Below are 56,762 nucleotides of genomic sequence, written 5' to 3'. Positions count from 1 at the left end.
CCAACTAAAATTAGAACCAAATAAAACAATAAAATCAATAAAGAGAGCTACGGCAATCATTGCAATGAGGCCACGCATTTTTTGACTTTTTTTCATGATAGACTCCTTTTTTTTGTGTTATAAATATATCACACTTAAATTTATGTTATAAATATATCACACTTAAATTTAGAAAGCAAGAATTTATGTGTCAATGAGGAAATTATTTGAAAAATTTTTTAATTAAAGACCTCGCTAGTCAAACAACTAAAGAATTCTTTGAAGCAATGTTTGGATAGTTTCGTTAATAGTATTTGATGATAAAGAATTTTTGGAAAATCTAGATACTGTATGAATCTTTACTTTTTCTTAGACTGTTATAAAGTCTGTCAGAATAAGCTTTGTAGGTGTAGAAGTTAATTTTTCTTTCTAATTTATCCCTATTAGTCTAAAAAATTTAAAAATTTTAAACTCTGTCAAGTTTTTTTCTTGACACCTCTCAGAAATCTGCTATAATAGAACATGTGCTAAATAGCTTAGCTATTTCACCGAACTAAAAAATAAAAGAAAAGAGATATTAAAAATGGCAGTTAAAATCCGTTTGACTCGTATGGGTTCTAAGAAAAAACCTTTCTACCGTATTAACGTAGCAGATTCACGTTCACCACGTGACGGACGTTTCATCGAAACAGTTGGAACTTACAACCCACTTGTTGAAGAAAACCAAGTAACTTTGAAAGAAGACCGTATTCTTGCATGGTTGGCTGATGGAGCTCAACCTTCAGATACAGTTCGCAACATCCTTTCAAAAGAAGGCGTATTGAAGAAATTCCACGATTCTAAATTCTCAAAATAAGTTTAAAGTAGGTTGACAGATGGATACAATTGAAAATCTAATTATTGCAATTGTGAAACCTTTGATTTCACAACCAGATGCCCTAACTATCAAGATTGAAGATACACCAGAATTTTTGGAGTATCATTTGGATCTTGACCAAAGCGATGTGGGTCGTGTAATCGGTCGTAAGGGTCGCACTATTTCTGCGATAAGAACGATTGTCTACTCTGTCCCAACTGAAGACAAAAAAGTAAGAATCGTTATTGACGAAAAATAAGAAAAGCGGGACATGGTCTCGCTTTTTTTTGCAAGGAGAAGAAATGAGAGATTTAACAGTTAGACAACTAGAAGAATACTTACTTGATCATTACCAACAATCTAGAACAGAAGAAGGACTTTTTATCAAACTAGTGGAAGAAGTTGGAGAAGTCGCTGAGGTTTTAAATGGACGTTCAGGTAGAAAAGAGGGTGTCCAAGATTCAAACGAGGAATTGGCAAAGGAGTTGGCAGATATCATTCACTACACAGTGGCAATTGCTGCTATCAACCATATCGACCTAACGAAGACCATTTTTGAAAAAGACAAGAAGGCAGCCATCAAGTATCAGCATGAACAAGATTTGGAAGGCTTTTTAGCAAGAAATCATCCATAATTGCTCTTTTCTCCAACTTGTGAAAATCCCTGGAACGTGATAAAATAAAGGGTAAGGGTATATAATAAATCATTGTATAGAATGAGTGGTTTCTTTATGAAGAGGTTTGAAGTATCTACAGAAATTGGTAGTCTCTCTGTTACTTATCAAAAGCAAAAGAAAGTGCTAGTTTGTTTAAGTGGCGCAGGTTTGCTACCTAGTTATGAAAATTTTTCACTTATACTTGAAAAACTTCCTCCCACAATTGGTTATTTGACAATTGATTTTCCAAACACAGGTAGGAGTCTGATTTATGACCAAGCTGGAAAAAATCTAGATAATCTTACAGATGCGGTTTATGAAGTACTTGAAGAGTTGGAGATTTCTGAATATATACTTTGTGTACATAGTTTGAGTGGAATTGTAGCTTGCAAATTACTCAACAAACCAATTAAGTGTCGGGCCTTAGTAGCGATTGAACCAACAACTAAAAGAGTAATGTTTGCTGATTTTTCAGAAAATCCTTATCCAGAAATGGAAGAGCAGATGAGACTGATTGAAGAATTCGGTCCTGAACTTTATTTTAAGAACTTAATTCAAGCCACATTTAGACCTGAAACTAACAAAGAAATTTGGAAATTAATGCAAGAAAAAGGCTCAGAGTTGGAACATCAAGATCCAGAGTTTCAGGTATCTGTTGAGATCACCGAGGAAGATTTTGAGGATATGTCAATAGCAGATCGTATCCCTGTATTTATTTTTTGTCAGGCTTATAGAGAAAAAGAGTACAGAGAATCAGAATATTGGACTTCCAGTACCAAACTCATTTTAGGAGGGAATCACCATTATTTACAGTGGTCTGAATCAGAGAAAATTGTAGATATTATTAAAAAATTGTAAGAAGAAAATGGAGATAAGGAAATTACAGGAGATCAAATGAACTATTTTAACGTTGGGAAAATTGTCAATACTCAGGGCTTGCAGGGTGAGATGCGAGTCTTGTCAGTGACAGATTTTACTGAAGAACGCTTTAAAAAAGGGGCAGAACTTGCCTTATTTGATGAAAAAGATCAATTTGTGCGAACAGTGGTTATCGCTAGCCATCGTAAGCACAAAAACTTCGATATCATTAAGTTCAAGGATATGTACCATATCAATGACATCGAAAAATACAAAGGGTATAGCCTGAAGGTTGCAGAGGAGAATCTCAATGACCTAGATGACGGTGAGTTTTACTACCACGAAATTATCGGTCTAGAAGTCTATGAGGGAGATAACTTGATTGGAACCATTAAGGAAATCCTTCAACCAGGTGCCAATGATGTCTGGGTCGTAAAACGTAAAGGAAAACGTGATTTGCTCTTGCCTTATATCCCGCCGGTTGTGCTGAATGTGGATATTCCAAATAATCGTGTGGATGTAGAACTCTTAGAAGGGTTAGACGATGAAGATTAATATTTTAACCCTCTTTCCTGAAATGTTCACACCCTTAGAACATTCCATTGTAGGAAAGGCGCGTGAGAATGGTTTATTAGATATTCATTACCATAATTTTCGTGATTATGCTGAAAAAGCTCGTCATGTTGATGACGAACCCTATGGCGGTGGTCAAGGAATGTTGCTTCGAGCACAACCGATTTTTGATGCTTTTGACGCTATCGAAAAGAAAAATCCACGTGTCATTCTCGTAGATCCAGCAGGTAAGAAGTTTGATCAGGCCTATGCTGAGGATTTGGCTCAGGAAGAGGAACTGATTTTTATCTGTGGCCATTATGAAGGCTACGATGAGCGGATCAAGACCTTGGTAACCGATGAGATTTCTCTAGGTGATTATGTCTTGACTGGTGGAGAACTAGCAGCGATGACCATGATTGATGCGACGGTTCGCTTGATTCCAGAAGTTATCGGGAAGGAAGCAAGTCACCAGGATGATAGCTTTTCATCAGGACTCTTGGAATATCCTCAGTACACAAGACCTTACGATTTTCGTGGTATGTTAGTTCCAGATGTTCTCATGAGTGGTCACCATGAAAATATCCGTCAATGGCGTCTCTATGAGAGTCTGAAGAAAACTTACCAACGCAGACCTGATTTGCTGGAAGAGTATGAGTTGACAGCAGAAGAAGAGAAAATGTTAGCAGAAATTAAAGAAAATAACAATTAAAAGGAGAACCCTATGCAAGTAATTAAACGTGATGGACAAGTCGCTGATTTTGATCCAGATAAAATCTACCAAGCTATCCTTAAAGCAGCTCAAACAGTTTATGTATTGACTGACGATTTGCGTCAAAACTTGGCTCAAGTGACTAAAAAGGTAGTTTTAGATTTGGAAGAAGCAAAAGTCGAACGTGCAACCATCAGCATGATCCAATCAATGGTTGAGCATCGCTTACTTGGTGCAGGATACATTACTATCGCAGAACACTATATCTCTTACCGTTTGCAACGTGATTTGGAGAGAAGTGGTTATGGTGACCACATCGCTGTTCACCTTCATTTTGAACAAATTCGTTAATAGAAAAAGAGTGAGATGAATAACTCATCTCACTCTTTCTTAAATCTTCTTTTTTGAGCAGTTTGAATCGTTGAGGGAACGAAAGTCACTCTTCGAATATCCGACACTCGAATAATACGGCTTACGTTTTTGGCGAAGTTTTTAACGATAATTTGTTGGCGGTCAGTATCATACTTGATAATATCGCCTGTAAAACTCGTTTCGGCAAAGATGATATGGACAGCCGTTTTTTTGGCTAACGCTTCTTTAAGTCTAGCAATGAGGGGGTCGCTTTTTTCAGGAATGGATTCTTCATGACCATTCACAAAATTATGAACCTTTTGTAAAGCTTGTTTCAAGAATTCCTTCATTTGGGCCTCCCTTCTTTAAATCATTATATAAAAATTTTATGAAATCTACAAGATTTTTCGAATAATCAATTGAGAACAAAAAGGAGAAGAACATGGCAGAATTTACATTTGAGATCGAAGAACACTTACTCACTCTATCTGAAAATGAAAAAGGATGGACCAAGGAAATCAATCGAGTCAGCTTTAATGGAGCACCGGCGAAGTTTGATATTCGTAGCTGGAGTCCCGACCATACAAAGATGGGTAAAGGAATTACCCTTTCAAACGAAGAGTTTCAAGTGATGGTGGATGCCTTCAAGAATCAGTAAGCATTCATGAAAAAATAAAAAAGAGGAGGGAAAAATCCCAACCTTTTTTTATTTGTTTGAAAAGTAGGGTTGACTACTGAGTCGTTGAAGGAGTGGTCGACCGATAAAACTGATTGCAATGATTTTCCCAAGGTCTGGTAGGATGAAAGGAATCACACCGACAGCCAGTGCTTTATCCAAAGGCATACCAGCAAGGAAGTGGAGACTGAGAATACCACCGACGAAAACAAGTGAGTCCCCCAAGAGATTTGATAGGAAAATACGTACAACACCACTATTCGTGTGAGTTAGATAGGAAGCAAGTCCTGCATAGACAAGGTCAAACCACAGGTATCCTGCACTTGGTCCAACTAAAACATGGAAACCTGCAGCTCCACCGGCAAAGACAGGAAGACCAATTCCCCCAAGCAAAAGGTAGAGAGCCACAGAAAGGACAGCCTCTCTAGGCCTAAAAACAGTAGCAATGAGTCCAATTGCGAAGTTTTGTAGCGTAAATGGGACAGGTCCGATAGGGATAGTAATTTGTGCTAGAACTGCAATGAGTGCAGCACCGATAGCTGGGACAGTATAGATATAAGCTTTTTTCAAAATAGTTAACCTCTTTTCGTTTTTATAGTAACTATTATACTGGACTCTTTAGGAAAGTCAACTCATTTTTATAAAAAGGGTAACAAATCTGTAACAGCCGATTTTAATAAAAAAAAAGACCTATAAGGTCTTTTATATTGGTTTAACGCATAGTTACAAATTCTTCCGAACCAGTTGGATGGATAGCGACAGTAGCATCGAAATCAGCTTTTGTAGCGCCCATCTTGATAGCAACTGCAAAACCTTGAATCATTTCGTCAACACCGTAGCCGATACCATGAAGTCCAACTACCTTTTCGTCTGCACCAGCTGTAACGAGTTTGAAGCTCGCTTCTTGACGGTGTCTAGTGACTGCAGAATACATAGAAGCAAATTTTGAAGTATAAACTTTAATGTTTTCTTGCCCATACTCTTTGATAGCTTCTTCCTCAGTTAGACCAACAGTTCCGATAGCAGGGTGTGAGAAGACTACAGTTGGGATAGTAGTGTAGTCCATTTTAGCATTGGTTTTACCGTTGAAAAGTCTTTCAGATAGGGTACGACCAGCCTTGATAGCGACGGGAGTTAGTTCTTTTTCACCTGTGACATCTCCAAGTGCGTAGATACCTTTAACAACAGTGTTCTGGTATTCGTCAACCTTGATAAAGCCTCGTTCATTGAGAGTGACACCAGCTTTTTCGAGTTGAAGTCCTTCAACGTTTGGACGGCGACCAGTTGCCCAGATAACTTGACTAGCAGTATGAGTACTCCCATCTTCAAAATGAATCCTAATGCCTTCTTCTGTTTTTTCAAGCTTAGCAGGAACCTTATGGGTGTGGAGGTTTAGTCCAGTATTTTCCATTTCTTGAACTAGACTTTCAACAATATAACTATCAAATCCACGTAGCGGACGTTCACGACGGACAAATAAATCTGTCTGAACACCAAGGGTATGGAGTACACCAGCCATTTCTACAGCAATGTAACCAGCACCTAAAATGGCTATAGAATCTGGCAACTCTTCCCAAGCAAAGACATCATCAGAACTACCCCCTAGTTCAGCCCCAGGGATAGTAGGGATATTCGGGTGAGCACCAGTTGCAATCACGATATGCTTAGCACGGATCAACTCACCATTGACACTGACTGTATGAGCGTCAACGAACTCGGCACGGCCTTCAATCAAATCAATCCCATTACGCTTGAAGCTTCCATCGTAAGACGAGCGAGCACGATCAATATAGGCTTCACGATTCTTACGAAGAGTTGCATAATCAAATTCGTTCCCAGTATTTGTGAATCCATAGTCAGGTCCATATTTGTGGATACTCTCTGCAATTTGGGCTCCATACCACATGATTTTTTTAGGGACACAGCCGAGGTTGACACAAGTGCCACCTAATTTCTTTTCCTCAATAACTGCAGCTTTAGCACCATGTTCGCCAGCACGATTCATGGTAGCAATTCCCCCGCTACCTCCACCAATGGCAATAATGTCATATTCTCTCATAAGAAAGCTCCTTTAGTTGTTTTCTAGTCATATTCTATCTTTTTTTGAAAGTCAATGCAAAAATCTGCTACGTAGAAAAGCTAGTAGAAGGCTTGAAATCAGATTCTGCAAGTTGTTTTTGAAGTAAGTGAAGTAGGTAAGTATCATCGTCGTTACACATCATTCTGCCTTTGTGATTCACACTAGGTGGTAGCCTATCATAGCTAACAGATAGGAAGAATAAGATGGACACTGGTTTATCTTGATTTGTAAGGATTTCCATTTCGAAAATCACTAAAAATATGGTATAATGAGGTGTTATAAAAACAGGTTTCATTTGCCTGGAAAGGAAATATTATGTCTGAAAAGAATTTTTATATTACAACGCCGATTTACTATCCATCTGGTAAACTTCATATCGGTTCTGCCTACACTACCATCGCTTGTGATGTTCTAGCTCGTTACAAACGCCTGATGGGCTACGATGTCTTTTATTTGACTGGTCTTGATGAGCATGGCCAAAAGATTCAACAAAAAGCAGAAGAAGCTGGCATCACTCCTCAAGCCTATGTTGATGGCATGGCAGTTGGTGTTAAAGAACTCTGGCAATTACTGGATATCTCATATGATAAATTTATCCGTACCACAGACGATTACCATGAAAAAGTGGTAGCGCAAATTTTTGAACGCTTGCTAGCTCAAGATGATATCTACCTAGGTGAATACTCTGGCTGGTACTCAGTTTCAGATGAGGAATTCTTTACAGAAAGCCAGCTTGCGGAAGTTTTCCGTGACGAAGCTGGAAATGTAACGGGCGGTATCGCTCCATCGGGCCACGAAGTGGAGTGGGTTTCAGAAGAGTCTTATTTCCTTCGCCTCAGCAAATACCAAGACCGTTTGGTCGAATTTTTCAAATCACATCCTGACTTCATCACTCCAGATGGTCGCCTTAATGAAATGTTGCGTAACTTCATTGAGCCAGGCTTGGAAGATTTGGCAGTTTCTCGTACAACCTTTACCTGGGGAGTACAAGTTCCATCCAATCCTAGACACGTTGTCTACGTTTGGTTTGATGCCCTTCTCAACTATGTGACAGCTCTTGGTTATGGCCAAGAAGATCATGAAAACTTTGACAAATTCTGGAACGGAACCGTCTTCCACATGGTCGGAAAAGACATCCTTCGTTTTCACTCCATCTACTGGCCAATCCTTCTCATGATGCTCGACATCAAATTGCCAGAACGTTTGATTGGCCATGGTTGGTTTGTCATGAAAGACGGTAAGATGTCTAAGTCTAAAGGAAATGTCATCTACCCTGAAATGTTGGTAGAACGTTACGGACTTGATCCCCTTCGTTACTACCTCATGCGTAGCCTTCCAGTCGGTTCAGACGGAACCTTCACTCCAGAAGACTATGTAGGTCGTATCAACTATGAATTAGCCAATGACCTCGGAAACCTCCTCAACCGTACGGTTTCAATGATTAATAAGTACTTTGATGGTCAAATCCCTGCCTATGTAGAAGGTGTGACAGACTTTGACAATGAACTTGCTCAAGTGGCAGAACAATCAATCTCTGACTACCATACCTACATGGAAGCAGTTAACTATCCACGCGCGCTTGAAGCAGTCTGGACTCTTATCTCACGTACTAATAAATACATCGATGAAACAGCTCCATGGGTACTGGCTAAGGATGAAGCTCTTCGTGACCAATTGGCAAGTGTGATGAGTCACTTGGCAGCTAGCCTTCGTGTCGTAGCTCACTTGATTGAGCCATTTATGATGGAAACCAGTCGTGCAGTCTTGACTCAACTTGGTCTCGCAGAAGTTTCTAGCCTTGAGAACTTGAGTTTGGCTGATTTCCCTGCGAATGTAACAGTAGTTGCTAAAGGAACACCTATCTTCCCACGTCTCGATATGGAAGAAGAAATCGCCTATATCAAGGAACAAATGGAAGGTAACAAGCCAGCAGTCGAAAAAGAATGGAATCCAGACGAAGTTGAACTCAAACTAAACAAGGAAGAAATCAAGTTTGAAGACTTTGACAAGGTTGAAATCCGTGTCGCTGAAGTAAAAGAAGTTTCTAAAGTGGAAGGCTCTGATAAGTTGCTTCAATTCCGCTTGGATGCTGGAGATGGTGAAGATCGTCAAATTCTTTCTGGTATTGCAAAATACTATCCAAACGAACAAGAATTGGTCGGCAAGAAAGTACAAATCGTTGCCAACCTCAAACCACGTAAAATGATGAAAAAATATGTCAGCCAAGGGATGATTCTCTCAGCTGAACATGATGGCAAATTAACCCTTCTAACAGTTGATCCAGCTGTACCAAATGGAAGTGTGATTGGCTAAGATTTAAAAAGAACCAGTTTAAACTGGTTCTTTTCTTTTGTAAGGTATCAGTTGATAAAAGTGGCATTCTGCTTTATAATGAAGAAAAACGGAGGAAATTCCCATGAAATACATTCCATTTGGTCAAGAGAAAAGAGAATTGTCCGAAATCGTTCTAGGCATGATGCGAATCAGTGACAAGTCGGCTAAAGAGGTTGAGGAGTTGGTTGAAACAGCCCTATCTGTAGGAATCAATGCCTTTGACTTGGCAGATATCTATGGTGGAGGTCGTTGCGAAGAATTACTGGGTCAAGTGTTAAACAATCGTCCTGACCTGCGAGAAAAGATGTGGATCCAGTCCAAGTGTGGCATTCGCATAGAAGAATTTACCTATTTTGATTTTTCAAAAGATTATATTTTAGAATCAGTAGACGGGATTCTAAAAAGATTGCAGGTTGATTATCTAGATAGCTTGCTTCTCCATCGTCCAGATGCTTTGATGGAAGCTGATCAAGTGGCTCAAGCCTTTGAAATTCTACACAAATCAGGTAAAGTTCGAGACTTCGGTGTGTCCAATCAAAATCCTATGATGATGGAATTGCTGAAGAAAGAAGTCAAACAACCTTTATCTATCAATCAATTACAACTAAGCGCAGCTTTCACGCCAGGATTTGAATCAGGTTTCCATGTCAATATGGAAGGTGACAAGGCAGCTTTGCGTGATGGTAGCGTCTTTGAATACTGTAAATTAAACGACATGGTTATTCAGGCCTGGTCAGTCTTGCAGTTCGGATATTTCAAAGGGAATTTTGTCGGCAATGAGAAGTTCCAACAACTAAACCAAGTCCTAAATCGATTAGCCTTAAAATACGGTGTGAGCCCTTCAGCTATTGCTATTGCTTGGGTGTTACGCTATCCAGCTAAGATGCAGGCAGTAGTAGGAACAACTAACCCTAAACATTTGATAGAAGCAAGCCAAGCAAGTAATGTCAACCTAACTCGAAAAGAATGGTATGAGATTTACCTCGCAGCAGGGAATGATTTGCCATAGAAACTAAAGAAATATTTTATTAAGAACGAGATTCTATCTCGCTCTTTTTGTTTAAAAAAATTTATATAATTGTTTGAAAACACAAACTATAAATGATAAAATGGTGTAAAATAACAATATAATAAATATTTTAATAAAGTAGGAGTATTTGGAATGAGAAAAATAGTTTTGACTTCTGTTGTTTTACTCTCTCTATTGACATCAGTCGGTTGCTCGAAACATAAGGAAAAGGCGAAAGTAGCTGAGCCTGTTACGACTGAACAGACTACGCAAGATAATACAAAGTTATACAAGGAAGCTGGTTTACTTACTTTTAAAAACGAAAAGCAGCTGGAACTCGGGGAACTTGATACGAAATCTCGCGCAACCTATGCTCATATTCAATTGAAAGATAGTGATGAGCCCAAAAAGAAACGGGAACCAAAGCTAAAGTTTGACCCAGTTGGATGGCATAACTATAAATTTTACTATGGTGATGGTACGAAGGAAGCCTGGTTAATGAATCGTGGCCATTTAGTTGGTTATCAATTTAGCGGACTTAACGATGAAGGTCGCAATCTAGTTCCTATGACAGCCTGGTTAAATACAGGTTCCTTTACTGGAACGGATGATAAGAATCAAAGTAGCATGCTTTATTATGAAAATGGGCTAGATTCGTGGCTTGCAAATCATCCCAACTATTATCTTGACTATAAGGTAACAGCGGTTTATAAGGATGATGAATTGATTCCTAGACAGATTGAACTTCAGTACGTCGGAATTGATCAGGATGGGAAGTTACTTGAGATTCAATTAGGTAGCAGTAAGGAAAAAATTGATCAGTATTCCGTAACTCATGTTGCCTTAGATAATGTTTCAGCCAATGCCGAAATAAATTATGCGGATGGTACTGCAAAGAACACGGTTAAGTCAGCAGAAGAACGTGCTGCTGAACAAAAGGCGGCTGAGGAAAAAGCTAAGAAAGAGGCTGAAGAAAAAGAAGCACAAGAAAAAGCTAAAAAAGAAGCAGAACAAAAAGCAAAGGAAGAACAGACGAAACAGGAAACTGAAGCACCAGCGGAAGAATCGCACAGCAGTAATTCAGGTGGTTACTATAGAGATAAAAATGGAAGATGGCATCGACCAAATGGGAAGTTTGCTTCTAAAAAGGAAATCCGAGAAGCTGGATTACAGTGGTAATTTAGGAATCATAAAAATAATTGTCAAAAAGCCGTTGTAAAACGGTTTTTTGTTATAATAAAATAAGAGAACTATAAAGGGGAAAATCATGACATTAGAAGAAATTTTACTAGGACTGAAAGCAAATAAGAAATACGAGCATACTGGATGGAGTTTGAAGTAGGAGAATCAAATGGAAATCAAACATCACTTTGGTGTATATGGAGTTTGTCTTCAAGACGGGAAATTGCTTTGCATTGAAAAAACAAGAGGCCCTTATCAACAGCGCTATGATCTACCGGGTGGTAGTCAAGAACTCGGTGAGGGGTTGACAGAAACCCTCAAGAGAGAAGTTCTGGAAGAGACAGGCTATTCTCTTAGCAGTTATTCAAATCCTAGAATTTATGACGTGCTGGTTCAAGAAGAGGGGAAAGACTTCACAGTACATCATATCATGGCCTTTTATGATATCGTACTTGATTTAGAACGCCCTCAACAATCCCTTCCTCATGAAGTTCTTGATGGAAGTAATGATTCAGCAAAGGCAGTTTGGGTCCCTATTGAGCAGATGAACCAAGAAAATGCTTCGCCCTTAGTATTAAAGCTAAAGGCAGAGTTACGAGGATTTCCAGAATTGGAAAAGACCTCTTACATGAATTGGAAGGTAAAATAGAGGGATAATGGAACTATTTAAAACATGGAAGAAATATATGGTTCTCTATGGCCTTAAATCTCAAATCGGGACTGTTTATCGAAACAGTGATAGGACAACGAGTTTTTATGATATTGGGAATTTTCTATACCTAGCAGGGGAGTTAGATTCCAGATTTTGGGAAGATTTTGTTAGGCAATATGGTTTAGATTATAAGATTATTATTTCAGAAGACACTGAGTGGCAAGATTTTCTGCATCGGCAAGTTGGGTTAATTTCTTTTACTCGCTATTCTTTTAAGGATAAGGCAAATTTTCAAGTTGAATTTCTAAATGATCTAGTTACTCAGTTAGAGAAAGGTTACAATATTGTGCCTATTGATAATCATATTTATGACTGTTTTTTTGAGGAAGAATGGTCACAAGATTTACAGGGGAATTTTGAGTCTTACCAGGATTTTGCTTTAAAAGGTGGATTTGGCTTTGTGATTCTTAAAAATAATGAAGTGATTGCTGGGATTTCCTCAGGGTTAGTTTACCATGGAGCAGTTGAAGTGGAAGTTGCAACTAGACCAGACAAACAAGGAAATGGATTTGCTAAAAAGCTTGGTGCTGCAATGATTCTAGAGAGTTTAAATAGAGATATGTTTCCACTTTGGGATGCTCATAATGAGGCTTCCAAAAAAGTAGCAGAATTTTTAGGATATGAGTTAGTTGAACCTTATGAAGCTTTTGAACTAGAGGAAAGTGTCGTATACTGATATCTGATATTGTATCTTTTAAGACGAGGTGAATGAACATGCAAAATCAACTAGCTCTTAGTGGCGAAAAAATTGTTGAAAAAGTTTATCCCCATTTATTGCACCACGTCGGCTTGATTCGTGGGGAATACTTGTTGAGAGAACTAAACCAAAACATACTATTACCAAATTGTCAGCAATTTGTGAAAGATTATCTAGACACTATTTGTCATTTGTACTCAGATGAAGAAGTCTGGTATCGCTTTTCAGAGTTAACAAATGCAGAAGCAAATATTCTAGACGGGACTAAAGAGTATTTTGACGAACGCCACCCCTTATTTGGATACAGAGGTATCAGGCGTTTGTTGGCGTGTCCAGATGAATTTCAGGCTGAGGCAAATGTTGTTACAGAAGTTTTTCAAACTAATCCCAATCTGTCTGTTATTTTTCCTTTTGTCAATGGTGCCGAACAATTAAAACAAACTATTACAGTATTGCGTCAGTATGGTTTTACTGGGAAGGTTGGCACGATGATTGAATTACCATCAGCTTATTTCGACTTGGACAGGATACTGGAAACGGGCATTTCAAAGATTGTAGTTGGAATGAATGATTTAACTTCTTTTATTTTTGCGACTGTAAGAAACAGTCAATGGCATGATATGGAAAGTCCCATTATGTTAGAAATGCTGAGACAGATGCAGGATAAAGCAAGGATGAAAAAGATAGATTTCGCTGTAGCAGGCTATCTGAATACTTCTTTCATACAAAAAATGAATCAGATCGGTATCGAATGTATTCTCCATTACAGCTCTATTCCAGAGATTTTTGATTTAGAAATTGACCATCCAGACCATCTTAAACATATAAAAGAAGAAAGTAAAAAATTACGAAGGAGAACCCATGACACCTCAAGAAATGTGGAATGCCTACAAAAAAATCAATCCCTTGATCGGAGATGAAATCGATGCCTGGGCTTTTGGAGTAGAAGCCGATCTCTTAGCTGACTTGGTTCTAAAAGGTGAAAAAACGGCAACTGCATCAGCCTATGATCTTTATGCAGTTGATAACGACCCCCTGCCACAAGAAGGGTCCTTTGATGTTGTTTTAGACAGTCAAGATCAAGCTGTCTGCATTATCGAAATTACCAAGGTTTCTGTTCAGCCCTTCCATCAAGTGTCAGCTGATCATGCCTATAAGGAAGGTGAGGGAGACAAATCTTTAGCCTATTGGCGTCAGGTTCATGAAGTCTTTTTCAAAGACTGGTTAGGAGAAGCAGGACTGACTTTTACACCTGACAGCAAGGTGGTTTTAGAAGAATTTCGCAAGGTTTATCCCTTATAGTTAAAAATTAGAAAGAAAATTGGGCAAAAACCGTCCCAAACCTTCTTTCTAGCTCAAAATATGATAAAATAGGATTGTTTGAAAGAAGAGCCAATGAGCTCTGAAATATAGAATAGGAGAAAATGATGCAAGCAGTTGAACATTTTATTCATCAATTTGTACCTGAACATTATGATTTGTTTTTAGATTTGAGTCGTGAGTCAAAGACTTTCTCAGGTAAGGTTACAATCTCTGGGCACGCTAAGAGCGACAAAATTTCTCTTCACCAAAAGAATTTGGAAATTGCTTCTGTAGAAGTAGCAGGTCAAGCTCGTCCTTTTACAGTTGATCACGAGAATGAAGCCCTTCATATCGAACTCGCTGAAGCTGGTCAAGTGGAGTTGACCCTTGCTTTTTCTGGGAAGATTACAGACAATATGACTGGTATTTACCCATCGTACTACACTCTTGATGGTGAAAAGAAAGAAGTTTTATCAACTCAGTTTGAGAGCCATTTTGCTCGCGAAGCTTTCCCATGTGTGGATGAACCAGAAGCAAAAGCAACCTTTGATCTATCTCTTCGTTTTGACCAAGCTGAAGGTGAGTTAGCCTTGTCAAATATGCCTGAAATCGAAGTAGACAACCGCAAGGAAACAGGTATCTGGAAGTTTGCAACAACCCCTCGTATGTCTTCTTACTTGCTTGCTTTTGTAGCAGGTGATTTGCAAGGCGTGACTGCCCACACTAAAAATGGCACGCTTGTAGGAGTATACTCTACCAAGGCGCATCCACTAACAAACCTTGATTTTTCTTTGGATATCGCTGTTCGTGCCATCGAATTTTATGAAGATTATTATGGGGTTAAATATCCAATTCCACAATCTCTTCATATCGCAATTCCAGACTTCTCTGCTGGAGCTATGGAAAACTGGGGTCTCGTAACCTACCGCGAAGTTTGCTTAATTGTAGATGAAAATTCATCAGTTGCTAGCCGCCAACAAGTTGCTCTTGTTGTAGCACACGAATTGGCTCACCAATGGTTTGGTAACCTTGTAACCATGAGATGGTGGGATGACCTTTGGCTCAATGAAAGCTTTGCCAATATGATGGAATACGTCTGTGTAAATGCGATTGAACCAAGCTGGAACATCTTTGAAGATTTCCAAACAGGTGGCGTACCAGCTGCTCTTAAACGTGATGCAACAGATGGTGTTCAATCAGTTCACGTTGAAGTGAAGCATCCTGATGAAATCAATACGCTCTTTGACGGTGCGATTGTCTATGCCAAAGGTAGCCGTCTCATGCATATGCTTCGTCGCTGGTTAGGAGATGCTGATTTTGCCAAAGGCTTGCATGCTTACTTTGAAAAACATCAGTATAGCAATACCATTGGTCGTGACCTTTGGAATGCTCTTGGTCAAGCATCAGGTCGTGATGTTGCTGCCTTTATGGATTCTTGGTTGGAACAACCTGGTTATCCAGTTCTCACTGTCAAAGTTGAGAATGATGTCTTGAAGATTTCACAAAAACAATTCTTCATCGGTGAGCATGAAGACAAGAATCGTCTCTGGGTAGTACCTCTTAACAGTAACTGGAAAGGCTTGCCAGATACACTTGAAACTGAAAGTATCGAAATTCCTGGTTACGCAGCTTTGCTTGCTGAAAACAAAACAGCTCTTCGTCTTAACACTGAAAATACTGCTCATTATATTACAGATTACCAAGGTGAATTGCTTGATGCAGTCCTAGCGGATTTATCTAAACTAGATAATACAAGTAAGCTTCAAATCGTCCAAGAACGTCGCTTGTTAGCTGAAGCAGGTCAGGTTTCTTACGCAGATTTGCTTCCAGTAGTGGATCAACTTGCTAAGGAAGAATCTTATCTTGTAGTATCAGCAGTTGCTCAAGTGATTGTTGCTCTTGAACGCTTTATCGACGAAGGCACTCAAACTGAGCATGATTTCAAAGCTCTTGTTGCCAAATTATCCCGTCACAATTATGAACGCCTAGGATTGGAAGCAAAAGTAGGTGAAGCAGATGAGGATGAGTTGGTTCGTCAAATGGCTGTATCAATGATGATTCGTTCAAATGACGAAGGAGCTAGTCAAGCAACGAGCCAAATTTTCGCAGCTCATAAGGAAAATCTTACAAGCCTTCCAGCAGCGACACGAGCTCAGATTTTGATCAATGAAATCAAACATCATGAAAGTAAAGAACTCGTAGAAACTTACCTTGAACTATACACACATGCGACTGATGCTGTCTTTAAACGTCAATTAGCAGCAGCCTTGGCTTACAGTACTGATGAAGCCAATATCCAAATGTTGATTGCAACTTGGAAGGATAAATTTGTGGTGAAACCTCAAGACCTTTCTGCTTGGTATCTTCAATTCTTAGGCCATGAAGCAACTCAAGAAACTGTTTGGACTTGGGCGCGTGACAATTGGGAATGGATTAAAGCCGCTCTTGGTGGAGACATGAGCTTTGATAGCTTTGTGATTATTCCAGCACGTACTTTTAAAACAGCTGAACGTTTAGCTGAATACAAGGCCTTCTTTGAACCACAATTATCTGACCTTGCTTTGAGCCGTAATATTGGTATGGGTATCAAGGAAATCGCAGCTCGCGTAGACTTGATTAACCGTGAAAAAGCAGCAGTTGAAGCTGTTATTGCTCAATATGCGATGGCATAATAGATTGATTCTATAAAAGAAAAGTAAAACTCAACTTTCTCCTTGTAAATCAAGGAAAGTTGAGTTTTTTTTAAGATAATTTTGCTATAATAGTCTTAACAAGGAGGAATTGTTGATGATCAAGATTCTATTAGTGGAAGATGACTTAAGCCTATCAAATTCTGTATTTGATTTTTTAGATGATTTTGCGGATGTCATGCAGGTTTTTGATGGAGAAGAAGGTCTTTACGAAGCAGAGAGTGGCGTTTATGACTTGATTCTTTTAGACTTGATGTTGCCCGAAAAAAATGGTTTCCAAGTCTTGAAAGAATTACGTGAGAAGGGAGTATCGACACCGGTTCTCATCATGACTGCCAAGGAAAGTATTGATGATAAGGGACACGGATTTGAACTCGGTGCGGATGATTATCTGACTAAGCCTTTCTACTTGGAAGAGCTCAAGATGCGGATTCAAGCTCTTCTCAAACGTTCAGGTAAGTTTAATGAAAATACTCTTTCCTATGGTGATTTGACTGTCAATCTTTCTACCAATGAAGTTCGAGTTGACGGCACGGTGGTGGAGCTACTCGGAAAAGAATTTGAATTATTAGTTTATTTCCTCCAAAATCAAAATGTTATTTTACCTAAGACCCAAATTTTTGATCGTTTGTGGGGATTTGACAGTGATACCACTATATCGGTTGTTGAAGTTTACGTTTCAAAAGTCCGTAAGAAATTAAAGGGATCAGACTTTGCTGAAAACCTCCAAACCTTAAGAAGTGTTGGGTATATTTTAAAACATGTTCAATAAAATTAAAAATAATTGGTATGCAGAAGATTTCAGCTACTTTATCCGAAACTTTGGAGTATTCACGCTGATTTTCTCTGCTATGACCTTGATTATTCTCCAAGTTATGCACTCCAGTCTTTATACGTCAGTGGATGAGAAGCTTTTAGCACTTAGTAATAATCCTCAGAATGTTATTCAATTAGCAGTAAATCGTGCATCAGAAAACCTAAAGGATATAAACGGAGGAGATGTCACTTCGAATTCGGACAAAAAGGTTACAATCAGTTCCAATACGGAAGTTATTTTGTTGGATTCGAACCTCAATCAATTGGTGACTGGGAACCGCTTTTTAGGGTTAGATAAAATAACATTCAATAAAAAGGATTTAAACCATATACGCCAGCTTCATGTAATAAATAGCTATGGCCAAGATGAGGTTTACCGTGCTGTTTTGACAGAGATGAACATTGATTCAGTTTCGACTAACATTAAGTATGCTGCTGTCCTGATAAATACGAGTCAGCTAGAACAGATTAGCCAAAATCACGAACAGCTAATTGTGGTAGTTATGGCGAGCTTTTGGATTCTATCTATCTTAGCTAGTCTCTATCTTGCACGTGTCAGTGTTAAACCTTTAATGGAAAGCATTCAAAAACAGAAGAGTTTTGTGGAAAATGCTAGTCATGAGCTACGTACTCCTTTAGCTGTTCTGCAAAATCGTCTGGAAACTCTTTTTAGAAAACCAGAAGCTACCATTATGGAGTCAAGCGAGAGCATTGCTTCAAGTCTGGAAGAAGTCAGAAATATGAGGTTTCTAACCACGAATCTTCTCAATCTAGCACGTAGAGATGATGGAATTAAACCTGAACTTGCAGAAGTAGAACCAGACTTCTTTAACGCAACCTTTACCAACTTTGAAATGATTGCATCCGAGAATAATCGTGTTTTTCGTTTCGAGAATCGTATTCATCGAACCATTATTACTGATAAACTTCTCCTCAAGCAATTGATGACCATTCTATTTGACAATGCTGTCAAGTATACAGAAGAAGAAGGAGATATTTATTTTGAGATTTCAACGACAGAACGCAGTCTCTATCTAACGGTAGCAGATAATGGAATCGGTATTTCTGCAGTAGATAAAAAGAAAATTTTCGATCGATTTTATCGCGTTGATAAAGCCAGGACACGCCAAAAGGGCGGTTTCGGTTTAGGTCTGTCTTTAGCCAAGCAAATCGCCGATGCACTTAAAGGTAGCATTAGTGTTAAAGACAACAAACCTTACGGAACTATTTTTGAAGTCAAGATAGCAATTCAGACTCCATCTAAACGTAAAAATAAATAAAAAAACCTTCGAGTAATCAAAGGTTTTTTTATTTGAATTTTTTCTTGATAATCGTTCGTTGAAGTTGCAAAACGATCATACTGAGTCCAATTGCTAAAGCAAAGGATAAAACAGTATTTAATTTTAGCGATAAGAACATAAAACTAAAGATTGCTAAAAACACACAGAAACAAGCAATGTTTACAAAAAATAGAACTTCTTTTACACTAGCAACAGAAGTATTCTCCGTAACATAATCTTGAAACTGAGTAGTTTTAATTCTTTCTTGTTCTAACTCATACGGGTGCAGTTTTCTTGCGGGCATGTTTCTCTCCTTAACAATACATTACTATTTTATCATTTTTTTGAAGAGAGAATTGTTACAGGATTGTTACAAATTGCATAAAATACCTTTTCATTTCTCAAGAATAGCTGATTTTTTTGAAATATGGTATAATCTTACCTATGGAAAAGATTATTATTACAGCAACTGCTGAAAGTATTGAACAAGTAAAACAGCTACTCCAAGCTGGTGTCGACCGCATTTATGTCGGTGAGAAAGATTTTGGTCTTCGTTTGCCAAAGACCTTTAGTTATGAAGAACTGAGAACCATTGCTAATTTGGTTCATGATGCAGGTAAAACGTTAGTCGTAGCGGTTAATGCACTCATGCATCAAGATAAGATGGATCGTATTAAGCCTTTCCTTGATTTTTTGGAAGAAATAAAAACAGATTACATTACTGTTGGGGATGCAGGTGTTTTTTATGTGGTTAACCGTGATGGTTATAGTTTTAAAACGATTTATGACGCTTCAACCATGGTCACAAGTAGTCGTCAGATTAATTTCTGGGGTCAAAAGGCAGGAGCTTCTGAAGCTGTTTTGGCGCGTGAAATCCCATCTGCAGAACTTTTCAAAATGCCTGAAATTTTAGAAATTCCTGCTGAGGTCTTGGTATACGGTGCTAGTGTCATCCACCATTCTAAGAGACCTCTATTGCAAAATTACTATAATTTTACTCATATTCATGATGAAAAAACACGTCAACGTGATTTGTTTTTAGCAGAACCGAGTGACCCAGAGAGTCATTACTCTATTTTTGAGGATAATCACGGGACACATATCTTCGCCAACAATGACCTTGATTTGATGACCAAGTTGACAGAATTGATAGAACATGGATTTACTCACTGGAAACTGGAAGGTCTCTACACTCCAGGACAAAACTTCGTAGAAATAGCAAAACTCTTTATCCAAGCGCGTAACTTGATTCAAGAAGGTCACTTTACACATGACCAGGCCTTTATGTTGGATGAGGAAGTCCACAAATTACACCCTAAAAATCGATTTCTTGATACCGGATTTTATGACTACGACCCTGATATGGTAAAATAAAAAGATTAAGCCCGAAATAAAATGTTCGGGTTTTTCCAATATTTGGATGAATTTGAAGCGTATTCATGATATAATAAAAGAAGCTCTATTTGGAGGTATATAAGTGGAAAATCTGAAAAAACTGGCAGGTATCAAGGCGGCTGAGTTTGTCAAGGATGGGATGGTTGTCGGACTTGGAACAGGCTCCACTGCCTACTATTTTGTGGAAGAAATAGGTCGTCGCATCAAGGAAGAAGGCCTGCAGATTACAGCTGTAACGACTTCGAGTTCGACCAGTAAACAGGCTGAAGGCCTAAATATTTCGCTAAAATCTATTGATGAAGTCAATGAAGTTGATGTAACTGTAGATGGTGCGGATGAAGTCGATGGCCAGTACAATGGTATCAAAGGTGGTGGTGGTGCACTTCTCATGGAGAAAGTTGTAGCAACTCCGTCCAAAGAATACATCTGGGTTGTTGATGAAAGCAAACTAGTCGAAAAACTAGGGGCTTTTAAATTACCTGTAGAAGTGATTCAGTATGGTGCAGAACAAGTTTTTCGTCGTTTTGAGCGAGCTGGTTATAAACCGAGCTTCCGTGAAAAAGCTGGCCAACGTTTTGTGACAGATATGCAAAACTTTATCATTGATTTAGACTTGAAAGTGATTGAAGATCCAATCGGTTTTGGGAAAGAGTTAGACCATGAGGTTGGTGTCGTTGAGCACGGCTTGTTTAACCAAATGGTAGACAAGGTTATCGTAGCAGGTCAAAATGGTATTCAGATTTTAACTTCAAAAAAAGAAAAGAAATAGAAGGAGGCATTTATGTCTAAATTTAATCGTATTCACTTGGTGGTTTTGGATTCCGTAGGAATCGGTGCGGCACCAGATGCTAATAACTTTGTCAATGCAGGAGTTCCTGATGGAGCATCTGATACACTTGGACATATTTCAAAAACCGTCGGTTTGAATGTACCAAACATGGCGAAGATTGGGCTTGGAAACATTCCTCGTGAAGTGCCATTGAAGACGGTTCCTGCTGAAAGCAATCCAACTGGTTATGCAACAAAATTGCAAGAAGTTTCTCTTGGGAAAGACACCATGACTGGTCACTGGGAAATTATGGGACTCAACATCACCGAACCTTTTGACACTTTCTGGAATGGTTTCCCAGAAGAAATTATTACGAAGATTGAAGAATTTTCAGGACGTAAGGTTATTCGTGAAGCCAACAAACCATACTCAGGAACAGCAGTCATTGATGACTTTGGACCACGCCAAATGGAAACTGGCGAGTTGATTATCTATACATCAGCTGACCCAGTTCTTCAAATAGCAGCTCACGAAGATATCATTCCTTTGGATGAACTCTACCGTATCTGTGAATACGCTCGTTCAATTACCCTTGAGCGCCCAGCTCTTCTAGGACGTATCATTGCTCGTCCTTATGTTGGTGAGCCTGGAAACTTCACTCGTACGGCTAACCGTCGTGACTTGGCTGTATCTCCATTTGCTCCAACTGTTTTGGACAAATTGAATGAAGCAGGTATTGATACATATGCAGTTGGTAAGATTAACGATATCTTCAACGGTGCTGGTATCAACCATGATATGGGCCACAACAAATCCAATAGCCACGGTATGGATACCTTGATTAAGACCATGGGACTTCCTGAGTTCCAAGAAGGCTTCTCATTTACCAACTTGGTAGACTTTGATGCTCTTTACGGACACCGTCGCAATGCCCATGGTTACCGCGATTGCTTGCATGAGTTTGACGAGCGCTTGCCAGAAATCATCGCTGCCATGCGTGAAGATGACCTCTTAATGATTACGGCTGACCATGGTAATGACCCAACCTACGCTGGTACAGACCATACGCGTGAATACATCCCATTCTTGGCTTATAGCCCATCCTTCAAGGGTAACGGTGTGCTTCCAGTTGGCCACTTTTCTGATATCTCTGCGACCATTGCAGAGAACTTTGGAGTTGAAACTGCCATGATTGGTGAAAGTTTCTTAGATAAATTGGTTTAAGATGATTCGCTACGCTCTACTCGTTAGAGGCATTAATGTTGGCGGGAAAAACAAGGTCGTGATGGCGGAGCTTCGAGAGGAGCTTCAAGCGATCGGGTTGGATGGGGTAGAGACCTACATCAATAGTGGCAATATCTTCTTTGAATCTGCTGGTTCTAAAGCAGAATTGGTAGATTTGCTGGGACCTTTCTTTCGTGATCACTATCCCTTTATCCAGTCTTTTTCTCTCTTTTCAGCTGAGGACTATGCACTAGATCTCGCTGCTCTACCAGCCTGGTGGCAGGAGGATCTGGCCCGCAAGGATGTTCTCTTTTACACAGAAGGCCTCGATCAGGATGCTGTCTGGGGGCTGGTTTCTTCTTTTTCGCTCGGTGATGAAATCATCCATCGTGGAAATCTAGGAATCTACTGGGGTAAATACTCAGAAGAGACCTATACAAAGACCGCTTACCACAGACAAGTCCTCAAGATGCCGGATTACCGTCTTTTGACCATTCGCAATGCCAATACATTTGACAAAATTGGCCAATTTTTAAGGAAATCATAAAGGAGATACACAATGACATTATTAGCAAAAATCAATGAAACAGCAGCATTTTTGAAGGGCAAAGGAATCGAAGCTCCTGAGTTCGGTTTGATTCTTGGTTCAGGTTTGGGTGAATTAGCTGAAGAAATCGAAAATCCAGTCGTAGTAGACTACTCTGAAATTCCAAACTGGGGTCGTTCGACAGTTGTCGGACACGCTGGTAAATTGGTCTACGGTGAGCTTGCTGGACGCAAGGTTTTGGCCCTTCAAGGACGTTTCCACTTCTACGAAGGAAATCCACTAGAAGTGGTGACTTTCCCAGTTCGTGTCATGAAGGTCTTGGGATGTGAAGGGGTTCTTGTCACCAATGCTGCCGGTGGTATCGGCTTTGGTCCGGGTACTTTGATGGCTATTACTGACCACATTAACATGACTGGTCAAAACCCATTGATCGGTGAAAACTTGGATGATTTTGGTCCACGTTTCCCAGATATGTCGAAAGCTTACACTCCTGAATACCGCGAGACTGCTCATAAAGTCGCTGACAAATTAGGCATCAAATTAGATGATGGAGTTTATATAGGAGTGACTGGCCCAACTTATGAAACTCCAGCTGAAATCCGTGCTTATAAGACGCTTGGAGCAGATGCTGTTGGTATGTCAACTGTTCCTGAAGTCATCATCGCAGCTCACTCTGGTTTGAAAGTCCTTGGTATTTCATGCATTACCAACTTTGCGGCTGGTTTCCAAGAAGAGCTCAACCACGAAGAAGTGGTAGAAGTGACTGAGCGCGTCAAAGGCGACTTCAAAGGCTTGCTAAAAGCGATTCTTGCTGAACTCTAATCCTATGAAAGAACGACTCCAAAGCCTACCCTACGGATGGCGCCTGCTGTTAGCCACTTTATCATTGGGAATAGGGACGGGTCTAGTCGGAATAGCCTGTCATTATTTATTAGAAGGCGTGCAAAGACTAGCTTTTGGTCAAAATCGGGCTGATCTGCTCCAGCAATTTCAAGAAGCGGGAGCGCTTCGTAGGTTCTTAGTCCTGTGTGTGACAGGGGTCCTGGCAGCAGGTTTCTGGTATGTCCTGCAGAGCCGCCATAAAATCCTGTCTATTCGCAAGCAAATTGACTTGGCTGGAGACAGGGAACCAGCGCCCTTAGCCCACCTCCTTCATGCAAGTATGCAGGTTGCGATTGTCGGGGCCGGTGCTTCGGTCGGAAAAGAAGGAGCCCCACGAGAGGTTGGGGCTCTTCTAGCTGGTCATTTGGGCAAAGCTTTTTCCTTAGCTATCAAAGAACGAAGAGTATTGATTGCCTGTGGAGCTGGAGCCGGTTTAGCTGCGGTCTATCAGGTTCCCTTTGCCAGTAGCTTGTTTGTCTTTGAGACCCTAGGGTTGGCCTATCACTGGAAAAATTTTGTACTGGTCTTGTCCAGTACTTATTTGGCGACTTGGGTGGCCCAGCCAATCGTTGGTCATGGTGCTATTTATCATATGTCGCCAGTTCATTGGTCAGCCAGTAGTTTATTCCAGGCTGTCATAGTGGCTCTATTGGTTACTCCCTTGGCACTGGCCTTTCGTTTTCTAGCGAATCGGGCTAGTCGCAAACGGCGGAAGGATGGAACCATTCTTTGGGCTCTGCCTGTAGCTTTTATGGTGTTAGCAGCCATTGTGTCCTTTTATCCGATTTTTATGGGAAATGGCCAGGTTCTAGCCCAAGCCCTCTTATCAGGCCAGCCATTTTCTAATCTAGCCTTGACTTTGGCCGTGAAAGGGCTCCTGGTCTATCTCCTCTTACGAAATGGGGCATACGGAGGGACTTTGACACCGTCATTTGCCTTGGGGATTGGATCTGGCTACTTAGCGACTTTGCTCTTGACAGTCGTTGGCATTCACCTAGATCCTGCTCTAGGAATGCTACTTGGAGCGACGGTCTTTTTAGGAACGACCCTACAGGCTCCATTGACAGGCATTGCCCTAAGCCTTGGTTTTACAGGCCAGAGCTGGGCCTTGATTCTACCGCTGGCACTAGCTGCTGGTGTGTCTTATATGATTCAAAATAGATGGGAGAATAAACGATGAGAGTGCATTTTGTCTTGCACGAAACTTTTGAAGTACCGGGTGCTTATCTCAAGTGGGCGCAGGATCGTGGTCATCAAGTGACCATGACCAAGGTCTACGAGCGAGAAGCGCTACCTGAGACAATGGATGAGATTGATTTTTTGATTGTTATGGGAGGACCGCAATCGCCTGATGAGGATCGCGCAACTTTTCCTTACTATGATCCGCAAGCTGAGATTGAATTGATTCAAAAAGCCATGCAGGCGGATCGCTACATCGTTGGGGTCTGTCTGGGTGCTCAGCTCTTGTCTGTTGCTTATGGCGCGAGGTATGAGCATAGCCCAGAGCGTGAGGTTGGGGTTTATCCAGTGGATTTAACTCCTGAAGGATTAGCAGATCCGCATGCCAGCTTGCTTGGTGCAAACTTTGATTCAGGACATTGGCATGGTGATATGCCGGGATTGACGAATGATGCTGTTGTCCTTGCAACCAGTCAAGGTTGCCCACGTCAGATTATTCGCTTCAGTCCTAAACACTATGCCTTCCAAGCCCACTTGGAGTTTGATCCAGAAGCGGTCGATCTCTTGATTGCTGCAGACGGTGAAGATGTCTTGGAAGAACAAAGTCAAGAACTGACCTTTGTCCAAAAACCTGAAGCTATTCGTGCTTATGATTATCAAGAAATGAATGCAAAATTGTACGCATTTTTGGATTCATTAACAAAATAAAAATAGAAAGGTAGAGCGTGTGTTCTGATTTGAACACGAGCGGAAAGCTCGGAAAATAGATAATCTGACTGAGAAATCAAGATTTCTCGTCAGATTCCTAATTTTCAGTCGCTTTCTGGTCGCTCTTTGTATCATAAACTATGTCTATCCATATTGCTGCTCAGCAGGGTGAAATTGCTGATAAAATTCTTCTTCCTGGGGATCCTCTTCGTGCGAAGTTTATCGCTGAGAATTTCCTTGAAGATGCTGTATGCTTTAACGAAGTCCGGAACATGTTTGGTTACACAGGAACTTACAAAGGTCACCGTGTTTCTGTCATGGGAACTGGGATGGGAATGCCATCCATCTCCATCTATGCGCGTGAATTAATTGTCGACTACGGTGTGAAGAAATTGATCCGCGTCGGAACGGCTGGTTCTTTAAATGAAGACGTCCATGTCCGTGAATTGGTCTTGGCTCAAGCAGCTGCAACCAACTCAAACATCATCCGCAACGACTGGCCTCAATACGATTTTCCACAAATTGCTAGCTTTGATCTCTTGGATAAAGCCTACCACATTGCCAAAGGTCTTGGTATGACCACTCACGTCGGCAATGTCCTATCTTCTGATGTCTTCTATTCAAATTACTTTGAAAAGAATATTGAACTCGGTAAATGGGGTGTGAAAGCTGTAGAAATGGAAGCAGCAGCTCTCTACTACCTTGCTGCTCAACACCATGTGGATGCCCTTGCTATCATGACCATTTCTGATAGCTTGGTCAATCCAGATGAAGATACTACAGCTGAAGAACGTCAAAACACCTTCACCGATATGATGAAGGTTGGCCTAGAAACCTTAATTGCTGAATAAAAGGAAACACAAAAGGAAGATTTTCTGAATGAAAATCTTCCTTTTTTAGTCATTCAGCCCATGCTGACCTTAATGAAATACTACCCTATCGTCTATTTTTAAGAGATTGCAAGAAACAATTAATCTCTGCTTGAGAATGGAGAATGTGCATCTTTTCTGGGTAAGTATTGTTTAGGTGTTGGTATCTTTCCTTAGCATTTTTTGTTCGTCCATCCCAGAGAATCCATCGAATAAACTCCCAGTCAAAACGCTCAGGACAACCTGCGGCTATACTTTCTCTGACTTTCCCTTTGTATTTTAAATAGCGCTTAAAGGCTCTTAGCAAACAATTCCACCGAGAAAAATTGAGGAAGATGATTTGATCTGCTTCTTTCATTCTTTCCTCGTAATAACACCATGAATAATTACCATCAATCACCCAATCGGAATGTTCGGTGAGGAAATTTTTCATCTTATTTAACATCCAATTGCGGTCACTGTCTACCCAGCCTGGCTGAAATTGAAGTGTGTCCATATGAAGTTTGGGAATGGAGTAGTAGCGAGACAAGTTTTCTGCTAGAGTTGACTTACCTGCTCCAGAGTATCCGATAATGGTTATTTTCATGATGTCCTCCTAAAAAATTCGTACAAAAAAAGCTCCGAAGAGCTCATTTTGTATCTTGTTTTTGATTAACCAAGTTTAGTTGCAAGGCGAGCTTTATCACGGCTTGCTTTATTTTTGTGAATCAAACCTTTAGTTTCTGCTTTATCGATAGCTGAGCTAGCAGCACGGAAAAGTTCTTCAGATGGATTTGCTTCAAATGCTTTAATAGCAGAACGCATAGCTGATTTTTGAGCTGAGTTTTTTTCGTTTTGTTTAACGTTCAATTCAGCGCGTTTGATAGCTGATTTAATGTTTGCCAATGTTCTTACCTCCATATTTACTAACTATACCATTATATCTGAAAACTTACGTTTTGACAAGGGGAAATTATTTTTTTAAGTAAATTTCATCAATTTCGTGATTCTTAGATTTATGAAGAATGACTTCAGCCCGATTTCTGGTCGGTTCGATGTAGTTTTGAAGATTGGTTAAATTAATACTTGTCCAGACTTGATGGGCAAAGTCTTTTACCTCATTCAGTGGTAATTGTGTAAAACGATAGTAATAACTGCTAGGATCATCTTGTGCAAAGCTAAGAAGTTTCAAAAAGCGGTCCAAATACCAGCTCTCAATATCCTCGACTGCGGCATCAACATAGATAGAGAAATCAAAAAAGTCAGTAATATAGAGGCGTTCGTTTTGTGGGTTTTGGAAAACATTAATTCCTTCAACAATAACAAAATCAGCCGCCTTGACTCGTTGCTTTTGATTAGTGACAATATCATAGATTTCGTGGGAATATACAGGAATTTCTACATCTTGACCGTTTTTTAGTTGGTCGAGAAAGTTTAACAGAGCCTCCATATCATAACTTTCTGGGAAACCTTTCCGATTGAGGATGTCGCGTTCTATCAGATGGTTATTAGAATATAGAAAACCATCCGTAGTGACCAGTTCAACACTTGCTTCTGGGAAAATACGAGAAAGCAAGATTTGCAATAGTCGACTTGTAGTGGATTTTCCAACAGCTACACTACCTGAAATACCAATAATAAAGGGTTGTCTTTTGCTCTCTCTTTGGAGGAAAATCCCTTTTGAAAAGGCGAGATCTTCCTTGGAACGTTTATAAATTTGGATCAGATGAGCTAGTGGTAGATAAATATCAGTCACGTCTTGAAGACTAATCTGGTCATTAAAACTCTTGATAGAATCCAGTTCTTCCTCTGTTAGTGGTGGTGTGGACTTGCGATGTAAGGATTGCCATGTTTTTCGGCTAATCTTTTCAAAATGTAAAAATTCGTTGGTCATAAAAAATCCTCTTTTGATACCTCAGTATACCATAATTTACAAAGAAAGACATCTGAATCATTTGAGGAAAAACGCTTCCTTTGTTAAAATATAAGTAGTATAACCATCAAATGAGGTGATGTTATGAGACTAGTAGTGTGTGATAAAATTCTAAAACTTAGTATCTTACTGGTTGTGATTTTGTGGGTATCTCCGACTTTGATTGAGTTTTCTCTGAGTTTAGGAAGCCAAACCTATAGTTGGTCTGCCTTTGTCTTGTTATTCTTGCTACCAATTATTGGTTTTATGTACTTGATACTCGCCATTTTAACAAGAAAATGGTGGCTTTTCTTGTTTGGTCTAGCCTGTATTTTTTCCTTTGCTATCACTATGGCATTGGGCTCTTACTTGCTTGGCCCCTAAGGGGTTAGGAAACTTATATTATTTTTCAATAAATCGATGGTAAGGGATTGATTTTGTTGTTATGCAAACGATTTACAATTATCTTATTTATGTGGTAAAATGAAACTATGAGTAAAATGTATTACGCGGAAAATCCAGATGCTGTCCATGATGTTCACGAATTAAGAGTGGAGCTACTTGGACAAAAGATGACCTTTTTGACAGACGCAGGTGTCTTCAGCAAAAAAATGATTGATTTTGGAAGTCAGTTATTGTTAAGATGTCTAGATATCGACAAAGGAGAAAAAATCCTTGATGTTGGTTGTGGCTACGGTCCAATAGGCTTGTCTTTGGTTAAAGCTTATGGTGTCCAAGCGACTATGGTTGATATCAACAATCGTGCTCTGGATTTAGCTCAGCAAAATGCAGTAAAAAACAATGTTCAAGCGACTATCTTCCAGTCCAATATTTATGACCAGGTAGAAGGACAATTTGACCATGTCATTTCGAATCCGCCTATTCGTGCTGGCAAGCAAGTCGTCCATGAAATTATCGAGAAAAGCATTATTTATCTTGTTTATGGTGGAGATTTAACCATCGTTATTCAAAAAAAGCAGGGTGCTCCCAGCGCTAAAAACAAGATGGAAGAAGTCTTTGGTAATTGCGAAGTTGTAAAGAAAGATAAGGGATATTATATCCTCAGAAGTGTGAAAGAATGAGAGCAGTAGACCTAATCCAGAAAAAAAGAGACGGGCAAGTACTCAGTTCCAATGAAATCCAATGGTTGGTTGAAGGTTATGTTGCAGGAACTGTTCCTGACTACCAGATGTCAGCTTTTGCTATGGCTGTTTATTTTAAAGGCATGACTACGAGAGAGATTTCTGACTTAACGATGAATATGGTGAAGACGGGTCAAGAGTTTGATTTGTCTGCTATAAATGGTGTGAAGGTTGATAAACACTCTACGGGTGGTGTTGGTGACAAGGTAACTTTAATCCTAGCACCCTTGGTAGCTAGTTTTGACGTACCAGTTGCAAAGATGAGTGGTAGAGGTTTGGGACACACGGGTGGAACAATTGATAAATTAGAATCCATCAAAGGATTTCAAGTCGAACGCAGTCAGGATGACTTTATCAAACAAGTTCAGGATATCGGGGTTTCGGTTATTGGTCAATCTGACCAACTTGTCAAAGCGGATAAACTTCTATATGCCCTTCGTGATGTGACAGCAACAGTTGATACCATTTCATTGATTGCTAGTTCTGTCATGAGTAAAAAGATTGCAGCTGGAGCCGATGCTATTTTGCTGGATGTAACAGTCGGTGAAGGTGCTTTTATGAAGACGGTTGACGAGGCGCGCGAATTAGCTCAAACCATGGTAAGTCTTGGTAAGGCTGTTGGTCGTAAGACGGTTGCAGTGATTACAGACATGAGTCAACCCTTGGGACGTGCCATTGGAAATCGCTTGGAAATTCTAGAAGCTATAGATATACTTCAAGGAAAAGGACGTGAAGATATCAGTCACTTTATCTGCGAATTGGCAAAGATTATGCTGTCTTTAGCAAATGTTGAAAAAACAATTGAGGAAGTGAAGCAACACCTTGAAAATGGTCAGGCACTCAAAAAATTCGAGGAGATGATTCTTGCTCAAGGTGGTGACCTAGAAGACCTCTATCGTCCAGTAAAAGTTGACCATGTAGTTGAAATTCTCGCTAAGGAGGATGGTATTATAGAGGCACTTCCAGCCATGGAGTTTGGTCTTTTTGCTATGAGATTAGGTGCTGGTCGTGCTGTCAAAACAGATGCATTGGACTATGAGACAGGGATTGTTTTCGAGAAGAAAGTTGGAGATTCAGTCAAAAAGGGTGAGACTGTTGCAAAAGTATATGCGAATGGCAAAATTTCACCTGAATTAGTTACAGATTTCCAAAAATATGTTAAAATTAAAATAAGTGACAAAGTGATAAAAACACGAGAAATTATTGAAATTATCTCCTGATTTAAGGAAGATTCGAAATGAAGTTAAATAAATACATTGATCATACGCTTTTAAAGCAAGATGCGACCGAACAACAAATCGATCGTTTGCTATCTGAAGCTAGGGAATACGATTTTGCCAGTGTTTGTGTGAATCCTTGCTGGGTTTCTCATGTAAAAGCTGGTCTTGATGATACAGATGTAAAAGTTTGTACAGTAGTTGGCTTTCCTCTTGGGGCGACCACATCAGCTGTCAAAGCCTTTGAAACCAAAGAAGCCATCCAAAATGGTGCTGACGAAATTGATATGGTTATCAACGTTGGTGCACTCAAATCAGGAAATCTTGCATTAGTTGAGACAGACATTCAAGCTGTTGTTGAAGCAAGTGGAGACAAATTGGTTAAGGTTATTATCGAGGCTTGTTTGTTAACTGATGAAGAAAAAGTTCTAGCTTGTCAGCTAGCTCAGAAAGCAGGAGCAGACTTTGTCAAGACGTCAACAGGCTTTTCAACAGGTGGTGCAACCCTTCCCGATGTTCAGTTAATGCGCCATACAGTTGGTCCTGATATGGGAGTCAAAGCAGCTGGTGGAGCTCGTTCTTATGCAGATGCAGTTGCCTTTGTTGAAGCTGGAGCTACTCGTATTGGAACATCTTCTGGTGTAGCAATCTTAAAAGGGGAGTTAGCAGATGGCGACTACTGAGTTGATTGATTTAGCGATTGAGACTAGTAAGCAGGCCTATGTTCCCTATTCACATTTTCCAATTGGTGCTGTTCTCGTAGCCAATGACGGAAGCATTTATACGGGGGTAAACATTGAAAATGCTAGCTTTTCTCTGACTAACTGTGGCGAAAGAACTGCTATCTTTAAGGCTGTTTCTGAAGGACAACGAGACTTTTCAGAATTGATTGTCTATGGGGAAACTGAGAGACCTATTTCACCTTGTGGTGCTTGTCGACAGGTTATGGTCGAATTTTTTAAACCTGATCTAAAGGTGACTTTAGTCGCCAAAGATAAAACGACGGTCGAGATGACGGTCGGGGAATTACTTCCATATTCTTTTACAGACTTGCATTAGTCTGTGTCACTGTTATAGTGACAAGGGTCCTAGTGACCTATCAATCCATACTTGCAACCTAGTTGCGCATCTTATTTAGGAGGTTCAGTAATGAACAAGAAACAATGGCTAGGCCTTGGTCTAGTTGCAGTAGCAGCATTTGGACTTGCTGCATGTGGTAATCGCTCTTCTCGTAACGCAGCTTCTTCATCTTCTGATTTGAAGACTAAAGCAGCTATCGTAACAGACACTGGTGGTGTTGATGACAAATCATTCAACCAATCAGCTTGGGAAGGTCTTCAAGCTTGGGGTAAAGAACACAATCTTTCAAAAGATAAAGGATTCACTTACTTCCAATCAACAAGTGAAGCTGACTACGCTAACAACTTGAACCAAGCAGCAGGAAGCTATAACTTGATCTTCGGTGTTGGTTTTGCCCTTCACAATGCGGTTGAAGAAGCGGCAAAAGAACATTCAGACAAAAACTATGTTTTGATTGATGATGTAATCAAAGATCAAAAGAACGTAGCGAGCGTAACATTTGCTGACAACGAAGCAGCTTACCTTGCAGGTGTAGCAGCAGCTAAAACTACTAAAACAAAACAAGTTGGTTTTGTAGGTGGTATGGAATCTGAAGTTATTTCTCGTTTCGCAGCTGGTTTCAAAGCTGGTGTTGAATCAGTTGACCCATCTATCAAAGTCCAAGTAGACTACGCCGGTTCATTTGGTGATGCCGCTAAAGGTAAAACAATTGCTGCAGCTCAATACGCTGCAGGAGCAGACGTTGTCTATCAAGCAGCTGGTGGTACTGGTGCAGGTGTCTTCTCAGAAGCTAAATCTTTGAATGAAAGCAAAAATGAAAGCGAAAAAGTTTGGGTTATCGGTGTAGACCGTGACCAAGTTGAAGAAGGTAAATACACTTCTAAAGACGGTAAAGAAGCTAACTTCGTACTTGCTTCTACTTTGAAACAAGTTGGAACAACTGTTCAAGATATCGCAAACAAAACTGAAAAAGGTGAATTCCCTGGCGGACAAATAATTGTCTACTCATTGAAAGATAAAGGGGTTGACCTAGTAACAACTAATCTTTCAGAAGAAGGTAAAAAGGCTGTTGAAGATGCAAAAGCTAAAATCCTTGATGGAAGCGTAAAAGTTCCTGAAAAATAATTGAAGGAAATCATTTCTTAGGAAGCGGTCTTGGGCCGCTTCTTTAAGAATTGAGACACATTGTTTTGTCTCAATAGAGCTTGCTAAGTTTCTTTAGTAGGTTTTATTGAAACAAAATAAAACTCTGAAAGGGAGAGCATATGGCACACGAAAATGTCATTGAGATGCATGAAATTACCAAGATTTTTGGCGAATTTGTTGCTAATGACAAAATTAACCTTGAACTTCGTAAAGGTGAAATTCATGCACTTTTAGGAGAAAATGGAGCTGGGAAGTCCACTCTTATGAACATGCTAGCAGGGCTTCTAGAACCAACTAGTGGTGAAATTGTGGTCAACGGTCAAGTTGTTAAACTAGACTCACCATCAAAGGCTGCTAGTCTAGGAATAGGAATGGTTCACCAACACTTTATGTTGGTAGAGGCTTTCACAGTTGCTGAAAATATCATTTTGGGAAGTGAATTAACCAAAAATGGTGTGTTAGATATTGCTCGCGCAACACGAGAAATCAACGAATTATCTGAACGTTATGGTTTAGCGGTAGATCCTTCTGCTAAAGTAGCAGATATCTCTGTCGGGGCTCAACAACGTGTGGAAATTCTGAAAACACTTTATCGTGGAGCTGATATCCTTATCTTTGACGAACCAACTGCCGTTTTAACGCCATCAGAAATCGATGAGTTAATGGCTATCATGAAGAACTTGGTCAAAGAAGGTAAATCCATTATCTTGATTACCCACAAACTGGATGAAATCCGTGCTGTATCAGACCGTGTTACAGTTATCCGTCGTGGTAAATCCATCGAAACAGTTGAAATTGCTGGAGCAACTAATGCTGACCTGGCAGAAATGATGGTGGGACGTTCTGTTTCCTTCAAAACTGCTAAAGAAGTGGCACAACCAAAAGAAGTTGTCCTATCTATTAAAGACTTAGTAGTAAACGAAAACCGTGGCGTTCCTGCTGTTAAAAATCTTTCACTCGATGTTCGGGCTGGTGAGATTGTCGGAATTGCCGGTATTGATGGAAATGGTCAATCTGAATTGATCCAAGCTATCACAGGACTTCGTAAGATTGAGTCTGGTAGTGTGGAGTTGAAAGGTCAATCCATTGTAGGATTACATCCGCGTCAGATTACTGAACTGAGCGTTGGTCACGTTCCGGAAGACCGTCACCGTGATGGCTTGGTTTTGGAAATGATGATTTCTGAAAATATCGCTCTTCAAACCTACTATAAAGAACCTCTTAGCAAGAAGGGAATTTTAAATTATACGAATATCATTGACTATGCGAAAAAATTAATGCAAGAATTCGATGTTCGTGCCGCTAGTGAGATTGTTCCAGCTCAAGCCCTTTCTGGAGGAAATCAACAAAAAGCAATCATTGCTCGGGAGATTGATCGAAACCCTGATCTCCTCATCGTCAGCCAACCAACTCGTGGATTGGACGTCGGTGCTATTGAGTACATTCACAAACGCTTGATTCAAGAACGTGATAATGGAAAAGCTGTCCTTGTAGTCAGCTTTGAACTAGATGAGATTCTAAATGTATCAGATAGAATCGCTGTTATCCACGATGGTAAAATTCAAGGGATTGTTACGCCAGAAACAACCAACAAGCAAGAGCTTGGTGTCTTGATGGCTGGTGGTGAATTGGAAAAAGGAGAAGAGTGATGTCTAAAAAATTACAACAAATTTCGGTTCCCTTGATTTCTGTTATCCTTGGGATCTTGCTTGGAGCCATCGTCATGTGGATTTTTGGCTACGATGCTATCTGGGGTTATGAAGAGTTGTTCTACACAGCCTTTGGTAGTGTTCGTGGAATCGGTGAAATTTTCCGTGCCATGGGTCCATTAGTCTTGATTGCTCTTGGATTTGCAGTTGCGAGTCGTGCTGGCTTCTTTAACGTTGGTCTTCCAGGACAAGCACTCGCTGGCTGGGTTATGAGTGGCTGGTTCGCTCTTTCAAATCCAGATTTACCACGCCCATTGTTGATTCTTGCGACAGTTATTATTGCGTTGGTGGCTGGAGGTATCGTTGGTGCCATTCCTGGTATTTTAAGGGCCTACCTCGGAACATCTGAAGTTATCGTAACCATCATGATGAACTACATTGTTCTCTATACAAGTAATGCCTTTATCCACTCTTTCCCCAAAGATATCATGCAAAGTACTGACTCATCCATCCGAGTAAGTGCAAACGCAACTTATCAAACACCTTGGCTTGCTGAGTTAACAGGGAACTCTCGTATGAATATTGGGATTTTCTTTGCGATCATAGCAGTTGCAGTTATCTGGTTTATGCTTAAGAAGACAACTCTCGGTTTTGAAATCCGTGCCGTTGGTCTCAATCCAAATGCATCTGAGTACGCAGGGATTTCAGCGAAACGTACCATTATTCTATCAATGATTATTTCTGGTGCCCTTGCAGGACTTGGTGGAGTGGTAGAAGGACTTGGAACTTTCCAAAACGTCTACGTACAAGGCTCATCATTGGCAGTCGGATTTAACGGTATGGCGGTAAGTCTACTTGCGGCAAACTCACCAGTTGGAATTTTATTTGCAGCCTTCTTGTTCGGAGTGCTTCAAGTTGGGGCCCCTGGTATGAATGCTGCACAAGTACCATCTGAGCTTGTAAGTATCGTTACAGCCTCAATTATCTTCTTTGTCAGCGTTCACTACATTATCGAACGCTTTGTCAAACCAAGAAAACAACTTAAAGGAGGTAAATAAGGATGTCGATTACAACAATGTTAACCCTTATGGTTTCTTCTATGTTGATTTACTCAGCACCACTTGTTTTCACAAGTATCGGAGGAGTATTCTCTGAACGTGGTGGAGTTGTTAATGTTGGTCTTGAAGGAATCATGGTCATGGGTGCCTTTTCTGGAGTTGTTTTTAACCTTGAGTTTGCACAAGATTTAGGAGCAGCGACTCCTTGGTTAGCTCTTCTAGTTGGTGGATTAGTCGGAGCTATCTTCTCACTCATTCACGCAGTTGCTACAGTTCATTTCCGTGCTGACCATGTTGTCAGTGGTACCGTACTTAACTTGATGGCGCCAGCCTTGGCAGTTTTCTTAGTGAAGGTGCTTTATAATAAGGGACAAACGGATAACTTAACGCAAACTTTTGGTCGTTTTGACTTCCCGGTATTAGCTAATATCCCTGTTATCGGAGATATCTTCTTCAAGTCAACAAGTTTACTTGGTTACTTAGCAATTGCCTTCTCATTCTTAGCATGGTTTATCCTCTTTAAGACTCGCTTTGGACTTCGTCTTCGTTCAGTTGGGGAACACCCACAAGCAGCAGATACTTTGGGAATCAATGTCTACAAGATGAGATATCTTGGAGTTGTGATTTCAGGTTTCCTTGGAGGAATCGGTGGAGCTATTTACGCTCAATCAATCTCTGTTAACTTCTCCGTTACAACTATTGTCGGTCCTGGATTTATCGCTCTTGCAGCCATGATCTTTGGTAAATGGAATCCTGTTGGTGCTATGCTTTCAAGTCTTTTCTTTGGGCTATCACAAAGTTTGGCAGTTATCGGTTCTCAACTTCCATTCTTACAAGGAGTACCAGCCGTTTACTTGCAAATTGCACCATATCTTTTGACCATTGTCGTACTAGCAGCCTTCTTTGGTAAAGCAGTTGCTCCAAAGGCAGATGGTATCAACTATATCAAATCTAAATAACATAAAAAAACGTCAGTTTCATCTGACGTTTTTATTTTATCAAGAATTATACCTCGTAAAGATATCAAAAAAGTTTTTTCACTTACAATTATTAATCACTGTGAACTTGCTTAATTTGCTTTTAAAAGGTTGAAAATGCGAGGTAGTAGGAACATCGTATAGATTAGAAGGCAAGTACCGCCAACAATAAAGATGACCCCACCATTTACTTCTTGTTGGAATAAATAAGTAAATACAAGTGTCCCTATTGGCATAATAGAGGTATTGAGTGTAAATAAGGTACTCATAACTCTGCCTAAAAATTTAGTTTCAATGGTACTTTGAAGGTAGGTCATGACAACAATATTTAAGATAACCAGAGTAAATGCGATGATTCCCATGAATAAACCACCAAGAGTTGAAATAAAGATTTGAGACTGGGTTGTTGAAAATGTTACTCCTAAACCAATAATCGCAATGATTAGAAGAAATAGAGGGAAGCTGATTTTATTAGAGAGGAGTTTGTTTTCTTTTTTATCCGGTAGTAGTGACATGGAAATACTAGCTAGCAGCATTCCAATTGCTGACATGGTCTCAAGGATTCCAATGGTTGCATTATCTAAGAGGAGCTGTTCTTTGACTACAAATGGGACTCCAATACTGATAGAGGTATAGAAGAAGTTAAGAACGACACTCACAAGAATGATGTATTTAACAATCTGATTTTCTTTTAAAAAGTGAATAATTTCTTTAACTCCATACAGTTGTTTTTCCAGTTTTTTGTTCGTCGTTTCAGGCTCTTCATACTCGTAGTAAAATTTCATAGTGAGCAGAACTCCTAAGGATAGAAAGTTTGCAAGGATCTCGATAAGAATAAAACCTGCAAAACCAATCCAACTATAAAAAATAACTCCGATAGCTGGAGAAAGCATAGTTGCAATAGCGATGGCAGTCTGTGTAACAGAACTTAATCGTTGAATTTTTCTGTCATTGACTAATTCATGAATAGAAGCTGAATAACAAGTGTCACTAATATTGACTGTGATAGAGTGTAGTACGACGAAAGGAATCACCAGATACAAGATACTAGATGAATCCGTTAAAAAATAGAAGACATAAAAGAAGAGAAAGATAAGCATCCGAAAAATGAAATTAAATGTTAGAATCTTTTTATGGCGGTACTTATCTACTATATTACCAATTGGTACCAAGAAAATCAAACTAACTAAAGGATAAATAATCATATTTATCCCAAAACTCATAGCAGATTTTGTTTGGTCCAGTAACATCAAACCTAAAGCAAAATTGAATGCTTTACCACTCAGCGAACCGATGAAGTTACTAATAAAATCTTTAATGATTTGCTGGTTAGATTCACGGTCACTAATACTATGTTGCATACTATTCCTTCCTTAATCTCTAAGCAAGATTCTCAAAAACTTTTTCTCTCAATCATTTTTTAGGTTCTTGATGTGTTATATTTAGTCCCCAAGGAATTAGATTTTCTGTTTTATTTTGGATACGTTTGATGTTATCTTTGTGTCGTACAATCACTAGACTTGCAAGACCAATAATTATTAAAGTGAAAAGTAGGTCATAACTAGTTAAAATAAATCCAAAGAGAGGAAACAGAAGGACGCCAATAATTGCAGCAATAGCAGCTGAAATACTAGAGAGGGAAATCATACTTCCCAGATAGAGGATTCCAAAGAAAATGACTGCAAGGTAAAGGCAAAAAAGCGGAGCAAAACCAAAAATAACTCCAGCACTGGTTGCAACAGCCTTACCACCTTTGAATTTCGCAAAGATAGGGAAGGTATGGCCAATGACTGCTAAAAGCCCAAAGACTATTGGTGAAACTCCCTGCACATGAAAGATTAGTGGAAGTAAAGTAGCTAAAGTACCTTTAAAGAAATCAATCGCAAAGGTTGCCATACCAGCTTTCTTCCCTAGAATTCTGAAGGTATTAGTGGTCCCAGTATTACCGGAACCGTGTTCTCTTAGATTAATATTAAAGAATGCTTGTCCAATCCACAAACCTGAAGGAATTGAACCTAATAAATAAGCTAAAATTAATAATACTATTGTCATCATGTTTCTATTATACCATGAAATAGGATAGAAACGAAAAGGAAGATTATCTCGATTTGTGACATCGGATACTTTGTACAAATAGAAAAGTTTATTATAAACTCTATAATGGTTTAGAAAGTTATAAAAATTCATGAAAGTTTCAGAAAAGCTTTAAATATATGTTTATTTATGCTATAATGGGAACAATTATTTTTAGGAGGTGCAGTATGTCTTATTTACTTGAGATATTACCAAGTTTATTGAATGGTGCGGCGATGACTTTACAGGTTTTTGCACTCGTTTTAGTGTTTTCCATTCCTTTAGGTATTTTGATTGCCTTTTGTTTACAAATTCATTGGAAACTCCTCCATTACATGATTGATGTTTATATCTGGGTGATGCGTGGCACACCCTTGCTTTTACAGTTGATTTTTATTTATTATGTGCTTCCAAATGTCGGGATACGTTTTGATCGTGTCCCAGCTGCGATCATTGCGTTTACGCTTAATTATGCAGCCTACTTTGCAGAAATATTCCGTGGTGGTATTGCAACCATTCCGCAAGGACAATATGAGGCAGCTAAGGTTTTAAAATTTACACCACTTGCCACAGTTCGTTATATCATTTTACCTCAGGTGACTAAGATTGTTTTGCCAAGTGTCTTTAACGAAATTATGAGCTTGGTTAAGGATACATCTCTGGTTTATGCTTTGGGAGTTTCTGACTTGATCCTAGCCAGTCGAACTGCCGCTAATCGTGATGCTAGCTTGATTCCAATGTTTCTAGCAGGCGCTATCTATCTTCTTATGATTGGTATCGTTACGATCGTAGCTAAGAAACTTGAGAAGAAGTTCAGCTACTATAGATAGGAGGTTAACTATGTTAGAATTAAGAAATATCAGCAAAAGATTTGGAAATAAGCAAATTCTGTCCAATTTTAATTTAACCATTCCGGAAAAGCAGATTTTAGCAATTGTTGGTCCTTCTGGTGGTGGAAAAACGACACTTCTACGAATGTTAGCTGGTCTTGAAACGATTGATTCCGGTGAAATTTTTTACGATGGGGAATCCCTTCCCTTAGATGAACTTGAAAAGCGAAACTTGTTGGGCTTTGTTTTTCAAGATTTTCAGCTATTTCCTCACTTATCCGTTATGGAAAATTTAATTTTGTCACCTGTTAAAACCATGGGAATGGAAGAAGCAGATGCAAAAAAGAAGGCTAGGGACTTGTTAGTACGTTTAGGACTTGAAGCTCATGCGGATGCCTATCCTTACTCCTTGTCTGGAGGTCAAAAGCAACGTGTTGCCCTAGCGCGTGCTATGATGATTGATCCAGAAGTGATTGGTTATGATGAACCAACCTCAGCACTAGATCCAGAGTTACGATTGGAAGTAGAAAAATTGATTCTACAAAATCGAGAATTGGGCATGACTCAGATTGTCGTAACCCACGATCTCCAGTTTGCAGAAAATATTGCTGATCAAATTCTCAAAGTGGATCCAAAATAGGAGGTGTCTATGATTCTAAAAAAGATCAATCTTTTTTTGGTATTTCTACTGGGTCTTTTCCTCGTGGGATGTACCCAAAAGGCTAGTAATCCTAAAGTAGATAATTGGAACAAGTATAAACAACAATATTCCATCACTATCGGTTTTGATAATACCTTTGTTCCTATGGGATTTGAAGAGAAAAATGGGCAATATGTTGGATTTGATATTGACCTAGCGCAAGCAGTTTCTGAAAAGCTCGGCATCAAGGTTCATTTCCAGCCCATTGATTGGGATATGAAGGAAACAGAACTTCAAAATGGAACCATTGATGCTATTTGGAATGGCTATTCTGCGACGGATGAACGAAGAGAAAAGGTCGCTTTCACGATTCCTTATATGCAAAACCAGCAAGTGATTGTTTCTAAAAAGTCTCAGAATATCCAGTCAGTTTCAGATATGAAAGATAAGGTATTAGGTGCCCAAGCAGGTTCATCAGGTTATTTGGACTTTGAAGGTCAACCAGAACTTTTAAAAAATATCGTAAAAGATCAGAAGGCCAATCAATATCAAAGTTTCAACGAAGCCTTGATTGACCTGCAAAATGATCGGATTGATGCACTGCTGATTGACCGTGTCTATGCTAATTATTACTTGCAAACAGAAGGGATTTTAGAACAGTACGAAATCTTTCCAGCAGGTTTTGAAAGTGAATCTTTTGCAGTTGGAGTAAGACCAGCTGATCAGACTTTGTTAGCAAATCTGAATAAAGCTTTTGTGGAACTCTATCAAGAAGGAAAATTTCAAGAAATCAGCCAGAAATGGTTTGGTGAAGATGTTGCAACAGAACAAATTAAAGGAGAAGAAAACTAAGGCCTATGTCTTGGTTTCTTTTTTGTAAGTCTGTCTTCTAATTTTTGGGGTCTAGTACTCCATAGAATGTGGATTTATTCGATTAGAAAAAATTTTGCAAAATTGTTAGAAAACCTGTAAAATAGTAAAGATGAACAAATAGGAGGTTCCTTGTGTCAAAAAAGGAAATCAATATTAATAACTACAATGATGATGCCATTCAGGTGCTAGAAGGGTTGGATGCGGTCCGAAAACGTCCAGGAATGTATATCGGATCAACCGATGGTGCTGGTCTCCATCACCTAGTCTGGGAAATCGTCGACAATGCAGTCGATGAAGCTTTGTCTGGATTTGGTGACCGCATTGATGTGACAATCAATAAAGATGGTAGTTTAACCGTAGAAGACCATGGGCGTGGAATGCCAACGGGAATGCACGCTATGGGAATTCCGACTGTTGAGGTTATTTTTACAGTTCTTCATGCCGGCGGGAAATTTGGTCAAGGTGGTTACAAGACCTCTGGTGGTCTCCATGGGGTTGGATCTTCAGTCGTCAATGCCCTCTCTAGTTGGCTTGAAGTAGAAATTACGCGTGATGGTGCAGTCTACAAGCAACGTTTTGAAAATGGTGGTAAGCCAGTAACAACTCTTGAAAAGGTAGGAACAGCACCAAAATCTAAAACAGGTACCAAGGTTACCTTTATGCCGGATGCAACCATTTTTTCTACGACAGACTTCAAGTACCATACCATTTCAGAGCGTCTTAATGAGTCAGCCTTTCTTTTAAAAAATGTCACCTTGTCATTAATGGACAAACGAACAGATGAGACTATTGAGTTTCACTATGAGAATGGGGTGCAAGATTTTGTTTCTTATCTTAACGAGGACAAGGAAACCTTGACACCAGTTCTCTACTTTGAAGGGGAAGACAATGGTTTTCAAGTAGAAGTAGCCCTCCAGTACAATGATGGATTTTCAGATAATATCTTGTCCTTTGTTAATAACGTTCGTACCAAGGACGGTGGGACGCATGAGACGGGACTTAAGTCAGCCATTACCAAGGTTATGAATGACTATGCACGTAAGACGGGTCTTCTTAAGGAAAAAGATAAAAATCTTGAAGGGTCTGATTACCGTGAAGGATTGTCAGCTGTTCTATCAATTCTCGTTCCTGAAGAACACCTTCAGTTTGAAGGACAGACTAAGGATAAACTTGGTAGTCCACTAGCTCGTCCAGTTGTAGATGGGATTGTAGCTGATAAGTTAACCTTCTTCCTCATGGAAAATGGAGAACTAGCTTCTAACCTTATTCGCAAGGCCATCAAAGCCCGTGATGCCCGTGAAGCAGCACGAAAAGCGCGTGATGAGAGCCGTAATGGTAAGAAAAATAAAAAAGACAAGGGCTTGCTTTCAGGTAAATTAACGCCAGCCCAGTCTAAAAATCCAGCTAAGAACGAACTCTACCTAGTCGAAGGGGACTCTGCCGGTGGTTCTGCTAAGCAAGGACGTGACCGCAAGTTCCAGGCTATTTTGCCTCTTCGTGGTAAGGTTATCAATACAGCAAAGGCCAAGATGGCTGATATCCTCAAAAATGAGGAAATCAACACTATGATTTATACGATAGGTGCTGGAGTTGGAGCAGATTTCTCTCTCGAAGATGCCAACTATGACAAGATTATTATCATGACCGATGCCGATACCGATGGTGCCCATATCCAGACCCTTCTTTTGACCTTCTTTTATCGTTATATGCGTCCGCTTGTCGAGGCAGGACACGTCTATATCGCCCTTCCGCCTCTTTATAAGATGTCCAAAGGCAAAGGAAAGAAAGAAGAAGTGGCCTACGCTTGGACAGATGGTGAGTTGGAGAAACTTCGTAGTCAATTTGGAAAAGGTGCGACTCTTCAACGCTACAAAGGTCTCGGTGAGATGAATGCGGACCAACTCTGGGAAACAACCATGAATCCAGAAACTCGAACTCTCATTCGTGTCACGATCGAAGACTTAGCACGCGCAGAACGTCGCGTCAATGTCCTTATGGGTGATAAGGTTGAACCACGCCGTAAATGGATTGAAGATAATGTCAAGTTTACATTGGAAGAAGCAACAGTGTTTTAAGTATATGTTCCGTAATTAATAATTTTAGCTCTCTAAAAGAGGTATAAATAATGATTAGTTTATTAATTAATTCTCCTTTTCCTGTGATAGTCCTAGCTATAGGCGCGATTACATATATGATTGCTAAACAAGGTAAACCTGAGCAAAGTCGCTATCTTGAATTTTTACTATTAACCATAGTAACAACTTGTGTCTTTTTATTTGATAATCCTTTAAGGTCTAATCCTTATGCAGGTTTGCTCTTCTATGTTTTTGACTTTTATATTTTCACATCAGTTAGCTTAGCATTTAGTTTTACAGCTATTTATAAGAGTACTAAACATCTCAAGTATTACTCTAGTAGTTACTCAAAACTTCTTAGAATAAATGCTTGGCTAATAGCAATCTTATCAGGTATGAACCTACTATTTATAATGCTGACGCAAGAAATGGGAATTGTTTTGCTATTACCAATTTTTGGTATTAGTTTTATCTTTCAATTCATAGTCGGAGAGCTTGAAAGAAAAAGAGTTCAGAAGCTAAAGGAGGTTGAACAGTGAACAGTCCTTTAATAATGATATTTTTCTTTTTCGAGATCATTGTTATCGCTGGTATAATTCTTGATGCAATCTCCAATAGAGAGGAAATAGACTATTCAAACTCATTAAGTTCCTTAGTATTTATGGCGTGTAATATTGGTGTGTTCGTATTATTTAATCCGTCTATAGACGAACCCTACTTAGAAGTATTTTTACAGATATTCTACATACTAACCCATATACCTTTAAGTTTAACTTATGCGATTACTACTCTTTATAAAAGTATCAAACACATCAAGTACTTTCCTAGTAAGTTTGCTTGGATATTAATATGCAACGTAACGATTATATTTCTCCTCTCAATTGTAAATATTTTTGTATTATTTAGAGAAACGAAAGAAATTTATATACTTATTTTTTTGCAAGGCCTTTTTTCGGGAATTCAATTCCTACTTTGGATGCTTGAAAGAAAAAGAGTTCGAAAACTTCTCCAGAAAAGAAGGGACAGCTATACCTAACTCAGTCTCAAAAGATGGGCTTTGACTACGAGAAAGAAACAGTCGAGAAGATGATTGAGTATGCTGAGGAAAAACTTCTAAATCACTAAGAAAATAAAGAACACAATTCAAAACTTTAAACTACAGAGAGGATAGTTTGGTTAGATAAAGTAACTGAAATCCTTTTCTATAAAAACTACTCTACATTCTTTGAAAGGAGTTGAACACGCCCTAAATACTGTGTGAAAAAGATAAATTCTCTTGTGAGCATCGCTCACTGCAAGAATTTCCTATTTTCACTTTGTATTTCACGGGCTTTGTATCCTATATGAGTAATATCCAAAATATGTCCTTGGAGGACATCATGGGAGAGCGCTTTGGTCGCTACTCCAAGTACATTATTCAAGACCGTGCTTTGCCAGATATTCGTGATGGATTAAAGCCGGTTCAGCGCCGTATTCTTTATTCGATGAATAAGGATGGCAATACTTTTGACAAGAGCTACCGTAAGTCGGCTAAGTCAGTCGGGAATATCATGGGGAATTTCCATCCACATGGGGATTCTTCTATCTATGATGCCATGGTCCGTATGTCTCAGGATTGGAAAAACCGTGAGATTCTAGTTGAAATGCACGGGAATAATGGTTCTATGGACGGCGATCCACCAGCAGCTATGCGTTATACGGAAGCTCGTTTATCAGAGATTGCTGGTTATCTTCTTCAGGATATCGATAAAAAGACAGTTCCCTTTGCTTGGAACTTTGACGATACCGAGAAAGAGCCAACTGTCTTACCAGCAGCCTTTCCAAACCTTCTAGTCAATGGTTCAACAGGTATTTCAGCTGGTTATGCCACAGATATTCCACCGCATAATTTGGCTGAAGTTATCGATGCGACAGTCTACATGATTGATCACCCAACTGCTAAGGTTGAAAAGCTCATGGAATTCTTGCCTGGGCCAGACTTTCCTACAGGAGCTATCATCCAAGGTCGTGACGAGATCAAAAAGGCCTATGAAACTGGTAAGGGGCGCGTGGTTGTTCGTTCCAAGACTGAAATTGAGAAGTTAAAAGGTGGTAAGGAACAAATCGTTATCACTGAGATTCCTTATGAGATTAATAAGGCTAACTTAGTCAAGAAAATTGATGAAGTTCGTGTCAATAATAAGGTAGCAGGTATCGCTGAGGTTCGTGATGAATCCGACCGTGACGGTCTTCGTATTGCTATCGAACTCAAGAAAGATGCGAACACAGAGCTTGTTCTCAACTATCTTTTCAAGTATACTGACTTGCAAATCAACTACAACTTCAACATGGTTGCGATTGACAATTTCACCCCTCGTCAGGTTGGAATTGTGCCTATCTTATCTAGCTATATTGCCCACCGTCGTGAAGTTATCTTGGCACGTTCTCGTTTTGACAAGGAAAAGGCCGAAAAACGTCTCCATATCGTGGAAGGTTTGATTCGTGTCATCTCTATTTTAGATGAAGTCATTGCTCTTATCCGTGCTTCTGAGAACAAGGCTGATGCCAAGGAAAACCTCAAAGTTAGCTATGAATTTACTGAGGAACAGGCAGAAGCCATCGTTACCTTGCAACTGTACCGTTTGACAAATACAGATGTGGTTGTTTTGCAAGAAGAAGAAGCAGAACTTCGCGAAAAAATTGCTATGCTTGCAGCTGTCATTGGTGATGAACGTACCTTGTATAATCTCATGAAAAAAGAACTCCGTGAGGTCAAAAAGAAATTTGCAACTCCACGACTCAGCTCTTTAGAAGATACTGCTAAGGTTATTGAGATTGATACTGTAAGTCTCATTGCGGAAGAAGAAACCTATGTGAGTGTAACCAAGGCGGGTTATATCAAACGTACTAGCCCTCGTTCTTTTGCGGCTTCAACCTTAGAAGAAATCGGTAAGCGAGAAGATGATCGACTCATTTTTACACAAGTAGCCAAAACAACTCAGCACTTGCTGATGTTTACGACTCTTGGAAATGTTATTTATCGACCTATCCATGAACTAGCAGATATTCGTTGGAAGGATATTGGGGAGCACTTGAGTCAGACCATTACCAACTTTGAAACCAATGAAGAAATCCTTTATGCAGAAGTTGTGGATCAGTTTGATGATGCAACGACCTACTTTGCAGCGACTCGCCTTGGGCAGATTAAGCGTGTCGAACGCAAAGAATTCACTCCGTGGCGGACCTATAAGTCTAAATCTGTTAAGTACGCTAAGCTAAAAGACGATAGCGATCAGATTGTTGCAGTAGCGCCTATCAAATTGGATGATGTTCTATTAATCAGTAAAAACGGCTACGCTTTGCGTTTCAACATCGAGGAGGTTCCAGTTGTAGGAGCTAAGGCTGCAGGGGTTAAAGCTATGAACTTGAAAGCAGATGACGAGATTCAAGTTGCCTTTATCTGCAATACTTCATCCTTCTATCTTTTAACGCAACGTGGAAGCTTGAAACGTGTATCAACAGAGGAAATCCCAGCTACCAGCCGTGCTAAACGTGGTCTTCAAGTTCTGAGAGAATTAAAGAACAAACCTCATCGCGTCTTCTTGGCTGGTACGGTTTCAGAGCAAGGTTTCATTGGAGATCTCTTTAGTACAGAAGTAGAAGATGGTGACCAGACTCTAGTTGTTCAGTCCAATAAAGGAATAATTTACGAAACCATCTTACAAGATTTGAATTTATCAGAGCGTACAAGCAACGGTAGTTTCATTTCTGAAACAATTTCAGACGAAGAGGTATTTGACGCCTATCTCAAAGAAGTTTTAAGGGATGAAAAATAAATAACATTAGAAGTCAGCCGTAAGGGCTGATTTCTTATCGATAAAATTTTCAGAAAATTACAAATAATGCTTGAATTTTTGGGAGAATAGTGTAGAATAGAACACATAGTTTGAATAGAATAAAGGAGATACACATGACAGTTACTATTGATTGGGAAAACCTTGGTTTTTCCTATATGAAATTACCATATCGTTATATCGCACATTACCAAAATGGTAAGTGGAATGAAGGAGAACTAACAGAAGATGCAACTCTCCATATTTCAGAGTCATCTCCAAGTCTTCACTATGGTCAGCAAGCATTTGAAGGATTGAAAGCCTATCGTACCAAAGATGGTAGTATTCAACTCTTCCGTCCAGATGAAAATGCAAAACGTCTGCAACGCACCTGTGATCGTCTCTTGATGCCTCAAGTGCCAACTGCTATGTTTATCGACGCATGTAAAGCTGTGGTTCGTGCCAATGAAGAGTATGTGCCACCATATGGTACAGGTGGAACCCTCTACCTTCGCCCACTCTTGCTTGGTGTTGGTGATATTATCGGCGTGAAACCAGCTGAAGAATATATCTTCACGGTCTTTGCGATGCCTGTTGGAAATTACTTTAAAGGTGGATTAGTCCCAACTAATTTCTTGATTCAAGATGAGTATGACCGAGCTGCACCACACGGAACAGGAGCAGCCAAGGTCGGTGGGAACTATGCAGCTAGTCTCTTGCCAGGTAAGATTGCCAAATCCCGTCACTTCTCAGATGTAATCTATTTAGATCCGTCTACACATACCAAGATTGAAGAAGTAGGTTCCGCAAACTTTTTCGGAATTACTGCAGATAATGAATTTGTAACACCACTTAGTCCATCTATCCTGCCTTCTATCACTAAATATTCCCTCTTGTATCTTGCGGAACGTCGCTTAGGATTGACTCCAATCGAGGGAGATGTTCCAATTGATAACTTGGATCGTTTTGTAGAAGCAGGCGCATGTGGTACAGCAGCAGTGATCTCACCAATTGGAGGAATCCAACACGGTGATGCTTTCCATGTTTTCTACAGTGAGACAGAGGTTGGACCAGTCACTCGTAAACTCTACGATGAATTAACCGGTATCCAATTTGGTGATATAGAAGCACCTGAAGGTTGGATTGTAAAAGTAGATTAAGAAAATAAAAGGAGTTTTAAGATGAAATTGAAAAAATGGATGGTAACAGCAGGAGTAGCCCTGAGCACAACAGTTCTTCTAGCAGCTTGTGGAAAAACTGATAAAGAAGCGGACGCACCTAAAACCTTCTCTTACGTTTATGGTGTGGATCCATCATCTCTGGACTATAGTATTGCAACTCGTACTTCAACAACAGATATCATCGGTAACGTCGTTGATGGTTTGTTGGAAAACGATGAATATGGGAATTTGATTCCTTCCCTCGCTGAGGATTGGAGTGTCTCACAAGACGGTTTGACTTATACTTATAAACTTCGTAAAGGGGTTAAATGGTACACGTCAGAAGGTGAAGAATACGCTGAAGTAACTGCACATGACTTTGTTACCGGGTTGAAACACGTAGCAGATGGCAAATCAGATGGTATTACCCTTATTCAAAACTCAATCAAAGGCTTGAATGAATATGTGACTGGTGAGACTAACGACTTCTCTACAGTTGGGGTTAAGGTATTGGACGACTATACAGTCCAGTATACTCTAAATGCGCCTGAAAGTTTCTGGAATTCAAAAGTTACTTCTGCAACTATGTTACCTGTTAATGAAGAATTCCTCAAAGCTTCTGGCAAGAACTACGGAGCAGTTAGCCCATCTGGTATTCTTTATAACGGTCCATATATCTTGAAGACTTTGACTTCAAAATCTTTAATCGAATACGAAAAGAATCCAAATTATTGGGATAAAGAAAAGGTTAAAATCGAGAAAGTTAAATTAACTTACTATGATGGTTCAGACCAAGAATCATTAATCCGTAGCTTCTCTTCAGGTGTTTATACAACAGCTCGTATCTTCCCAAGTAGCTCAAACTTTGCCTCTACTTTAGAGCAATACGGAGACAAAATCACATACAGTCCACAGGATTCAACTAGTTATTACTTCACCTTTAACGTAAACCGTCAATCTTACAATAAGACTGCGAAAACAAGTGAAGAACAGAAAACTTCTACAAAAGAAGCCATGTTGAACAAGGACTTCCGTCAAGCAATCAACTTTGCCTTCAACCGTCATTCTTATGCTGCACAGCTCAATGGTGAAGATGGTGCGGACAAGATTATTCGTAACAGTCTAGTTCCAGATAACTTTGTACAATCTGGTGGCAAAAACTTTGGTGATATCGCTCAAGCAGAATTGGTTAACTATGGAGACCAATGGAAAGGCGTTGAGCTTGTAGACGGAAAAGATACCATTTATAATCCTGACAAAGCCAAAGCTGCATTTGAAAAAGCTAAGAAAGAATTGGAAGAAAAAGGTGTTAATTTCCCAATTCACTTAGATGTTCCAGTACAACAAACAGATACCATTGCCGTTCAACAAAGCAATTCCTTTAAACAATCAATCGAGTCAACTCTTGGTTCTGAAAATGTTGTGATTGACGTCCTTCAGATGACAGATAACGAAAAGGAAACCATTACATCACAAGCACGTGTCCCTTCTCAAAAAGACTATGATTTGAACAGTACTGGTTGGGCTCCAAGCTATCAGGACCCTGCAAGTTATCTCAATATCATGGATCCTAAGACAGGTTCTGCTATGAAACACTTTGGTATTACTAAAGGGAAAGATAAGGAAGTAGTAGCTCAACTAGGTCTTGACGAATATAAGAAACTCTTGGATGATGCAGTTTCTGAGACAAACGATTTGGATAAAAGATATGAAAAATATGCCAAAGCTCAAGCCTGGCTCACTGACAGTTCTCTCTTGTTGCCAACAGCTTCATCAGGTGGCTCACCAGTTGTCAGCAATATCGTTCCATTCTCTAAACCATACTCACAAGTTGGTATTAAAGGTGATCCATATATCTTTAAGGGAATGAAATTGCAAAAAGAGATTGTAACTGCTAAAGAATATCAAGCAGCCCTTGAAAAATGGCAAAAAGAAAAATTGGAATCAAATACTAAATACCAAAAAGAACTAGAAAATCATGTTCAATAAAACAGGGTAGTATCTTTGGTATAAAGGGGACTATATGGAATGGATTAAACTAATAGGAATCGTTATCATTGTGGTTGGTTTTATCTATAAACTGGATACCATTGCAACGGTAGTCTTAGCTAGTTTAGTTACAGCTCTAGTTTCTGGAGTTTCACTTGCTGAATTCTTAGAAATTTTAGGAAGAGAATTTAGCAATCAACGTGTTCTGACGATTTTTATGGTGACCTTGCCACTGGTTGGTTTATCTGAAACTTTTGGTCTCAAGAAACGCTCGATTGACTTGATTCAAAAGATTAAAGGATTAACCGTAGGAAGCTTTTATACAGTTTATTTCTTTATTCGAGAGCTAGATAGCTTCTTTGCTATTCGTCTTGGAGGACAGCCCCAATTTGTAAGACCCTTGGTTCATCCCATGGGAAAGGCAGCTGCAGAATCACAATTAGGTCGAAAATTAACTGAAAGTGAAGAAGAAGCTATAAAAGCTCGTGCTGCAGCAAATGATAATTTTGCAAACTTCTTTGCTCAAAACACTTTCGTTGGTGCGGGTGGTGTCCTCTTAATAGGGGGCACACTGGACCAATTAGGTTACGAAAGCAATTATGCAGGAATTGCTTCAGCCTCTCTTATAGTTGCAGGAATTGCCCTTCTTGTGGTTGGGATTTACAATTATCTATTTGATAGAAAACTGTTAGCAAAAAAGGTTAGAAAAAGGACACAAAAATGACAGATATAGCAAACCAGATTTTAGAGTGGACCTATATTGTGATTGGTTGTCAATTCCTTCATACAGCCTATTGTAGCTGTAAAGACAAAACGAACCCAGTTCGATTTGGAACAGCTGGATTTTGGACTTTGTTGGGCATCAGTTTTATTGGTGGTTCTTATCTACCATCTCTCTATATTGGTGCTATCGTAGTGATATTAGCTCTACTTACACTTTTTAAACAGGTTCGTATCGGAAGCTTACCCACTGTGGATGAAGTTAAGGCAAACATTGAAGCCAAAAGATTGAAGAATAAAATTTTTATTCCAGTAATGCTAATGGCTTTGATTGCGCTAGTATTAGCTAAAGTGATTCCTGAGTTTAGTAAGATTTCTATCAGCCTCGCAACTTTATTAGCAACCATCTCTCTTTTGTTGATTACCAAGAGTCATCCCAAAAGTTTACTATCTGAAAATAATCGCATGGTTCAGCAAGTCTCAACTAGTGGGATTGTTCCTCAATTGTTGGGAGCCTTGGGGGCAATTTTTACGGTTGCAGGTGTCGGAGATTTAATTTCTCATCTGATTAGCGATTTTGTTCCTTCAGGTGGTCGCTTTATGGGAGTTTTGGCTTATGTTCTTGGAATGGTTCTATTCTCCATGATAATGGGGAATGCGTTTGCAGCTTTTACAGTTATTACCGCTGGAGTTGGTGTTCCCTTTGTTTTTTCTTTAGGAGCTAATCCTATTATAGCTTCTGCTCTAGCAATGACAGCGGGTTGTTGTGGAACCTTGTTGACACCTATGGCAGCGAATTTTAATACCTTACCGGTAGCCCTTTTGGATATGAAAAATCCAAATGGTGTGATTAAAGCACAAGTGGGAGTTGCTATTGTCATGATTATCCTACATGTATTTCTGATGTACTTTTTGGCATTTTAGTAAAGGAAATAAAATGAAAATATTAGTTACAGGTTTTGATCCTTTTGGTGGTGAAAAGGTCAATCCAGCTCTGGAAGCTGTTAAATTATTACCATCTGAAATTCAAGGTGCAGAACTTCGTTGGGCAGAGATTCCAACAGTCTTTCATAAATCGTCAGAGGTTTTAGAATCAGAAATCAAACGATATCAACCAGATGTGGTGCTTTGTATTGGTCAGGCAGGTGGAAGAGCGAGTTTAACTCCTGAGCGAGTTGCCATCAATCAAGATGATGCTCGCATACCTGATAATGAGGGAAATCAACCAATTGATACGCCGATTCGTACAGATGGAGCAGCAGCCTACTTTAGCCAATTACCTATCAAAGCAATGGTGCAGGCCATAAAAGAGGAAGGCCTACCTGCCACAGTATCTAATACAGCAGGGACCTTTGTTTGCAACCATTTGATGTATCAGGCACTCTATTTAGCGGATAAAAAGTTTCCAAACATGAGAGCAGGCTTTATGCATATTCCCTATATGACAGAACAAGTGATAAATAAACCCAATACAGCATCTATGAACCTTACAGACATTATCAGGGGTATCGAAGCTGCGATTGGCGCTATCGTGGATTACAAAGATAAAGACTTGAAATTAATAGGTGGAACGACTCACTAATCATTCAAATTTCAGGATAAAATCCCACATATGATCCAGAAAACTCTTTATCAAGATTGGCTTGGTAGAGAGTTTTTTTCTTGCTAGATTAGGGAAATTCTTGTAAAATAGAGAAAGTGAAAAGAGGTATGGTATGAGCAAAAAAGATAAAAAAATAGAGATTCAGTTATCGGATGCTAAAATAGCTGTCGGAAAAGACAACTACGATGGTTACACGTTAACAATTGGGAAGAAGCTAATCGGTGAAATTGTCGAACTAGATAATCAATTTGCAATTGTAAAAAATGGAAATGTCGAAAGTTTTTATAAAGATTTAGAAAAAGCTGTGGAAATCTTGATTGAGAACTATAATTTGGCAAAATAATGCTTGTTTTTTGAAAATTTTCATGATATAATAGACTTTGTTCATTATCGGAGAGATAGCGAAGAGGCTAAACGCGGCGGACTGTAAATCCGCTCCTTCGGGTTCGGGGGTTCGAATCCCTCTCTCTCCATCTCATTAATGGGGTATAGCCAAGCGGTAAGGCAAGGGACTTTGACTCCCTCATGCGTTGGTTCGAATCCAGCTACCCCAGTTTCTAGGTAATAAATTCAAGATAAAAAGAAAATATCTTAGGGTATTTTATTTTTATAATTGAAGGACGTTCGGGATTATCATGTCGTTGCGGGTGCTTAGGAAAAAAATTATAAGTATGTCAAGTTAAAAAAACTTGATTGTTGGAGGATTTTTTAGATGAATGAATTTGAAGATTTGCTAAATAGCGTTAGCCAAGTTGAACCTGGTGATGTTGTTAGTGCCGAAGTATTGACAGTTGATGCTAATCAAGCTAACGTTGCAATCTCAGGAACTGGTGTTGAAGGTGTCTTGACTCTTCGCGAATTGACAAATGATCGCGATGCAGATATCAATGACTTTGTAAAAGTAGGTGAAGTATTTGATGTTCTTGTACTTCGTCAAGTAGTTGGTAAAGATACTGATACAGTAACATACCTTGTATCTAAAAAACGCCTTGAAGCTCGCAAAGCATGGGACAAACTTGTAGGACGCGAAGAAGAAGTTGTTACAGTTAAAGGAACTCGCGCTGTTAAAGGTGGACTTTCAGTAGAATTTGAAGGTTTGCGTGGATTTATTCCAGCTTCAATGTTGGATACTCGTTTCGTACGTAACACTGAGCGTTTTGTAGGTCAAGAATTTGAAGCTAAAATCAAAGAAGTTGACCCTAAAGAAAACCGCTTCATCCTTTCACGTCGTGAAGTTGTAGAAGCAGCTACTGCAGCAGCTCGTGCAGAAGTTTTCGGTAAATTGGCTGTTGGTGATGTTGTAACTGGTAAAGTTGCACGTATCACAAGCTTCGGTGCTTTCATCGACCTTGGTGGTGTTGATGGATTGGTTCACTTGACTGAATTGTCTCACGAACGTAACGTTTCACCAAAATCAGTTGTAACTGTTGGTGAAGAAGTTGAAGTGAAAATCCTTGATCTTAACGAAGAAGAAGGACGTGTATCACTTTCACTTAAAGCAACAACACCTGGACCATGGGATGGCGTTGAGCAAAAATTGGCTAAAGGTGACGTTGTAGAAGGTACAGTTAAACGTTTGACTGACTTCGGTGCATTTGTTGAGGTATTGCCAGGTATCGATGGACTTGTTCACGTATCACAAATTTCACACAAACGTATTGAAAATCCAAAAGAAGCTCTTACAGTTGGTCAAGAAGTTACTGTTAAAGTTCTTGATGTTAATGCTGATGCAGAACGTGTATCACTTTCTATCAAAGCTCTTGAAGAACGTCCAGCTCAAGAAGAAGGACAAAACGAAGAAAAACGTGCTCCACGTCCACGTCGTCCAAAACGTCAAGAAAAACGTGACTTTGAACTTCCTGAAACTCAAACAGGATTCTCAATGGCTGACTTGTTCGGAGACATCGAACTTTAATCAATCAGATTTAATTACAAATCCTTTGTTGTTAAAACAAGGGATTTTTCTTTTTTCAACTAGTTTTTTTTGATATAATGGATTTATGTTACATTCCGAAAAAGAATCAATTTATCAAATTGTAAATGAACAACTCTCTAGTCTTTTAGAAGGTGAGACCAATGTGTTGGCTAATCTATCAAATGCCAGTGCTCTCTTAAAAATGAACTTTCCGCATACTGTTTTTGCAGGTTTCTATTTATATGACGGAAATGAGCTTATTTTAGGCCCTTTTCAGGGTGGAGTCTCATGTGTAAGAATCGCTCTTGGGAAAGGGGTTTGTGGAGAGTCTGCAGCAAGCCGTCAAACGGTTATTGTTGGTGATGTAAAAACCTATCCAAACTATATTTCTTGTGATAGTAGTGCTCGTAGTGAGATTGTTCTTCCAATGGTAAAAGATGGACAGCTTCTGGGAGTATTTGACTTAGATTCATCTCATGTAGATGATTATGATTACATCGATCAACGATATTTAGAAGAGTTTGTTACCATCTTGTTAGAAAAGACAGAATGGGTATTTTCAATGTTTGAGGAGAAAGCATAATGTATCAGGCGCTTTATCGAAAGTATAGAAGTCAAAATTTTTCACAACTAGTGGGCCAGGAAGTTATTGCTCGAACGCTTAAACAAGCTGTGGAACAAGATAAAATTAGTCACGCCTACCTATTTTCAGGGCCTCGTGGAACTGGTAAGACCAGTGTGGCTAAGATTTTTGCTAAGGCGATGAACTGCCCTAATCAAGTAGGGGGAGAACCTTGTAATAACTGTTATATCTGCCAAGCTGTTACGGATGGAAGTTTAGAAGACGTTATCGAAATGGATGCTGCTTCTAATAATGGGGTTGATGAAATTCGTGATATTCGTGATAAATCAACGTATGCTCCAAGTATAGCTCAGTATAAGGTTTATATCATTGATGAGGTTCATATGCTTTCGACAGGTGCCTTTAATGCCCTTTTGAAAACACTGGAAGAACCAACTCCAAATGTTGTTTTTATTCTGGCAACAACAGAACTTCATAAAATTCCTGCAACGATTTTATCTCGTGTTCAACGTTTTGAGTTTAAGTCCATTAAAACTCAGGATATTCGAGATCACATCTTCTATATTTTAGAAAAGGAAGGGATTGATTACGAGACTGAAGCTGTTGAAATTATTGCTCGTCGAGCTGAAGGTGGTATGCGGGATGCCTTGTCAATTCTAGACCAGGCATTAAGCTTAACCCAAGAAGCAACATTGACAACTGCAGTCTCAGAAGAAATCACTGGAACCATTAGTTTAAGTGCTTTGGATAATTATGTAGCAGCTTTAGTCCAAAAGGATGTAACAGGTGCTTTGGAAAATCTGGACCTGATTTTTGAGAATGGAAAAAGCATGACACGATTTGTAGTCGATTTACTACAATATTTGCGTGATATCTTAATTGTTCAAGCAGGTGGAGAAAATTCGCATCATAGTGATGTATTCAAGGGTAACTTAGAACTTCCACAAGATGTCTTGTTTGAGATGATTAGCCTTGCTACTAAAAGTCTAGCTGATATTAAGGCTAGCCTACAACCTAAAATTTATGCCGAAATGATGACTATTCGTTTAGCAGAAATTGATTCCCAACCAGAACTTTCAGGTGAAGTGGCTGAGGAATTGTCTTCTCTTCGAGAAGAAGTTGCACGATTGAAACAAGCTCTTGCTAATGTTGGTTCTAATCCCAAGCAAACTGTTTCTACACCAAGTCGTCCGTCTAACAGTAAGTCAATCTATCGTGTAGACCGAAACAAGGTTCAGTCTATTTTGCAAGAAGCGATAGAAAATCCAGACTTAGCCCGTCAAAACTTAATTCGACTTCAAAATGCTTGGGGAGAAGTCATCGAAAGCTTATCAGGACCAGATAAGGCACTTTTAGCTGGTTCTCAACCTGTTGCAGCAAATGAACACCATGCGATTTTGGCTTTTGAATCTAACTTTAACGCTGGTCAAACTATGAAACGAGACAATCTGAATACTGTGTTCGGAAATATTCTCAGTAAAGCCGCTGGATTTTCTCCAGAGATTCTTGCAATCTCAATGGAAGAGTGGAAAGAAGTTCGAGCAGACTTCTCAGCAAAGGTTAAATCTTCTCCAGAACAGGTAGTTCAGGAAGCGACCGATGAATCTATACTACCTCAAGGTTTTGAATTTTTAGAGGATAAAGTAATCATTGAAGAAGACTAAAAGGAATTTTTGGTAAAAGACGATGAACAGACAACAATTTATTATCATGGCTCTATTTACAGCTGCTGAAACTTACTTTTTTAATGAGTCAATGATGAATGGACAGTATTTAATGGCTCTTCTCTGGGCAATTCTCATTCTCCGAAATTTTCGTGTCTCTTATATCATGGGTAAAATTGTGAGCGCTATAGATGAACATTTTCAGAGAAAAGAGTAACACTAGTTTTTAGACAAAATCAAAGCCTTTTAGGCTTTTTTTTGTTATACTAATAAAGTATATTTATTGACATTTTACTGTGTTTTCCTAGGACTTTAAAAAGATTTAGTTTTAAGTAAAAACAGTAAAAAAG

General features: G+C 39.4%; 61 protein-coding genes and 2 tRNA genes (1 of these 63 cut by a window edge). 53 read left to right on the top strand and 10 right to left on the bottom strand.

Translation table 11 applies throughout. The features are described from left to right. Nucleotides 1–96 carry the beginning of a hypothetical protein gene (locus HMPREF9180_RS06930; RefSeq protein WP_006145802.1) on the bottom strand. The gene continues 501 nt to the left of window position 1, outside the view, so 96 of the gene's 597 nt are visible here — the first part of the coding sequence; it begins with the start codon at nucleotides 94–96; the stop codon falls past the left edge of the window. Nucleotides 97–562: 466 nt separating this feature from the next. On the opposite strand from HMPREF9180_RS06930, the gene rpsP reads away from it, so the two are divergent. The 7 genes from rpsP (at nucleotide 563) to HMPREF9180_RS06895 (ending at nucleotide 3,964) form a co-directional block, all read left to right on the top strand. Then, a complete protein-coding gene (gene rpsP / locus HMPREF9180_RS06925; RefSeq protein ID WP_004253064.1) occupies nucleotides 563–835 on the top strand; it encodes a 30S ribosomal protein S16 in 273 nt (90 codons plus the stop codon). 19 nt (nucleotides 836–854) lie between these two features. Beyond that, on the top strand, nucleotides 855–1,094 hold the full coding sequence (kphA, locus tag HMPREF9180_RS06920) for an RNA-binding protein KphA (RefSeq protein ID WP_000379617.1): 240 nt from the start codon (nucleotides 855–857) through the stop codon (nucleotides 1,092–1,094). A gap of 43 nt (nucleotides 1,095–1,137) precedes the next feature. After that, nucleotides 1,138–1,470, top strand: coding sequence for a MazG nucleotide pyrophosphohydrolase domain-containing protein (locus HMPREF9180_RS06915; protein ID WP_025168707.1), 333 nt, complete (start codon nucleotides 1,138–1,140; stop codon nucleotides 1,468–1,470). 96 nt (nucleotides 1,471–1,566) lie between these two features. Next, nucleotides 1,567–2,349 (top strand): alpha/beta fold hydrolase, encoded by a 783-nt coding sequence (locus tag HMPREF9180_RS06910; protein WP_025168706.1) that lies wholly within the window; start codon nucleotides 1,567–1,569, stop codon nucleotides 2,347–2,349. Nucleotides 2,350–2,385: 36 nt separating this feature from the next. Then, entirely contained in the window at nucleotides 2,386–2,904 is a 519-nt protein-coding gene (gene rimM / locus HMPREF9180_RS06905) for a ribosome maturation factor RimM (RefSeq protein ID WP_006145799.1), read from the top strand. After that, nucleotides 2,894–3,613 (top strand): tRNA (guanosine(37)-N1)-methyltransferase TrmD, encoded by a 720-nt coding sequence (gene trmD / locus HMPREF9180_RS06900; RefSeq protein ID WP_006145798.1) that lies wholly within the window; start codon nucleotides 2,894–2,896, stop codon nucleotides 3,611–3,613. Before rimM ends, trmD begins: the two co-directional genes overlap by 11 nt. Before the next feature lie 12 nt (nucleotides 3,614–3,625). Beyond that, the gene (locus HMPREF9180_RS06895) at nucleotides 3,626–3,964 is read left to right on the top strand and encodes an ATP cone domain-containing protein (protein WP_004253071.1); all 339 of its coding nucleotides are present in this window, start codon (nucleotides 3,626–3,628) and stop codon (nucleotides 3,962–3,964) included. Between the two features lie 29 nt (nucleotides 3,965–3,993). On the opposite strand, the gene HMPREF9180_RS06890 is transcribed toward HMPREF9180_RS06895, so the two are convergent. Then, entirely contained in the window at nucleotides 3,994–4,314 is a 321-nt protein-coding gene (locus HMPREF9180_RS06890) for a hypothetical protein (RefSeq protein ID WP_006145797.1), read from the bottom strand. A gap of 92 nt (nucleotides 4,315–4,406) precedes the next feature. Here HMPREF9180_RS06890 and HMPREF9180_RS06885 point away from each other — a divergent pair, with 92 nt between their 5' ends. Then, on the top strand, nucleotides 4,407–4,622 hold the full coding sequence (locus tag HMPREF9180_RS06885; RefSeq protein WP_006145796.1) for a YdbC family protein: 216 nt from the start codon (nucleotides 4,407–4,409) through the stop codon (nucleotides 4,620–4,622). 48 nt (nucleotides 4,623–4,670) lie between these two features. Here the strand turns inward: HMPREF9180_RS06885 and HMPREF9180_RS06880 are convergent, their stop codons facing one another. Then, nucleotides 4,671–5,210: a biotin transporter BioY gene (locus tag HMPREF9180_RS06880; protein ID WP_006145795.1), complete on the bottom strand. Its 540-nt coding sequence runs from the start codon at nucleotides 5,208–5,210 to the stop codon at nucleotides 4,671–4,673. 142 nt (nucleotides 5,211–5,352) lie between these two features. Further along, entirely contained in the window at nucleotides 5,353–6,699 is a 1,347-nt protein-coding gene (gor, locus tag HMPREF9180_RS06875; RefSeq protein WP_006145794.1) for a glutathione-disulfide reductase, read from the bottom strand. Nucleotides 6,700–7,035: 336 nt separating this feature from the next. Between gor and metG the strand changes: the two genes are divergently transcribed. The 10 genes from metG to HMPREF9180_RS06825 all read left to right on the top strand — a co-directional run bounded on the left by metG (nucleotide 7,036) and on the right by HMPREF9180_RS06825 (nucleotide 18,742). Further along, nucleotides 7,036–9,033, top strand: coding sequence for a methionine--tRNA ligase (gene metG, locus HMPREF9180_RS06870; RefSeq protein WP_006145792.1), 1,998 nt, complete (start codon nucleotides 7,036–7,038; stop codon nucleotides 9,031–9,033). Between the two features lie 103 nt (nucleotides 9,034–9,136). Further along, on the top strand, nucleotides 9,137–10,063 hold the full coding sequence (locus HMPREF9180_RS06865; RefSeq protein WP_006145791.1) for an aldo/keto reductase: 927 nt from the start codon (nucleotides 9,137–9,139) through the stop codon (nucleotides 10,061–10,063). A gap of 153 nt (nucleotides 10,064–10,216) precedes the next feature. Continuing rightward, nucleotides 10,217–11,242 (top strand): DNA/RNA non-specific endonuclease, encoded by a 1,026-nt coding sequence (locus tag HMPREF9180_RS06860; RefSeq protein WP_006145790.1) that lies wholly within the window; start codon nucleotides 10,217–10,219, stop codon nucleotides 11,240–11,242. 172 nt (nucleotides 11,243–11,414) lie between these two features. Beyond that, nucleotides 11,415–11,894 carry an NUDIX hydrolase gene (locus HMPREF9180_RS06855; RefSeq protein WP_006145789.1) on the top strand — a complete coding sequence of 160 codons (480 nt, stop codon included), beginning with the start codon at nucleotides 11,415–11,417 and terminating at the stop codon, nucleotides 11,892–11,894. A 7-nt stretch (nucleotides 11,895–11,901) separates the two neighbouring features. Beyond that, complete coding sequence (locus HMPREF9180_RS06850) at nucleotides 11,902–12,633, top strand: GNAT family N-acetyltransferase (RefSeq protein ID WP_006145788.1); 732 nt, start codon at nucleotides 11,902–11,904, stop codon at nucleotides 12,631–12,633. 38 nt (nucleotides 12,634–12,671) lie between these two features. Then, on the top strand, nucleotides 12,672–13,574 hold the full coding sequence (locus HMPREF9180_RS06845; protein ID WP_025168705.1) for a putative PEP-binding protein: 903 nt from the start codon (nucleotides 12,672–12,674) through the stop codon (nucleotides 13,572–13,574). Beyond that, on the top strand, nucleotides 13,516–13,956 hold the full coding sequence (locus tag HMPREF9180_RS06840; protein ID WP_006145786.1) for an ASCH domain-containing protein: 441 nt from the start codon (nucleotides 13,516–13,518) through the stop codon (nucleotides 13,954–13,956). Before HMPREF9180_RS06845 ends, HMPREF9180_RS06840 begins: the two co-directional genes overlap by 59 nt. A 125-nt stretch (nucleotides 13,957–14,081) precedes the next feature. Beyond that, nucleotides 14,082–16,628, top strand: a complete 2,547-nt coding sequence (locus HMPREF9180_RS06835; protein ID WP_025168704.1) for a M1 family metallopeptidase — start codon at nucleotides 14,082–14,084, stop codon at nucleotides 16,626–16,628. A 115-nt stretch (nucleotides 16,629–16,743) separates the two neighbouring features. Further along, nucleotides 16,744–17,418 carry a response regulator transcription factor gene (locus HMPREF9180_RS06830; RefSeq protein ID WP_006145784.1) on the top strand — a complete coding sequence of 225 codons (675 nt, stop codon included), beginning with the start codon at nucleotides 16,744–16,746 and terminating at the stop codon, nucleotides 17,416–17,418. After that, nucleotides 17,408–18,742: a sensor histidine kinase gene (locus HMPREF9180_RS06825; RefSeq protein ID WP_006145783.1), complete on the top strand. Its 1,335-nt coding sequence runs from the start codon at nucleotides 17,408–17,410 to the stop codon at nucleotides 18,740–18,742. Before HMPREF9180_RS06830 ends, HMPREF9180_RS06825 begins: the two co-directional genes overlap by 11 nt. A gap of 28 nt (nucleotides 18,743–18,770) precedes the next feature. Here HMPREF9180_RS06825 and HMPREF9180_RS06820 read toward each other — a convergent pair whose 3' ends face one another. Then, nucleotides 18,771–19,046, bottom strand: coding sequence for a DUF3270 family protein (locus tag HMPREF9180_RS06820; protein WP_006145782.1), 276 nt, complete (start codon nucleotides 19,044–19,046; stop codon nucleotides 18,771–18,773). Between the two features lie 140 nt (nucleotides 19,047–19,186). On the opposite strand from HMPREF9180_RS06820, the gene HMPREF9180_RS06815 reads away from it, so the two are divergent. From HMPREF9180_RS06815 to deoD, 8 genes are all read left to right on the top strand, one after another. Further along, complete coding sequence (locus tag HMPREF9180_RS06815; RefSeq protein WP_006145781.1) at nucleotides 19,187–20,116, top strand: peptidase U32 family protein; 930 nt, start codon at nucleotides 19,187–19,189, stop codon at nucleotides 20,114–20,116. 103 nt (nucleotides 20,117–20,219) lie between these two features. Beyond that, the gene (gene rpiA / locus HMPREF9180_RS06810) at nucleotides 20,220–20,906 is read left to right on the top strand and encodes a ribose-5-phosphate isomerase RpiA (RefSeq protein WP_006145780.1); all 687 of its coding nucleotides are present in this window, start codon (nucleotides 20,220–20,222) and stop codon (nucleotides 20,904–20,906) included. 12 nt (nucleotides 20,907–20,918) lie between these two features. After that, nucleotides 20,919–22,130: a phosphopentomutase gene (locus tag HMPREF9180_RS06805; RefSeq protein ID WP_006145779.1), complete on the top strand. Its 1,212-nt coding sequence runs from the start codon at nucleotides 20,919–20,921 to the stop codon at nucleotides 22,128–22,130. Between the two features lies 1 nt (nucleotide 22,131). Further along, complete coding sequence (locus HMPREF9180_RS06800) at nucleotides 22,132–22,677, top strand: DUF1697 domain-containing protein (protein WP_006145778.1); 546 nt, start codon at nucleotides 22,132–22,134, stop codon at nucleotides 22,675–22,677. 12 nt (nucleotides 22,678–22,689) lie between these two features. Then, on the top strand, nucleotides 22,690–23,499 hold the full coding sequence (locus HMPREF9180_RS06795; RefSeq protein ID WP_006145777.1) for a purine-nucleoside phosphorylase: 810 nt from the start codon (nucleotides 22,690–22,692) through the stop codon (nucleotides 23,497–23,499). Between the two features lie 4 nt (nucleotides 23,500–23,503). Beyond that, entirely contained in the window at nucleotides 23,504–24,739 is a 1,236-nt protein-coding gene (locus HMPREF9180_RS06790) for a chloride channel protein (protein ID WP_006145776.1), read from the top strand. Continuing rightward, nucleotides 24,736–25,446, top strand: coding sequence for a glutamine amidotransferase-related protein (locus HMPREF9180_RS06785; protein ID WP_006145775.1), 711 nt, complete (start codon nucleotides 24,736–24,738; stop codon nucleotides 25,444–25,446). The genes HMPREF9180_RS06790 and HMPREF9180_RS06785 overlap by 4 nt, the downstream gene beginning before the upstream one ends. Before the next feature lie 140 nt (nucleotides 25,447–25,586). Continuing rightward, on the top strand, nucleotides 25,587–26,297 hold the full coding sequence (deoD, locus tag HMPREF9180_RS06780) for a purine-nucleoside phosphorylase (RefSeq protein ID WP_006145774.1): 711 nt from the start codon (nucleotides 25,587–25,589) through the stop codon (nucleotides 26,295–26,297). A gap of 85 nt (nucleotides 26,298–26,382) precedes the next feature. On the opposite strand, the gene HMPREF9180_RS06775 is transcribed toward deoD, so the two are convergent. The 3 genes from HMPREF9180_RS06775 to coaA form a co-directional block, all read right to left on the bottom strand. Then, entirely contained in the window at nucleotides 26,383–26,901 is a 519-nt protein-coding gene (locus HMPREF9180_RS06775) for a DNA topology modulation protein (RefSeq protein ID WP_006145773.1), read from the bottom strand. A gap of 65 nt (nucleotides 26,902–26,966) precedes the next feature. After that, on the bottom strand, nucleotides 26,967–27,215 hold the full coding sequence (rpsT, locus tag HMPREF9180_RS06770) for a 30S ribosomal protein S20 (RefSeq protein ID WP_006145772.1): 249 nt from the start codon (nucleotides 27,213–27,215) through the stop codon (nucleotides 26,967–26,969). Nucleotides 27,216–27,267: 52 nt separating this feature from the next. Next, entirely contained in the window at nucleotides 27,268–28,188 is a 921-nt protein-coding gene (gene coaA / locus HMPREF9180_RS06765) for a type I pantothenate kinase (RefSeq protein WP_006145771.1), read from the bottom strand. A gap of 123 nt (nucleotides 28,189–28,311) precedes the next feature. Here coaA and HMPREF9180_RS06760 point away from each other — a divergent pair, with 123 nt between their 5' ends. The 9 genes from HMPREF9180_RS06760 to HMPREF9180_RS06720 all read left to right on the top strand — a co-directional run bounded on the left by HMPREF9180_RS06760 (nucleotide 28,312) and on the right by HMPREF9180_RS06720 (nucleotide 36,457). Further along, entirely contained in the window at nucleotides 28,312–28,590 is a 279-nt protein-coding gene (locus HMPREF9180_RS06760) for a hypothetical protein (protein WP_025168702.1), read from the top strand. 107 nt (nucleotides 28,591–28,697) lie between these two features. Then, nucleotides 28,698–29,288 (top strand): class I SAM-dependent methyltransferase, encoded by a 591-nt coding sequence (locus HMPREF9180_RS06755; protein WP_006145769.1) that lies wholly within the window; start codon nucleotides 28,698–28,700, stop codon nucleotides 29,286–29,288. Next, the gene (locus HMPREF9180_RS06750; protein ID WP_006145768.1) at nucleotides 29,285–30,568 is read left to right on the top strand and encodes a pyrimidine-nucleoside phosphorylase; all 1,284 of its coding nucleotides are present in this window, start codon (nucleotides 29,285–29,287) and stop codon (nucleotides 30,566–30,568) included. The genes HMPREF9180_RS06755 and HMPREF9180_RS06750 overlap by 4 nt, the downstream gene beginning before the upstream one ends. 17 nt (nucleotides 30,569–30,585) lie before the next feature. Then, a complete protein-coding gene (gene deoC / locus HMPREF9180_RS06745) occupies nucleotides 30,586–31,248 on the top strand; it encodes a deoxyribose-phosphate aldolase (RefSeq protein WP_006145767.1) in 663 nt (220 codons plus the stop codon). Beyond that, a complete protein-coding gene (locus HMPREF9180_RS06740) occupies nucleotides 31,235–31,624 on the top strand; it encodes a cytidine deaminase (protein ID WP_006145766.1) in 390 nt (129 codons plus the stop codon). Before deoC ends, HMPREF9180_RS06740 begins: the two co-directional genes overlap by 14 nt. Nucleotides 31,625–31,714: 90 nt before the next feature. After that, nucleotides 31,715–32,770, top strand: a complete 1,056-nt coding sequence (locus HMPREF9180_RS06735) for a BMP family lipoprotein (protein ID WP_006145765.1) — start codon at nucleotides 31,715–31,717, stop codon at nucleotides 32,768–32,770. A 140-nt stretch (nucleotides 32,771–32,910) separates the two neighbouring features. Further along, nucleotides 32,911–34,440, top strand: a complete 1,530-nt coding sequence (locus tag HMPREF9180_RS06730; RefSeq protein ID WP_006145764.1) for an ABC transporter ATP-binding protein — start codon at nucleotides 32,911–32,913, stop codon at nucleotides 34,438–34,440. After that, on the top strand, nucleotides 34,440–35,498 hold the full coding sequence (locus HMPREF9180_RS06725) for an ABC transporter permease (protein ID WP_006145763.1): 1,059 nt from the start codon (nucleotides 34,440–34,442) through the stop codon (nucleotides 35,496–35,498). The genes HMPREF9180_RS06730 and HMPREF9180_RS06725 overlap by 1 nt, the downstream gene beginning before the upstream one ends. 2 nt (nucleotides 35,499–35,500) lie before the next feature. Beyond that, nucleotides 35,501–36,457 (top strand): ABC transporter permease, encoded by a 957-nt coding sequence (locus HMPREF9180_RS06720; protein WP_006145762.1) that lies wholly within the window; start codon nucleotides 35,501–35,503, stop codon nucleotides 36,455–36,457. Between the two features lie 110 nt (nucleotides 36,458–36,567). On the opposite strand, the gene HMPREF9180_RS06715 is transcribed toward HMPREF9180_RS06720, so the two are convergent. Next, nucleotides 36,568–37,836, bottom strand: a complete 1,269-nt coding sequence (locus HMPREF9180_RS06715) for an MFS transporter (RefSeq protein WP_006145761.1) — start codon at nucleotides 37,834–37,836, stop codon at nucleotides 36,568–36,570. Nucleotides 37,837–37,888: 52 nt separating this feature from the next. Further along, entirely contained in the window at nucleotides 37,889–38,530 is a 642-nt protein-coding gene (plsY, locus tag HMPREF9180_RS06710; protein ID WP_006145760.1) for a glycerol-3-phosphate 1-O-acyltransferase PlsY, read from the bottom strand. 206 nt (nucleotides 38,531–38,736) lie between these two features. Here plsY and HMPREF9180_RS06705 point away from each other — a divergent pair, with 206 nt between their 5' ends. The 18 genes from HMPREF9180_RS06705 to HMPREF9180_RS06615 all read left to right on the top strand — a co-directional run bounded on the left by HMPREF9180_RS06705 (nucleotide 38,737) and on the right by HMPREF9180_RS06615 (nucleotide 56,629). Then, nucleotides 38,737–39,378, top strand: coding sequence for an amino acid ABC transporter permease (locus HMPREF9180_RS06705; protein ID WP_025168700.1), 642 nt, complete (start codon nucleotides 38,737–38,739; stop codon nucleotides 39,376–39,378). Nucleotides 39,379–39,388: 10 nt separating this feature from the next. Continuing rightward, nucleotides 39,389–40,018, top strand: a complete 630-nt coding sequence (locus tag HMPREF9180_RS06700) for an amino acid ABC transporter ATP-binding protein (RefSeq protein WP_006145758.1) — start codon at nucleotides 39,389–39,391, stop codon at nucleotides 40,016–40,018. Between the two features lie 9 nt (nucleotides 40,019–40,027). After that, nucleotides 40,028–40,870 (top strand): amino acid ABC transporter substrate-binding protein, encoded by an 843-nt coding sequence (locus HMPREF9180_RS06695; RefSeq protein ID WP_006145755.1) that lies wholly within the window; start codon nucleotides 40,028–40,030, stop codon nucleotides 40,868–40,870. Between the two features lie 152 nt (nucleotides 40,871–41,022). Further along, complete coding sequence (parE, locus tag HMPREF9180_RS06690; protein ID WP_006145753.1) at nucleotides 41,023–42,966, top strand: DNA topoisomerase IV subunit B; 1,944 nt, start codon at nucleotides 41,023–41,025, stop codon at nucleotides 42,964–42,966. Between the two features lie 50 nt (nucleotides 42,967–43,016). Continuing rightward, a complete protein-coding gene (locus tag HMPREF9180_RS06685) occupies nucleotides 43,017–43,505 on the top strand; it encodes a hypothetical protein (protein WP_006145752.1) in 489 nt (162 codons plus the stop codon). An 804-nt stretch (nucleotides 43,506–44,309) separates the two neighbouring features. Next, complete coding sequence (gene parC, locus HMPREF9180_RS06675; protein WP_006145750.1) at nucleotides 44,310–46,781, top strand: DNA topoisomerase IV subunit A; 2,472 nt, start codon at nucleotides 44,310–44,312, stop codon at nucleotides 46,779–46,781. Between the two features lie 134 nt (nucleotides 46,782–46,915). Next, nucleotides 46,916–47,938 carry a branched-chain amino acid aminotransferase gene (locus HMPREF9180_RS06670; protein ID WP_006145749.1) on the top strand — a complete coding sequence of 341 codons (1,023 nt, stop codon included), beginning with the start codon at nucleotides 46,916–46,918 and terminating at the stop codon, nucleotides 47,936–47,938. A gap of 21 nt (nucleotides 47,939–47,959) precedes the next feature. Continuing rightward, on the top strand, nucleotides 47,960–49,927 hold the full coding sequence (locus HMPREF9180_RS06665; RefSeq protein WP_006145748.1) for a peptide ABC transporter substrate-binding protein: 1,968 nt from the start codon (nucleotides 47,960–47,962) through the stop codon (nucleotides 49,925–49,927). Between the two features lie 34 nt (nucleotides 49,928–49,961). Further along, a complete protein-coding gene (locus HMPREF9180_RS06660; protein WP_006145747.1) occupies nucleotides 49,962–50,651 on the top strand; it encodes a DUF969 domain-containing protein in 690 nt (229 codons plus the stop codon). Beyond that, nucleotides 50,648–51,571: a DUF979 domain-containing protein gene (locus tag HMPREF9180_RS06655; RefSeq protein ID WP_006145746.1), complete on the top strand. Its 924-nt coding sequence runs from the start codon at nucleotides 50,648–50,650 to the stop codon at nucleotides 51,569–51,571. Before HMPREF9180_RS06660 ends, HMPREF9180_RS06655 begins: the two co-directional genes overlap by 4 nt. Before the next feature lie 13 nt (nucleotides 51,572–51,584). Beyond that, a complete protein-coding gene (gene pcp, locus HMPREF9180_RS06650; protein WP_006145745.1) occupies nucleotides 51,585–52,229 on the top strand; it encodes a pyroglutamyl-peptidase I in 645 nt (214 codons plus the stop codon). 133 nt (nucleotides 52,230–52,362) lie between these two features. Then, entirely contained in the window at nucleotides 52,363–52,593 is a 231-nt protein-coding gene (locus tag HMPREF9180_RS06645) for a DUF2969 domain-containing protein (RefSeq protein ID WP_006145744.1), read from the top strand. A gap of 49 nt (nucleotides 52,594–52,642) precedes the next feature. After that, nucleotides 52,643–52,723: transfer RNA gene (locus HMPREF9180_RS06640), tRNA-Tyr, on the top strand. A 9-nt stretch (nucleotides 52,724–52,732) separates the two neighbouring features. Continuing rightward, nucleotides 52,733–52,804: transfer RNA gene (locus HMPREF9180_RS06635), tRNA-Gln, on the top strand. Nucleotides 52,805–52,962: 158 nt separating this feature from the next. Beyond that, nucleotides 52,963–54,165 (top strand): 30S ribosomal protein S1, encoded by a 1,203-nt coding sequence (gene rpsA, locus HMPREF9180_RS06630; RefSeq protein ID WP_006145742.1) that lies wholly within the window; start codon nucleotides 52,963–52,965, stop codon nucleotides 54,163–54,165. An 85-nt stretch (nucleotides 54,166–54,250) separates the two neighbouring features. Beyond that, nucleotides 54,251–54,748, top strand: a complete 498-nt coding sequence (locus tag HMPREF9180_RS06625) for a GAF domain-containing protein (protein WP_006145738.1) — start codon at nucleotides 54,251–54,253, stop codon at nucleotides 54,746–54,748. After that, nucleotides 54,748–56,412, top strand: coding sequence for a DNA polymerase III subunit gamma/tau (gene dnaX / locus HMPREF9180_RS06620; RefSeq protein WP_006145737.1), 1,665 nt, complete (start codon nucleotides 54,748–54,750; stop codon nucleotides 56,410–56,412). Before HMPREF9180_RS06625 ends, dnaX begins: the two co-directional genes overlap by 1 nt. A 22-nt stretch (nucleotides 56,413–56,434) precedes the next feature. After that, a complete protein-coding gene (locus HMPREF9180_RS06615; protein WP_006145736.1) occupies nucleotides 56,435–56,629 on the top strand; it encodes a DUF3272 family protein in 195 nt (64 codons plus the stop codon). Nucleotides 56,630–56,762 lie beyond the last annotated feature (133 nt).

Source organism: Streptococcus peroris ATCC 700780 (assembly GCF_000187585.1).
GTDB lineage: Bacteria > Bacillota > Bacilli > Lactobacillales > Streptococcaceae > Streptococcus > Streptococcus peroris.
Note: the sequence above shows the minus strand (reverse complement) of the source record. Positions and strands in the feature narration are given on the sequence as shown.

Coding starts and splice junctions, on each gene's coding strand:
- rpsP (WP_004253064.1), top strand. CDS start 563: ATGGCAGTTAAAATCCGTTTGACTCGTATGGGTTCTAAGAAAAAACCT.
- kphA (WP_000379617.1), top strand. CDS start 855: ATGGATACAATTGAAAATCTAATTATTGCAATTGTGAAACCTTTGATT.
- HMPREF9180_RS06915 (WP_025168707.1), top strand. CDS start 1,138: ATGAGAGATTTAACAGTTAGACAACTAGAAGAATACTTACTTGATCAT.
- HMPREF9180_RS06910 (WP_025168706.1), top strand. CDS start 1,567: ATGAAGAGGTTTGAAGTATCTACAGAAATTGGTAGTCTCTCTGTTACT.
- rimM (WP_006145799.1), top strand. CDS start 2,386: ATGAACTATTTTAACGTTGGGAAAATTGTCAATACTCAGGGCTTGCAG.
- trmD (WP_006145798.1), top strand. CDS start 2,894: ATGAAGATTAATATTTTAACCCTCTTTCCTGAAATGTTCACACCCTTA.
- HMPREF9180_RS06895 (WP_004253071.1), top strand. CDS start 3,626: ATGCAAGTAATTAAACGTGATGGACAAGTCGCTGATTTTGATCCAGAT.
- HMPREF9180_RS06890 (WP_006145797.1), bottom strand. CDS start 4,314: ATGAAGGAATTCTTGAAACAAGCTTTACAAAAGGTTCATAATTTTGTG.
- HMPREF9180_RS06885 (WP_006145796.1), top strand. CDS start 4,407: ATGGCAGAATTTACATTTGAGATCGAAGAACACTTACTCACTCTATCT.
- gor (WP_006145794.1), bottom strand. CDS start 6,699: ATGAGAGAATATGACATTATTGCCATTGGTGGAGGTAGCGGGGGAATT.
- metG (WP_006145792.1), top strand. CDS start 7,036: ATGTCTGAAAAGAATTTTTATATTACAACGCCGATTTACTATCCATCT.
- HMPREF9180_RS06865 (WP_006145791.1), top strand. CDS start 9,137: ATGAAATACATTCCATTTGGTCAAGAGAAAAGAGAATTGTCCGAAATC.
- HMPREF9180_RS06860 (WP_006145790.1), top strand. CDS start 10,217: ATGAGAAAAATAGTTTTGACTTCTGTTGTTTTACTCTCTCTATTGACA.
- HMPREF9180_RS06855 (WP_006145789.1), top strand. CDS start 11,415: ATGGAAATCAAACATCACTTTGGTGTATATGGAGTTTGTCTTCAAGAC.
- HMPREF9180_RS06850 (WP_006145788.1), top strand. CDS start 11,902: ATGGAACTATTTAAAACATGGAAGAAATATATGGTTCTCTATGGCCTT.
- HMPREF9180_RS06845 (WP_025168705.1), top strand. CDS start 12,672: ATGCAAAATCAACTAGCTCTTAGTGGCGAAAAAATTGTTGAAAAAGTT.
- HMPREF9180_RS06840 (WP_006145786.1), top strand. CDS start 13,516: ATGACACCTCAAGAAATGTGGAATGCCTACAAAAAAATCAATCCCTTG.
- HMPREF9180_RS06835 (WP_025168704.1), top strand. CDS start 14,082: ATGCAAGCAGTTGAACATTTTATTCATCAATTTGTACCTGAACATTAT.
- HMPREF9180_RS06830 (WP_006145784.1), top strand. CDS start 16,744: ATGATCAAGATTCTATTAGTGGAAGATGACTTAAGCCTATCAAATTCT.
- HMPREF9180_RS06825 (WP_006145783.1), top strand. CDS start 17,408: ATGTTCAATAAAATTAAAAATAATTGGTATGCAGAAGATTTCAGCTAC.
- HMPREF9180_RS06820 (WP_006145782.1), bottom strand. CDS start 19,046: ATGCCCGCAAGAAAACTGCACCCGTATGAGTTAGAACAAGAAAGAATT.
- HMPREF9180_RS06815 (WP_006145781.1), top strand. CDS start 19,187: ATGGAAAAGATTATTATTACAGCAACTGCTGAAAGTATTGAACAAGTA.
- HMPREF9180_RS06805 (WP_006145779.1), top strand. CDS start 20,919: ATGTCTAAATTTAATCGTATTCACTTGGTGGTTTTGGATTCCGTAGGA.
- HMPREF9180_RS06800 (WP_006145778.1), top strand. CDS start 22,132: ATGATTCGCTACGCTCTACTCGTTAGAGGCATTAATGTTGGCGGGAAA.
- HMPREF9180_RS06795 (WP_006145777.1), top strand. CDS start 22,690: ATGACATTATTAGCAAAAATCAATGAAACAGCAGCATTTTTGAAGGGC.
- HMPREF9180_RS06790 (WP_006145776.1), top strand. CDS start 23,504: ATGAAAGAACGACTCCAAAGCCTACCCTACGGATGGCGCCTGCTGTTA.
- HMPREF9180_RS06785 (WP_006145775.1), top strand. CDS start 24,736: ATGAGAGTGCATTTTGTCTTGCACGAAACTTTTGAAGTACCGGGTGCT.
- deoD (WP_006145774.1), top strand. CDS start 25,587: ATGTCTATCCATATTGCTGCTCAGCAGGGTGAAATTGCTGATAAAATT.
- HMPREF9180_RS06775 (WP_006145773.1), bottom strand. CDS start 26,901: ATGAAAATAACCATTATCGGATACTCTGGAGCAGGTAAGTCAACTCTA.
- rpsT (WP_006145772.1), bottom strand. CDS start 27,215: ATGGAGGTAAGAACATTGGCAAACATTAAATCAGCTATCAAACGCGCT.
- coaA (WP_006145771.1), bottom strand. CDS start 28,188: ATGACCAACGAATTTTTACATTTTGAAAAGATTAGCCGAAAAACATGG.
- HMPREF9180_RS06760 (WP_025168702.1), top strand. CDS start 28,312: ATGAGACTAGTAGTGTGTGATAAAATTCTAAAACTTAGTATCTTACTG.
- HMPREF9180_RS06755 (WP_006145769.1), top strand. CDS start 28,698: ATGAGTAAAATGTATTACGCGGAAAATCCAGATGCTGTCCATGATGTT.
- HMPREF9180_RS06750 (WP_006145768.1), top strand. CDS start 29,285: ATGAGAGCAGTAGACCTAATCCAGAAAAAAAGAGACGGGCAAGTACTC.
- deoC (WP_006145767.1), top strand. CDS start 30,586: ATGAAGTTAAATAAATACATTGATCATACGCTTTTAAAGCAAGATGCG.
- HMPREF9180_RS06740 (WP_006145766.1), top strand. CDS start 31,235: ATGGCGACTACTGAGTTGATTGATTTAGCGATTGAGACTAGTAAGCAG.
- HMPREF9180_RS06735 (WP_006145765.1), top strand. CDS start 31,715: ATGAACAAGAAACAATGGCTAGGCCTTGGTCTAGTTGCAGTAGCAGCA.
- HMPREF9180_RS06730 (WP_006145764.1), top strand. CDS start 32,911: ATGGCACACGAAAATGTCATTGAGATGCATGAAATTACCAAGATTTTT.
- HMPREF9180_RS06725 (WP_006145763.1), top strand. CDS start 34,440: ATGTCTAAAAAATTACAACAAATTTCGGTTCCCTTGATTTCTGTTATC.
- HMPREF9180_RS06720 (WP_006145762.1), top strand. CDS start 35,501: ATGTCGATTACAACAATGTTAACCCTTATGGTTTCTTCTATGTTGATT.
- HMPREF9180_RS06715 (WP_006145761.1), bottom strand. CDS start 37,836: ATGCAACATAGTATTAGTGACCGTGAATCTAACCAGCAAATCATTAAA.
- plsY (WP_006145760.1), bottom strand. CDS start 38,530: ATGATGACAATAGTATTATTAATTTTAGCTTATTTATTAGGTTCAATT.
- HMPREF9180_RS06705 (WP_025168700.1), top strand. CDS start 38,737: ATGTCTTATTTACTTGAGATATTACCAAGTTTATTGAATGGTGCGGCG.
- HMPREF9180_RS06700 (WP_006145758.1), top strand. CDS start 39,389: ATGTTAGAATTAAGAAATATCAGCAAAAGATTTGGAAATAAGCAAATT.
- HMPREF9180_RS06695 (WP_006145755.1), top strand. CDS start 40,028: ATGATTCTAAAAAAGATCAATCTTTTTTTGGTATTTCTACTGGGTCTT.
- HMPREF9180_RS06685 (WP_006145752.1), top strand. CDS start 43,017: ATGATTAGTTTATTAATTAATTCTCCTTTTCCTGTGATAGTCCTAGCT.
- parC (WP_006145750.1), top strand. CDS start 44,310: ATGAGTAATATCCAAAATATGTCCTTGGAGGACATCATGGGAGAGCGC.
- HMPREF9180_RS06670 (WP_006145749.1), top strand. CDS start 46,916: ATGACAGTTACTATTGATTGGGAAAACCTTGGTTTTTCCTATATGAAA.
- HMPREF9180_RS06665 (WP_006145748.1), top strand. CDS start 47,960: ATGAAATTGAAAAAATGGATGGTAACAGCAGGAGTAGCCCTGAGCACA.
- HMPREF9180_RS06660 (WP_006145747.1), top strand. CDS start 49,962: ATGGAATGGATTAAACTAATAGGAATCGTTATCATTGTGGTTGGTTTT.
- HMPREF9180_RS06655 (WP_006145746.1), top strand. CDS start 50,648: ATGACAGATATAGCAAACCAGATTTTAGAGTGGACCTATATTGTGATT.
- pcp (WP_006145745.1), top strand. CDS start 51,585: ATGAAAATATTAGTTACAGGTTTTGATCCTTTTGGTGGTGAAAAGGTC.
- HMPREF9180_RS06645 (WP_006145744.1), top strand. CDS start 52,363: ATGAGCAAAAAAGATAAAAAAATAGAGATTCAGTTATCGGATGCTAAA.
- rpsA (WP_006145742.1), top strand. CDS start 52,963: ATGAATGAATTTGAAGATTTGCTAAATAGCGTTAGCCAAGTTGAACCT.
- HMPREF9180_RS06625 (WP_006145738.1), top strand. CDS start 54,251: ATGTTACATTCCGAAAAAGAATCAATTTATCAAATTGTAAATGAACAA.
- dnaX (WP_006145737.1), top strand. CDS start 54,748: ATGTATCAGGCGCTTTATCGAAAGTATAGAAGTCAAAATTTTTCACAA.
- HMPREF9180_RS06615 (WP_006145736.1), top strand. CDS start 56,435: ATGAACAGACAACAATTTATTATCATGGCTCTATTTACAGCTGCTGAA.